55 protein-coding genes, 3 tRNA genes and 1 pseudogene (1 of these 59 running past the window's edge) are annotated in these 55,580 nt (G+C 64.1%); 34 read left to right on the top strand and 25 right to left on the bottom strand.

The genetic code is table 11. The features are described 5' to 3' along the window. Positions 1-104, bottom strand: partial view of an N-acetylmuramoyl-L-alanine amidase gene (locus LL253_RS12725; protein ID WP_228227471.1) — the 5' portion only. The gene continues 1,174 nt to the left of window position 1, outside the view; only the first 104 of its 1,278 coding nucleotides appear in the window; the start codon lies at positions 102-104; its stop codon lies off the left edge, out of view. 510 nt (positions 105-614) lie between these two features. Here LL253_RS12725 and LL253_RS12720 point away from each other — a divergent pair. The 11 genes from LL253_RS12720 (at position 615) to LL253_RS12670 (ending at position 11,366) form a co-directional block, all read left to right on the top strand. Next, entirely contained in the window at positions 615-3,362 is a 2,748-nt protein-coding gene (locus LL253_RS12720) for an Rne/Rng family ribonuclease (RefSeq protein ID WP_228227419.1), read from the top strand. 123 nt (positions 3,363-3,485) lie between these two features. Continuing rightward, positions 3,486-4,835 carry a M48 family metalloprotease gene (locus LL253_RS12715; RefSeq protein ID WP_228227418.1) on the top strand — a complete coding sequence of 450 codons (1,350 nt, stop codon included), beginning with the start codon at positions 3,486-3,488 and terminating at the stop codon, positions 4,833-4,835. A 2-nt stretch (positions 4,836-4,837) separates the two neighbouring features. Next, positions 4,838-5,605, top strand: coding sequence for a DsbA family protein (locus LL253_RS12710; protein WP_050763035.1), 768 nt, complete (start codon positions 4,838-4,840; stop codon positions 5,603-5,605). 146 nt (positions 5,606-5,751) lie between these two features. Beyond that, on the top strand, positions 5,752-5,886 hold the full coding sequence (rpmH, locus tag LL253_RS12705; protein WP_021227954.1) for a 50S ribosomal protein L34: 135 nt from the start codon (positions 5,752-5,754) through the stop codon (positions 5,884-5,886). A gap of 35 nt (positions 5,887-5,921) precedes the next feature. After that, the gene (gene rnpA / locus LL253_RS12700) at positions 5,922-6,317 is read left to right on the top strand and encodes a ribonuclease P protein component (protein ID WP_228220918.1); all 396 of its coding nucleotides are present in this window, start codon (positions 5,922-5,924) and stop codon (positions 6,315-6,317) included. Continuing rightward, positions 6,314-6,526, top strand: a complete 213-nt coding sequence (yidD, locus tag LL253_RS12695) for a membrane protein insertion efficiency factor YidD (protein WP_228227417.1) — start codon at positions 6,314-6,316, stop codon at positions 6,524-6,526. Before rnpA ends, yidD begins: the two co-directional genes overlap by 4 nt. Positions 6,527-6,560: 34 nt before the next feature. Beyond that, positions 6,561-8,267 carry a membrane protein insertase YidC gene (gene yidC / locus LL253_RS12690; RefSeq protein WP_009822729.1) on the top strand — a complete coding sequence of 569 codons (1,707 nt, stop codon included), beginning with the start codon at positions 6,561-6,563 and terminating at the stop codon, positions 8,265-8,267. A gap of 101 nt (positions 8,268-8,368) precedes the next feature. Further along, a complete protein-coding gene (gene yihA / locus LL253_RS12685; protein ID WP_009822728.1) occupies positions 8,369-9,016 on the top strand; it encodes a ribosome biogenesis GTP-binding protein YihA/YsxC in 648 nt (215 codons plus the stop codon). Positions 9,017-9,125: 109 nt separating this feature from the next. Further along, the gene (gene prfB / locus LL253_RS12680; RefSeq protein WP_228227470.1) at positions 9,126-10,253 is read left to right on the top strand and encodes a peptide chain release factor 2; all 1,128 of its coding nucleotides are present in this window, start codon (positions 9,126-9,128) and stop codon (positions 10,251-10,253) included. Further along, positions 10,253-10,984: a class I SAM-dependent methyltransferase gene (locus tag LL253_RS12675; RefSeq protein ID WP_009822726.1), complete on the top strand. Its 732-nt coding sequence runs from the start codon at positions 10,253-10,255 to the stop codon at positions 10,982-10,984. Before prfB ends, LL253_RS12675 begins: the two co-directional genes overlap by 1 nt. A gap of 73 nt (positions 10,985-11,057) precedes the next feature. Further along, entirely contained in the window at positions 11,058-11,366 is a 309-nt protein-coding gene (locus LL253_RS12670; protein ID WP_009822725.1) for a PilZ domain-containing protein, read from the top strand. On the opposite strand, the gene LL253_RS12665 is transcribed toward LL253_RS12670, so the two are convergent. The 3 genes from LL253_RS12665 to LL253_RS12655 all read right to left on the bottom strand — a co-directional run bounded on the left by LL253_RS12665 (position 11,367) and on the right by LL253_RS12655 (position 13,575). After that, complete coding sequence (locus LL253_RS12665; RefSeq protein WP_009822724.1) at positions 11,367-11,522, bottom strand: hypothetical protein; 156 nt, start codon at positions 11,520-11,522, stop codon at positions 11,367-11,369. Positions 11,523-11,540: 18 nt separating this feature from the next. Next, positions 11,541-12,251: a hypothetical protein gene (locus LL253_RS12660; protein WP_009822723.1), complete on the bottom strand. Its 711-nt coding sequence runs from the start codon at positions 12,249-12,251 to the stop codon at positions 11,541-11,543. Positions 12,252-12,363: 112 nt separating this feature from the next. Next, entirely contained in the window at positions 12,364-13,575 is a 1,212-nt protein-coding gene (locus LL253_RS12655; RefSeq protein WP_009822722.1) for a toxic anion resistance protein, read from the bottom strand. Positions 13,576-13,761: 186 nt separating this feature from the next. Here LL253_RS12655 and LL253_RS12650 point away from each other — a divergent pair, with 186 nt between their 5' ends. The 3 genes from LL253_RS12650 to LL253_RS12640 are packed head-to-tail and all read left to right on the top strand — an operon-like array spanning position 13,762 to position 16,494. Next, on the top strand, positions 13,762-14,079 hold the full coding sequence (locus tag LL253_RS12650) for a DUF485 domain-containing protein (protein WP_228227416.1): 318 nt from the start codon (positions 13,762-13,764) through the stop codon (positions 14,077-14,079). Further along, on the top strand, positions 14,076-15,770 hold the full coding sequence (locus LL253_RS12645) for a cation acetate symporter (RefSeq protein WP_228227415.1): 1,695 nt from the start codon (positions 14,076-14,078) through the stop codon (positions 15,768-15,770). Before LL253_RS12650 ends, LL253_RS12645 begins: the two co-directional genes overlap by 4 nt. A gap of 22 nt (positions 15,771-15,792) precedes the next feature. Further along, positions 15,793-16,494 carry a DUF899 family protein gene (locus LL253_RS12640; protein WP_228227414.1) on the top strand — a complete coding sequence of 234 codons (702 nt, stop codon included), beginning with the start codon at positions 15,793-15,795 and terminating at the stop codon, positions 16,492-16,494. Positions 16,495-16,503: 9 nt separating this feature from the next. Here the strand turns inward: LL253_RS12640 and LL253_RS12635 are convergent, their stop codons facing one another. Beyond that, entirely contained in the window at positions 16,504-18,054 is a 1,551-nt protein-coding gene (locus tag LL253_RS12635) for a S10 family peptidase (RefSeq protein WP_228227413.1), read from the bottom strand. 205 nt (positions 18,055-18,259) lie between these two features. On the opposite strand from LL253_RS12635, the gene typA reads away from it, so the two are divergent. From typA to LL253_RS12595, 8 genes are all read left to right on the top strand, one after another. Next, positions 18,260-20,080 carry a translational GTPase TypA gene (gene typA, locus LL253_RS12630; RefSeq protein WP_009822717.1) on the top strand — a complete coding sequence of 607 codons (1,821 nt, stop codon included), beginning with the start codon at positions 18,260-18,262 and terminating at the stop codon, positions 20,078-20,080. A 252-nt stretch (positions 20,081-20,332) separates the two neighbouring features. After that, on the top strand, positions 20,333-20,824 hold the full coding sequence (locus LL253_RS12625; protein WP_228220909.1) for a response regulator transcription factor: 492 nt from the start codon (positions 20,333-20,335) through the stop codon (positions 20,822-20,824). A 66-nt stretch (positions 20,825-20,890) separates the two neighbouring features. Continuing rightward, positions 20,891-21,241 carry a hypothetical protein gene (locus tag LL253_RS12620; RefSeq protein WP_228220908.1) on the top strand — a complete coding sequence of 117 codons (351 nt, stop codon included), beginning with the start codon at positions 20,891-20,893 and terminating at the stop codon, positions 21,239-21,241. A gap of 62 nt (positions 21,242-21,303) precedes the next feature. Further along, the gene (locus tag LL253_RS12615; protein WP_228227412.1) at positions 21,304-21,723 is read left to right on the top strand and encodes a hypothetical protein; all 420 of its coding nucleotides are present in this window, start codon (positions 21,304-21,306) and stop codon (positions 21,721-21,723) included. Then, positions 21,701-22,186: a helix-turn-helix domain-containing protein gene (locus tag LL253_RS12610; protein ID WP_009822713.1), complete on the top strand. Its 486-nt coding sequence runs from the start codon at positions 21,701-21,703 to the stop codon at positions 22,184-22,186. The genes LL253_RS12615 and LL253_RS12610 overlap by 23 nt, the downstream gene beginning before the upstream one ends. Before the next feature lie 80 nt (positions 22,187-22,266). After that, positions 22,267-23,586, top strand: coding sequence for a NupC/NupG family nucleoside CNT transporter (locus tag LL253_RS12605; RefSeq protein ID WP_228220906.1), 1,320 nt, complete (start codon positions 22,267-22,269; stop codon positions 23,584-23,586). A gap of 68 nt (positions 23,587-23,654) precedes the next feature. Next, positions 23,655-24,701: a DUF1176 domain-containing protein gene (locus tag LL253_RS12600; protein WP_228227411.1), complete on the top strand. Its 1,047-nt coding sequence runs from the start codon at positions 23,655-23,657 to the stop codon at positions 24,699-24,701. Between the two features lie 58 nt (positions 24,702-24,759). Beyond that, positions 24,760-25,461, top strand: coding sequence for an HAD family hydrolase (locus LL253_RS12595; RefSeq protein ID WP_009822710.1), 702 nt, complete (start codon positions 24,760-24,762; stop codon positions 25,459-25,461). Positions 25,462-25,479: 18 nt separating this feature from the next. Here LL253_RS12595 and egtD read toward each other — a convergent pair whose 3' ends face one another. From egtD to gluQRS, 6 genes are all read right to left on the bottom strand, one after another. After that, positions 25,480-26,439 (bottom strand): L-histidine N(alpha)-methyltransferase, encoded by a 960-nt coding sequence (egtD, locus tag LL253_RS12590; protein WP_228227410.1) that lies wholly within the window; start codon positions 26,437-26,439, stop codon positions 25,480-25,482. A gap of 2 nt (positions 26,440-26,441) precedes the next feature. Then, a complete protein-coding gene (gene egtB / locus LL253_RS12585) occupies positions 26,442-27,710 on the bottom strand; it encodes an ergothioneine biosynthesis protein EgtB (protein ID WP_228227409.1) in 1,269 nt (422 codons plus the stop codon). A gap of 73 nt (positions 27,711-27,783) precedes the next feature. After that, positions 27,784-28,644: a GGDEF domain-containing protein gene (locus tag LL253_RS12580; RefSeq protein WP_009822707.1), complete on the bottom strand. Its 861-nt coding sequence runs from the start codon at positions 28,642-28,644 to the stop codon at positions 27,784-27,786. Between the two features lie 128 nt (positions 28,645-28,772). Then, positions 28,773-29,342: a cob(I)yrinic acid a,c-diamide adenosyltransferase gene (locus LL253_RS12575; protein ID WP_228220901.1), complete on the bottom strand. Its 570-nt coding sequence runs from the start codon at positions 29,340-29,342 to the stop codon at positions 28,773-28,775. A gap of 18 nt (positions 29,343-29,360) precedes the next feature. Further along, entirely contained in the window at positions 29,361-29,597 is a 237-nt protein-coding gene (locus tag LL253_RS12570; protein WP_009822705.1) for a twin transmembrane helix small protein, read from the bottom strand. Between the two features lie 9 nt (positions 29,598-29,606). Further along, positions 29,607-30,497: a tRNA glutamyl-Q(34) synthetase GluQRS gene (gluQRS, locus tag LL253_RS12565; protein WP_228227408.1), complete on the bottom strand. Its 891-nt coding sequence runs from the start codon at positions 30,495-30,497 to the stop codon at positions 29,607-29,609. A gap of 95 nt (positions 30,498-30,592) precedes the next feature. On the opposite strand from gluQRS, the gene LL253_RS12560 reads away from it, so the two are divergent. Beyond that, on the top strand, positions 30,593-31,159 hold the full coding sequence (locus LL253_RS12560) for an HNH endonuclease (RefSeq protein WP_009822703.1): 567 nt from the start codon (positions 30,593-30,595) through the stop codon (positions 31,157-31,159). A gap of 18 nt (positions 31,160-31,177) precedes the next feature. On the opposite strand, the gene LL253_RS12555 is transcribed toward LL253_RS12560, so the two are convergent. Beyond that, positions 31,178-31,912, bottom strand: a complete 735-nt coding sequence (locus tag LL253_RS12555; RefSeq protein WP_037543522.1) for a Crp/Fnr family transcriptional regulator — start codon at positions 31,910-31,912, stop codon at positions 31,178-31,180. Positions 31,913-32,110: 198 nt separating this feature from the next. Between LL253_RS12555 and murA the strand changes: the two genes are divergently transcribed. Both murA and LL253_RS12545 read left to right on the top strand, forming a co-directional pair. Beyond that, positions 32,111-33,394, top strand: coding sequence for a UDP-N-acetylglucosamine 1-carboxyvinyltransferase (gene murA / locus LL253_RS12550; RefSeq protein WP_009822701.1), 1,284 nt, complete (start codon positions 32,111-32,113; stop codon positions 33,392-33,394). Continuing rightward, complete coding sequence (locus LL253_RS12545) at positions 33,387-34,910, top strand: PAS domain-containing protein (protein WP_228227407.1); 1,524 nt, start codon at positions 33,387-33,389, stop codon at positions 34,908-34,910. Before murA ends, LL253_RS12545 begins: the two co-directional genes overlap by 8 nt. Here LL253_RS12545 and LL253_RS12540 read toward each other — a convergent pair. From LL253_RS12540 to LL253_RS12530, 3 genes are all read right to left on the bottom strand, one after another. Further along, positions 34,858-35,310: a response regulator gene (locus LL253_RS12540; RefSeq protein WP_228220898.1), complete on the bottom strand. Its 453-nt coding sequence runs from the start codon at positions 35,308-35,310 to the stop codon at positions 34,858-34,860. The two genes, LL253_RS12545 and LL253_RS12540, sit on opposite strands and share 53 nt — an antisense overlap. Before the next feature lie 81 nt (positions 35,311-35,391). Continuing rightward, positions 35,392-35,610 (bottom strand): DUF2188 domain-containing protein, encoded by a 219-nt coding sequence (locus LL253_RS12535; RefSeq protein WP_228227406.1) that lies wholly within the window; start codon positions 35,608-35,610, stop codon positions 35,392-35,394. A 4-nt stretch (positions 35,611-35,614) separates the two neighbouring features. Further along, complete coding sequence (locus LL253_RS12530; protein WP_037543520.1) at positions 35,615-36,232, bottom strand: DNA-3-methyladenine glycosylase family protein; 618 nt, start codon at positions 36,230-36,232, stop codon at positions 35,615-35,617. 77 nt (positions 36,233-36,309) lie between these two features. Between LL253_RS12530 and LL253_RS12525 the strand changes: the two genes are divergently transcribed. Next, positions 36,310-36,627 carry a 2Fe-2S iron-sulfur cluster-binding protein gene (locus tag LL253_RS12525; protein ID WP_228227405.1) on the top strand — a complete coding sequence of 106 codons (318 nt, stop codon included), beginning with the start codon at positions 36,310-36,312 and terminating at the stop codon, positions 36,625-36,627. A 7-nt stretch (positions 36,628-36,634) separates the two neighbouring features. Here the strand turns inward: LL253_RS12525 and LL253_RS12520 are convergent, their stop codons facing one another. Then, a complete protein-coding gene (locus tag LL253_RS12520) occupies positions 36,635-37,366 on the bottom strand; it encodes a hypothetical protein (RefSeq protein WP_228227404.1) in 732 nt (243 codons plus the stop codon). 20 nt (positions 37,367-37,386) lie between these two features. Then, on the bottom strand, positions 37,387-38,136 hold the full coding sequence (gene rlmB / locus LL253_RS12515; RefSeq protein WP_228227403.1) for a 23S rRNA (guanosine(2251)-2'-O)-methyltransferase RlmB: 750 nt from the start codon (positions 38,134-38,136) through the stop codon (positions 37,387-37,389). Positions 38,137-38,239: 103 nt separating this feature from the next. On the opposite strand from rlmB, the gene LL253_RS12510 reads away from it, so the two are divergent. The 3 genes and pseudogenes from LL253_RS12510 to LL253_RS12500 all read left to right on the top strand — a co-directional run bounded on the left by LL253_RS12510 (position 38,240) and on the right by LL253_RS12500 (position 38,867). Next, positions 38,240-38,326: transfer RNA gene (locus tag LL253_RS12510), tRNA-Tyr, on the top strand. A 62-nt stretch (positions 38,327-38,388) separates the two neighbouring features. Continuing rightward, positions 38,389-38,464: transfer RNA gene (locus LL253_RS12505), tRNA-Lys, on the top strand. A gap of 83 nt (positions 38,465-38,547) precedes the next feature. Continuing rightward, positions 38,548-38,867, top strand: a pseudogene (locus tag LL253_RS12500) (DMT family transporter). Between the two features lie 126 nt (positions 38,868-38,993). Here the strand turns inward: LL253_RS12500 and tcmP are convergent. Then, on the bottom strand, positions 38,994-40,154 hold the full coding sequence (tcmP, locus tag LL253_RS12495) for a three-Cys-motif partner protein TcmP (protein WP_228227402.1): 1,161 nt from the start codon (positions 40,152-40,154) through the stop codon (positions 38,994-38,996). Beyond that, on the bottom strand, positions 40,155-40,892 hold the full coding sequence (locus LL253_RS12490; protein WP_228227401.1) for a DUF5131 family protein: 738 nt from the start codon (positions 40,890-40,892) through the stop codon (positions 40,155-40,157). A 552-nt stretch (positions 40,893-41,444) separates the two neighbouring features. Here LL253_RS12490 and LL253_RS12485 point away from each other — a divergent pair. Further along, positions 41,445-43,325: an ABC-F family ATP-binding cassette domain-containing protein gene (locus LL253_RS12485; RefSeq protein ID WP_009822690.1), complete on the top strand. Its 1,881-nt coding sequence runs from the start codon at positions 41,445-41,447 to the stop codon at positions 43,323-43,325. A 4-nt stretch (positions 43,326-43,329) separates the two neighbouring features. Here LL253_RS12485 and LL253_RS12480 read toward each other — a convergent pair whose 3' ends face one another. Both LL253_RS12480 and cysS read right to left on the bottom strand, forming a co-directional pair. Beyond that, entirely contained in the window at positions 43,330-46,152 is a 2,823-nt protein-coding gene (locus LL253_RS12480; RefSeq protein ID WP_228227400.1) for a CHAT domain-containing protein, read from the bottom strand. A 128-nt stretch (positions 46,153-46,280) separates the two neighbouring features. Continuing rightward, positions 46,281-47,801, bottom strand: coding sequence for a cysteine--tRNA ligase (gene cysS / locus LL253_RS12475; protein WP_228227399.1), 1,521 nt, complete (start codon positions 47,799-47,801; stop codon positions 46,281-46,283). Between the two features lie 298 nt (positions 47,802-48,099). On the opposite strand from cysS, the gene LL253_RS12470 reads away from it, so the two are divergent. Beyond that, entirely contained in the window at positions 48,100-48,810 is a 711-nt protein-coding gene (locus LL253_RS12470) for a Bax inhibitor-1/YccA family protein (protein WP_009822687.1), read from the top strand. Continuing rightward, positions 48,807-49,094: a TFIIB-type zinc ribbon-containing protein gene (locus LL253_RS12465; protein WP_228227398.1), complete on the top strand. Its 288-nt coding sequence runs from the start codon at positions 48,807-48,809 to the stop codon at positions 49,092-49,094. Before LL253_RS12470 ends, LL253_RS12465 begins: the two co-directional genes overlap by 4 nt. Positions 49,095-49,188: 94 nt before the next feature. Here LL253_RS12465 and polA read toward each other — a convergent pair whose 3' ends face one another. Both polA and LL253_RS12455 read right to left on the bottom strand, forming a co-directional pair. Then, complete coding sequence (gene polA, locus LL253_RS12460; RefSeq protein WP_228227397.1) at positions 49,189-51,975, bottom strand: DNA polymerase I; 2,787 nt, start codon at positions 51,973-51,975, stop codon at positions 49,189-49,191. A gap of 41 nt (positions 51,976-52,016) precedes the next feature. Continuing rightward, a complete protein-coding gene (locus LL253_RS12455; protein WP_037543075.1) occupies positions 52,017-53,153 on the bottom strand; it encodes a serine hydrolase in 1,137 nt (378 codons plus the stop codon). Between the two features lie 178 nt (positions 53,154-53,331). Between LL253_RS12455 and LL253_RS12450 the strand changes: the two genes are divergently transcribed. Next, positions 53,332-54,171: an alpha/beta fold hydrolase gene (locus tag LL253_RS12450; RefSeq protein ID WP_228227469.1), complete on the top strand. Its 840-nt coding sequence runs from the start codon at positions 53,332-53,334 to the stop codon at positions 54,169-54,171. Positions 54,172-54,322: 151 nt separating this feature from the next. Here the strand turns inward: LL253_RS12450 and LL253_RS12445 are convergent, their stop codons facing one another. Next, complete coding sequence (locus LL253_RS12445) at positions 54,323-54,637, bottom strand: hypothetical protein (protein WP_037543073.1); 315 nt, start codon at positions 54,635-54,637, stop codon at positions 54,323-54,325. 70 nt (positions 54,638-54,707) lie between these two features. Continuing rightward, positions 54,708-55,214, bottom strand: coding sequence for a MarR family winged helix-turn-helix transcriptional regulator (locus tag LL253_RS12440; protein WP_037543518.1), 507 nt, complete (start codon positions 55,212-55,214; stop codon positions 54,708-54,710). A gap of 125 nt (positions 55,215-55,339) precedes the next feature. Here LL253_RS12440 and LL253_RS12435 point away from each other — a divergent pair. After that, positions 55,340-55,414 (top strand) — tRNA-Gln (locus tag LL253_RS12435). The last annotated feature ends 166 nt before the right edge of the window (positions 55,415-55,580 follow it).

Here is a 55,580-nt window from a genome sequence, read left to right as displayed (position 1 = left end):
CCCGCCTGGCCGGGGGAGGAAAGAAGAATGCTTGCCAAGGCAAGGCTCTGCAACATGCGCCGCTTGTGCACCGCAGGCCTGTCGGCCGTCCAGCCAAATATCATCGACGTTGACCCGTCCAGCGTCCCCACGCTGAACACCCGATTAAGCATCGCCCTCTTTTAACCCGGTAAAATGAGCTGGTTAACGACATCTTCACCATGCTGGCGCATGACGCCGATGGCGGAGGCGGCGCAAAGGCATAATATTTCGACCAACCGTTGCCGCCCGGGCTATTGACTGCTAACCATTCCCATTCCTGCAAGAATTGCCGTATGTTCGGTCAGTCTTCAGGTCAGACGAGCGCCCGCTGTTGTGCGGGCGAGACAGAACAGGTTGACGCTGCATGAGGCATGATTTTCCATCCACGCTTGCCCCGGTAACGGGCATGGCGGTGTGGATGGTGCGGCCCGGCGCCTTGTCCGGCCCTGCCGATGCAGCAGACGCGCAGATTTTCCTTCAAAACCGGATGCTTGCCTGCGCCGCGCCCGATGGCGCGCGCCGGCCGGCATTCTTTTCTTATCGCGTGGCGGCGCGGCTTCATGCCGCAGCCCGCGCACGCCGGAGACTTATAAATGACAATGCGTATGCTGATCGATGCGCGCCACCGGGAAGAAACCCGGGTCGCGGTCGTCAAAGGTAACCGGATCGAGGAGTTCGATTTCGAATCGGCCGAGCACAAGCAGCTCAAGGGCAATATCTATCTCGCCAAGGTGACGCGCGTGGAGCCTTCGCTCCAGGCCGCCTTCGTCGATTATGGCGGCAACCGTCACGGTTTCCTGGCTTTCAGCGAAATTCACCCCGATTATTATCAGATCCCGCGCGAGGACCGTGAGGCGCTGCTGCAGGAAGAGCGCGCCCATGCCGAGGAAGAGGCCGCGTTGCGCGCCGAGATCGAGGATGACGAGGACGCGGGCGAGGACGGCGTCGAGCTGGTCGAGGCGACTCATCATCATGAGGATGAGGACGCGGCCGAGGCGGATGCCGAAAGCCCGGCGCCCGAAGCCGCCAAGGGTGGCCGCCGCAAGCGCGGGAAGAATGGCGACGATGCTGCGGACGAACTGCGTCGCAAGCGCATGGCCCTGCGTCGCCGTTACAAGATCCAGGACGTCATCAAGCGCCGCCAGGTGCTGCTGGTCCAGGTTGTGAAGGAAGAGCGCGGCAACAAGGGTGCGGCGCTGACCACATATCTGTCGCTGGCGGGCCGCTATTGCGTGCTCATGCCCAACACGTCGCATGGCGGCGGCATCAGCCGCAAGATCAGCAACGCCGCCGATCGCAAGCGGTTGAAGACCATCATCGCGGAGATGAACCTGCCCTCGTCCATGGGCTGCATCGTGCGCACTGCGGGACTTCAGCGCACCAAGCCCGAAATCAAGCGTGACTTCGATTATCTCGCGCGGTTGTGGGACGAGATCCGCGAAAAGACGCTCCAGGCGTCGGCGCCCGAGCTGATCCACAATGATAGCGATCTGATCAAGCGCGCCATCCGCGACATCTACAACAAGGATATCGAGGAAGTCATCGTCGAGGGCGAGGATGGCTACAAGGCCGCCAAGGACTTCATGAAGCTGCTGATGCCGAGCCATGCCCGGCGCGTGAAGCAATATGCCGACGCGGTGTCGCTGTTCCAGCGCGCCAGCGTCGAGGATCAGCTCGCCGCGATGTACAATCCCGTCGTGCAGCTCAAGTCCGGCGGCTATCTGGTCATCAACCCGACCGAGGCGCTGGTGTCGATCGACATCAACTCCGGCCGGTCGACGCGCGAACATGGCATCGAGCAGACCGCCGTCGCCACCAATCTGGAAGCTGCACGCGAAATCGCGCGCCAGCTGCGCCTGCGCGACATGGCGGGCCTCGTCGTCATCGACTTTATCGACATGGAGATGAACTCCAACATCCGTAAGGTCGAAAAGGCGATGAAGGAGGCGCTCAAGGACGATCGCGCCCGCATCCAGGTCGGCCGCATTTCCGGCTTCGGCCTCATGGAAATGAGCCGCCAGCGGCTGCGCACCGGCGTATTGGAAGCCTCCACCCGCCAGTGCCCGCATTGCGAGGGCACCGGCCTTGTCCGCACGGCGTCGTCAGCGGGCCTCAGCGCGCTGCGCATGCTGGAGGAGGAAGCGGCGCGCGGTCGCGGCAACCTCATCACCCTGCGCGCTAGCCAGGAAGCGGCCTTTTACGTCCTCAACAACAAGCGCCGCGAATTGGACGAGATCGAGCTGCGCTATGGCGTGCGCATCGAAATCCTGCCCGATGGCGAGATTGAGGGTGCGCGCATGTCGGTCGAAGCCAGCGGCCCCCGTCCGGAGCGTGTCGTCACCTACGCGCCGCTGGTCGAGGATGATGACGATATCGACCTGCCCGAGGATGAAGACGACATCGAAGAGGTCGAGGACGCCGAGGACAGCACCGAGCGCGAGGAGCGGGGCGACAGGGGGGACGAGGATCGCGAAGGCGGCCGCCGTCGCCGTCGCCGTCGCCGTCGCCGGGGCGGCCAGCGCGAGGACCAGCGCGATGCCGGCTCCGAAGCGGAAACGGATGATAATGAGTCCGGTGACGAGACCGACGCCGAGGACGGCGATGAAGCCGAGGATCGCGATGTCGCCGCGCACGCGGGCGATGCCGATGGTGAAGAAGGCGGCGCGCGCCGTCGCGGCCGTCGTGGTCGTCGCGGTGGCCGCCGTCGGCGCGAAGCGGGCGAAACCGTCGCGATCGAGCAGGACGATGCAACGGCCCCGGCCGACGCCGAGGAAGCGGTTGCAGAACCGGTCGCCGAAGAAGCCCCTGCCGCTGAGCCGGTAAGCGAGGAAGCGGCCGAACCAGCGCCCAAGACGCGTCGTCGTCCCCGCGCCCGCAAGAAAGCGGACACGGACACCGCCGAGGCAGCGGCAACGACCGACGCTCCGGCCGAAGTCGCTCCGGTCGCGACGGAAGAGCCTGCACCTGCGCCCGAAGCGGATGCCGCGCCGGCAAAGCCCAAGCGCACGCGTCGCAAGAAGGCGGTGGCGAGCGAAGGCGCGGCGGCTGAAGCCGATACGCCGGCAGCAGATGCGCCGGCCGCCGACGCAGATGCCGCGCCAGCCAAGCCCAAGCGCACGCGCCGCAAGAAGGTGGTCGCTGCCGAGGCAGAGGCGGCGGAGCCCGCCGTCGAAGCTGTACCGCAGGTCCCGGCTGACGCTGCGCCTGTCGCGCAGCCCGAGCCGACCGCTTCGGCGGAACCGGTGCCTGCCGATGCCGCCGTTGCTGACAACGATGCAGCAGGCGAGGACGCCGATGGTGCGCCCCGTCGCGGCTGGTGGCAGCGCACCTTCGGTCAGTAAGCACGCGAAGAGTTGGAAGATGAAGCGCCGCTGCCCGTCCGGTTCCCCCGGTGCGCAGCGGCGCTTTTCCTTGTGGCGCGCTTCACGGCGCGTTCAGGACGGCCATGGCAAGGGCGGCGGGTGATGGCCCGTCTGCTCCAGTTTCTGGCTCTTGCGCTGGCGTCGCTTGCGCTGATGACCCGCCCCGCGCTCGCTCAGCAGATTTTGCGCGACGCCGAAACCGAAGCCTTCATGGGCGATATGTCCGCGCCGCTGGTCAAGGCGGCGGGCATGACGCCGAAAAATGTCCAGGTCCTCGTTATCAACGACCCGGAAATCAACGCCTTCGTCGCCGGCGGCCAATATGTCTGGGTTCATAGCGGCCTGATCGCGCAGGCGGACAATGTGAATCAGTTGCAGGGCGTGGTCGCGCACGAACTGGGACATATCGAGGGCGGGCACATCATCCGCTCGGGCGAGGGGATCAAGGACGCGACAAGCGTCACCCTGCTCAGCCTGGTACTCGGCGCGGCGGCGATCGCGGCGGGCGGCGCGGAAGCGGGCATGGGTATCATGGGCCTTGGCCAGCAGGCCGCGATGAGCAAATTCCTTGCCTTCTCCCGTGCGCAGGAAAGCTCCGCCGACCTTGCCGGCGCGCGCTATCTCCACAGTGCCGGGATCAGTGGCCGGGGGAGCCTTGAATTTTTCAAGAAGCTGCAAAATCAAGAATATCGCTTGGCCATTCCGCAGGACAATAGCTATGGGCGCACCCACCCGCTGTCGGGCGAACGCATCAGCGTCCTGCGGGAGGTCTATGAGGTCGATCCCGCCTGGGACAGACCGGTCGACCCGCAGCTGGAGGCACGGTTCGAGCGGATCAAGGCGAAGCTGATCGGCTTCGTGTCCGAACCGCAGCAAACGCTCATCAAATATCCCGAAAGCGACCAGTCGCTCCCCGCCCATTATGCCCGGGCCTATGCCTGGCACAAAAGCGCCTATCCGCAAAAGGCGCTGGCCGAGGCCGACGCGCTGCTCGCCGCCGCGCCGCATGATCCCTATTTCCTGGAATTGAAGGGCCAGATCCTGCTGGAGAGCGGGCGGCCCGCCGACGCGATTGCGCCGCTGCGCGAAGCGGTGAAGATCACCAATCAGCCGCTGATTTCCGTGCTTCTTTCTCACGCGCTCATCGCGACCGAGGACCCGGCCAATTTCGCGGAGGCCGAACAGGTGTTGCGCGTGGCGGTGCAGCGTGACCGCGAAAATCCCTTTGCCTGGTATCAGCTGGGTGTCGTTTACGAGCGGCGCGGCGACACGCCGCGCGCCGCTCTCGCCACGGCGGAACGCTATGCGATGATGGGCGATCATAATCTGGCGCTGCGCAGCGCCGACGTTGCGGTGCAGGGATTGCAGCCCGGCACGGTTGACTATCTGCGCGCGCAGGATATCGCCATGACCTCGCGCGCCGCGGTCGAGCAGCAGCGGAAGAAAAGATAGCAATGACAGATCAGAACCGGCCGAGCTTTCGTGCGGCCCTTTCCAACAGGACCATCCAGATGACCCTTGGCGCTTTCGCCTTCATCGCCGCCGCTGCCGGCGCCGCGCTCGCCGTTCAGGCTCCCGCCAGCGTCGGCGCGACCGATAAGGCCGCGATCGAGCAGATCGTCCATGATTATATTCTGGAGCATCCCGAAATCATTCCACAGGCGATTGAGAAGCTGCAATCCAAGCGCCTCTCCAGCGTGATCGACGCCAGCCGCAGCGCGCTCGAAACCCCCTATGCCGGCGCATGGGAAGGGGCGGCGGACGCCGACGTTACCGTGGTCGAATTTTTCGACTATGCCTGCGGTTATTGCCGTGCCTCGCTGCCTGATCTAGGCAAGCTGGTGGGGTCGGACAAGAAGGTGAAGGTCGTCTATCGCGAGTTGCCGATCCTGTCGGAAGAAAGCGGCGACGCTGCCAAGGTGTCGCTACTCGCGGCCGAGCGCGGCCAGTATATGCCCTATCACAAGGCGCTCTACGCTGCCGGGCGCGTGACGCGCGACACCATCCTAGCCGCAGCGGCAAAGGCCGGCATCAGCAAGGCGGATGCCGAAGCGGCGATGGCGTCCAGCAAATATGATTCGGAAATCCAGTCGAACATCGCGCTCGCCCAGAAATTGCAGGCGACCGGCACGCCCACTTTCGTCATCGGCGATCAGGTGCTGAGCGGCGCGGTCGGCTATGACGCGCTCAAGGAAGGTGTGGCAACGGCGCGCGGCAAGTAAGTCATACCGATTGCCGGACTGCCTGCCTTCCCGCCATTGACTTCCCCATCCCTTTTCCCTATCGGACGCCCCCTGACTGGCGGCCGCTGCGTAAGCGGCCCTTTTTTGTCACACCCGATTCTCTTGTTGTTTTTGAGGAATGAACGATGAAGCGCACCTTTCAGCCGAGCAATCTGGTTCGGAAGCGCCGTCACGGTTTCCGCGCCCGCATGGCGACCCCCGGCGGCCGCAATGTGATGCGCGCCCGTCGCGCCCGCGGCCGCAAGAATCTCTGCGCCTGACATCATCGCCGGATCAGCCTGTCGCGCCGGCCATCATGGTCCGGCGCGCAGATTTTCTGGCGGCGAATCGCGGACGGCGTGCGCCGATGCCGGGCTTTGTCCTGCTGGTGCGCGAACGCGGCGACGGTGATCCGGCGATGCGCTATGGCATCACGGTCACGAAAAAGATTGGCGGCGCTGTCATCCGCAACCGGATGAAGCGCCGTTTTCGCGTTCTGGCGCGCGAATTGCTGCCCGCCCTTGGCATTGCCGGCGCCGATCATGTGCTGATCGGCCGGGAAGGCGGGATTGAGCGGGATTTCTCCCTGCTGCGTGCTGAACTGGAAAAGGCGCTTGGCAAGATCATGACGCGGCCGGTCGATGCGCCGCGCGATCCCGCGCACCGCAAGGGCAAGCCTGCGCGCGCGAAAAGTCCCGGCAGCCCCCGATGATCGCGCGCCTGCTCATCCTGATCGCGCATTTCTGGCAACTTGGTCCGTCGCGAATCCTGCCGCCCACCTGCCGCTATGCGCCCTCCTGTTCAGAATATGCGATTCAGGCCGTGCGCAAATATGGCGCGATCAAGGGTAGCTGGTTGGGGTTCAAGCGGCTAATGCGATGCCACCCATGGGGCGGATCGGGCTACGATCCGGTGCCCTGACACGACAGATCACAAGACGGCGGAGCGCAAAAGCGTGGACGACAAGAAGAATATCATCCTGGCGGTGCTGCTGACCGCGGCGATCCTGTTCGGCTGGCCCTATATCTCCAACTATTTCTTCCCCACGGCCAATCCGCCCGCCACAAAGATTGAGGGCGGCAAGCAGGTCCCCGTCGCCCGGCCCGATGCGGACCCCGCCGCCGACAGCCCGGCCGCGATCCGAGACCGTGCGCTCGTGCTCAGGGAAAGTCCGCGCATCCCCATCCGCACGGCCAAGCTGACCGGCTCGATCAACCTCAAGGGCGCGCGCATCGATGACATCGTCCTGCCGACCTACAAGGAAACGATCGCCAAGGATTCGCCGGCCGTTCGTCTCTACAGCCCGTCGGGCACGCAGGACGCCTATTTCGCAGGCTTCGGCTGGCAGGGTGAAGGGCTGCGCGCGCCCGATCGCAACACGCTCTGGACCGCGCAGGGCAGCGCACTCACGCCGACTAGCCCGGTAACGCTCAGCTGGAACAACGGCGCGGGGCAGCTCTTCGAAATCCGCCTGTCGGTCGATGACAACTACATGATCACTGCCGCGCAGAAAGTGTCGAACACCGGCACCGGCACGGTGGGCGTCAAGCCCTATGCCTATATCAGCCGCACCGGCATTCCCAAGGATCCCGATACCTGGACCATCCATGTCGGACCCATGGGTGTCTTCAACGGCGCGGCCAATTACGATGTCAATTACAAAGATCTCGACAAGGGACCGTCGGTCCAGAGCTTCCAGTCCAAGGGCGGCTGGATCGGTTTCACCGACAAATATTGGCTGTCTGCTCTCGTGCCGGCTGCCGACGCCGACTTTGCCGGCCAGTTCCGCAAGGGCGCGGGCACGCAATATCAGGCCGATGTCGCGCTTGGCTCCAACATGGTCGCGCCCGGCAAGGCGGTGACGCAGACGCAGCGCCTGTTCGTCGGCGCCAAGGAAGTGAAGACGCTCGAAGCCTATCAGGACGCCGGCGTGCCGCTGTTCGACCGGGCGATCGACTGGGGCTGGTTTTACTGGTTCGAAAAGCCGATCTTCGCGCTGCTGCACTGGCTGTTTGAACATATCGGCAATTTCGGCGTCGCCATCATCTGCCTGACGTTCGTCGTGCGCGCGATCATGTTCCCGATCGCCCAGCGCCAGTTTTCCAGCATGGCGGCGATGCGCGCGCTCCAGCCGAAGATGAAGGCGCTGCAGGAAAAGCATAAGGACGACAAGCAGCAGCTGCAGATGAAGATGATGGAGCTGTACAAGCAGGAGAAGGTGAACCCGCTCGCCGGCTGCCTGCCCATCTTCATCCAGATCCCGATCTTCTTCGCGCTGTACAAGGTGCTGATGCTGACGATCGAAATGCGGCACCAGCCCTTCGTCCTGTGGATCAAGGACTTGTCCGCGCCCGATCCGCTGCATATCCTGAACCTCTTCGGCCTGCTCGACTTCACGCCGCCCGCGTTCCTGGGCATCGGCGTGCTGGCGCTGCTGCTGGGCATCAGCATGTATTTCCAGTTCAAGCTCAATCCGACGCAGATGGACCCGATGCAGCAACAGATCATGGGCATCATGCCCTGGATGATGATGTTCATCATGGCGCCCTTCGCGGCGGGCCTGCTGGTCTACTGGATCACCAACAACTGCCTGTCGATGGCGCAGCAATGGTGGCTCTATCGCAAGCACCCGGTGCCCGCAGCCGCAGTGCCGGCGAAATAGCGCCAACGCCTACCTCCGTTCGGTTCGAGCTTGTCGAGAACGGCGCACGGGGTTCTCGCCCTTCGACAGGCTCAGGGTTCTCGAACCGAACGGATGTTGCTGTGACCGACCAAGACAATCCCGACCTGATCGAGGACGCGCGCAAGCTCTTTGCCGGGCCGATCGCCTTCCTCAAGTCCGCGCCGGATCTTAAATTCCTGCCCGACATGGCGGTGAATGAAGTCGCCTTCGCGGGCCGTTCGAACGTGGGCAAATCCTCGCTGCTCAATGCGCTCACCAACCGCAACGGCCTGGCGCGCACGTCCAACACGCCCGGCCGCACGCAGGAACTCAATTTCTTCGACGTCGGCGATCCGCTGCGTTTCCGCCTCGTCGACATGCCGGGCTATGGCTATGCCAAGGCGCCCAAGGACATGGTCAAGAAATGGCGATTCCTGGTGAACGACTATCTGCGCGGCCGCGCGGCGCTCAAGCGCACGCTGGTGCTGATCGACAGCCGCCATGGCATCAAGGATGTCGATACCGACATGCTCGACATGCTGGACGGCGCGGCTGTCAGCTACCGCATCGTCCTCACCAAGGCGGACAAGATCAAGGCGAGCGCGCTCGCCGCCGTGACGCAGCAGACCGCCGACGCGATCCGCAAGCGCCCGGCCGCTCATCCCGACATCATCGCCACATCGAGCGAGAAGGGCATGGGTCTGCCCGAACTGCGCGCCGCGGTGCTCGAAAGCGTGACACAGGGCTGACCCTTGACGAAGTGCCCGCGTATCGCGAAGTAACCCGCTTTCGACAAGACGGCCGCAACCCGCTACAGCGGCCGCACACGGCCTTGCGCCGCCTATTGGAGACATGACCATGCGCGCCGAAGCGCAGCAATATATCGACCGTATCGATGCCGCGCTTGCCCTGCTGCGCCAGTCGCTCGACTGGGACCGCTCGCTGCGCCGGCTGGACGAACTCAATGCCCGCGTCGAGGACCCGACCCTGTGGGACAATGCCAAGCAGGCGCAGGAGGTGATGCGCGAGCGCACCCGGCTCGACAGCGCCATCGGCGCGACCCGCGCGATCGAGGCGGAAAAGTCCGATACTGCCGAACTCATCGAGATGGCCGAGGCCGAGGGCGATGAAGGCATGGTGGACGAAGCGGTCGCGGCGCTCAAGGCGCTGGCCGACCGGGCGGACGAGGACAAGATCAAGGCGCTGCTTGCGGGGGAGGCGGACAGCTACGACACCTATCTGGAAATCCACGCCGGCGCGGGCGGCACGGAAAGCCAGGACTGGGCCGAAATGCTCAGCCGCATGTATCGCCGCTGGGCCGAACGGCGCGGTTACAAGGTCGAACTGGTGGACTATCAGGCCGGCGACCAGGCCGGGATCAAGTCGGCGACCTTCCTGATGAAGGGCGAAAACGCCTACGGTTATGCCAAGACAGAGAGCGGTGTCCATCGCCTCGTCCGCATCAGCCCCTATGACAGCAGCGCGCGCCGCCACACGAGCTTTTCATCCGTGTGGGTCTATCCGGTGATCGACGATGATATCGATATCGAGGTCAAGGAGAGTGACCTCAAGATCGACACCTATCGCGCATCGGGCGCGGGCGGGCAGCACGTCAACACCACCGATTCCGCGGTGCGCATCACCCACGTTCCCTCGGGCATCATCGTCGCGTCGCAGAATGACCGCTCGCAGCATAAGAACCGCGCCACCGCGATGAACATGCTCAAGGCCCGCCTCTATGAAGCCGAACTGCGGCGGCGCGAGGAAGCCGCGTCGAGCGACTATCAGGCCAAGACCGAAATCGGCTGGGGCCACCAGATCCGCTCCTATGTGCTGCAACCCTATCAGCTGGTGAAGGACCTGCGCACCGGCGTCACCTCGACCTCGCCAGACGATGTTCTGGATGGCGCGCTTGATCCTTTCATGGCGGCCGCGCTCAGCCAGAAGGTGACGGGCGAGAAGGTCGATGTGGAGGATGTCGATTGATGATCCGGGCGGCACTGGCGGGCGTGCTTGTCCTCCTGTCCGCCTGCGATCAGTTGAGCGGCGGCAATGCGTCCCAGCGCCCTGTCGCCGCCCGTGATTTTCCCCGCGCCGATCGCCCGGTGGCGCCGATCGTATCGACCCGCTGGTCCAGCGAGGAAGCGCGCGATCGCGTCAATGAGGCGGAAGACATCATGGACCGGGCGGGCATCCGTCCCGGCATGACCGTCGCCGACATCGGCGCCGGCGAAGGCTATTATACGGTGCGTCTGGCCCAAAGGGTCGGCCCCACCGGCAGGGTCCTGGCCGAAGACATATTGCCCGAAGTCATAGAGGCGCTCTCGCGGCGCATCACGCGTGAGGAATGGGACAATGTCAGCGTCAAGCTGGGCGCGCCCGAAGACCCGCGCCTGCCCGAAAACAGCTTCGATCGCATTCTGATGGTCCATATGTATCATGAGATTGCAGAGCCTTACGCCTTCCTCTGGCATCTTAGCCCGGCGCTTAAGCCCGACGGCGAATTGATCGTCGTCGATGCGGATCGGCCGACTGATCAGCACGGTACGCCGCCGCGCCTGCTGGCGTGCGAACTCGCGACCATGGGTTTTCGCATGGAGGAACTCATCCCCAAACCAACGGCTGGGGGCTATTTCGCGCGGTTCCGCCGCATTGTGGCGCGCCCGGATCCGTCCGCCATCATCCCCTGCGCGATCAACCAGCGATCACAGGGTTAATATGGCGATCAGGCTGAAAGGATGATCCCATGTCCCTGCCGATGCGTTATAGTAGGCATCCGGGAGGTAAAGCATGACGCAAAGTGAACCCAGGACAGAGCTGTCCTTCGGCCCTACACGCGCGCCGCGCCATAAATTATTCGAACCCGTTTCCCTGTGGCGCGATGGCGCATCCGTGCGCGGGCATCTGCTCGACCTGTCGGCAACCGGCGCGCTGTGCCACAGCGATACGCTGTTCGGCGCGGGCGATCGTGTGCTGATCGATGCGGATTGTCTGGGTGTTGCGGGCCGGGTCGTATGGGCAGGCGGCAAGCGGTTCGGGCTTCATTTCGATGCGGCGCTGCCCGGCCCTGTCATAGAACGGGTGCTGCACCAGGGCTGATCAGCTCTTGCGCCGCCACCTCCGCACCATCGACAGGCCCAGAAATCCGCCACCCACGACCGCCGCTATAGCCCCCCCCGCCGACGCCAGCGCCCAGGCCCCGGCCGCCAGCAGCCCGGTCAGGAAATCGACGATGATGAGGGTCAGGTGGATCATGACGGGATCAGGCCGGCACTAGCGGCCCAGATCCTTGGCTTCCTGATATTTCAGTTCCAGAAACCGGTTCTGCGTCGCCAGCTTGTCAAGGTCGCCGCTGGCCAGATTTTCCGTCATGCGCGCAATTTCCGCCTCGATGACGCCCAGCCCTTCGACCAGCTGCTTTTCGGGCACGCGACCATTGCGTTCCTCCCGCCGCATGGGCGCGGGAATGGACTGATAGCCGGTGACGAGCTCAGGCAGATGATCCGACAGCAAGCGGCGGATTTCCAGAGCCGCGGGGTCCTGTTCATTCAGCCGCTCCAACTGCGGCGCCAGCGTCTCCAGCCGCACGCCGATGCTGTCGATCAGGGTCACGGCCGGCGCGGGCAGGGCCTTGCGCTGCGTTTCCAGCCAGATTTCGGTCTTGAGGGGGAGGGCGGGCAGTTCGGTCTGCGCCAGCGTGTCGGCGCTGACCGGACGGTCGCCGGGCAGCAATGCGAAAAACATTGTCGCGATCAGCAGCAGCCCCAGCACGATCATCACGCCATTGGTGCCCAGCGGCAGGAACCATCCGGCGATCATCGCGCCCATCAGGATGACGAAGATCGCGCCGCCAATGCGCCCCAGCCGCCGCATGATCGACGCATTGCGGCGGTCGCGCGCCCGCGCCGACAGGCTGCGTCCGCGTTCGCTATGGCGGCGCAGCACCGCCTCGGCATCGGCCAGCACGCGGTCGGACCGGCTCATGCTTGTCCCGTTTCCGTTCGGTTCGAGTAGCCGTCGAGCCTGCCGAGACGGCGTGTCGGGAACAGTTCTCGACAGGCTCGAACCGAACGGAAGGAAGCAGCGCGCATCCCGCTCACCCCTCGATCGCGCTCAGCAGCGGATTGTCGATGCGGGCTTCCTGCGCCGCCTGCGCCTGGCCCTGCGCCCGCGCGATATAGCCCTTGGACTTCTCCACCTCGTTCGACAGCGTGTTCACTGTCGTCTTCATATTCTCCAGCGCCTTCATCTTGAACGTGTCGATATTGTCCATCGTGTCGTAGATATTCTGGAAAGCGCGCTGCAGCGTCTCGATGGGGATCGTGCTCGACGCCGCCTGCTCATGGATCTGCGCGGTCTGGCTTTTCAGCAGTTCGCCAGTCCGGTCGATCATGTTGGCGGTCGTGGTGTTGAGCGCGGTGATCTGTTCCAGCACCAGGCGTTGCCCGACCAGCGCCTGCGCCACCGTCACGGCCGTCCGCAGCGCCGCCACCGTCGTTGTGCTCGCGCGGTCGACGCCCTTCACCAGCTCGACATTGTTCTTCTTGACCAGGTCCAGCGCCAGATAGCCCTGCACCGTCACCGCCATCTGCGTCAGCAAATCCTGCGTGCGCTGGCGGATGTAGAACAGCGCGCTTTCGCGGATCGCCTTGGCCTTGGCCGGATCGGTGGAATCCAGGTCCATCGCCTTGGCTTCCAGCCGCGCGTCCATGGTCTTGCTGATATGGATCATCTGTTCCAGGCGACCCATGGTGGCCCACATATTCTGCCGCTCGACATCGATCGCGGCATTATCTTTGATCAGCGTGTCCTTGCCGCTGGCAAGGCTGCCCAGGATCGAATTGATGTGGCCCTGCGCGCTTTTATAGCCGTCGAAATAGTCGCGCATCTTGTTGCCGAAGGGGATGATGCCGAACAGCTTCTTGGGCGCGAGCAGGCTGCCGCGCTTGCCAGGGTCCAGATCCTCGACCGTGCGGCGCAATTCGGCCAGGTCGGCGCCGACCTTGCTGTCACTGTCCATCGCGCGCACCGGCCGGTCCAGGAAGCGGTTGCTGTGTCCGGCCGCCTCGGCGATTTCCTTGCGCCCCATATTCGTGAGCTGATCCACGCGCTTGCCGAATTCGGGCGAATTGGCGTCCTGCGCGACCAGATCCTCGACAAAGGCGTCGACCTTCTCGTCCAGCTTGGACTTCTTCTCCTCGTCGATCGGCACCAGCCCCGCGGCCTTGTCAGGCGCGACCGCCGGCACTGGATCGGGCGGCGTCAGGTTGAGCGGGTCAGCGGTAGCGGTGGGCGCGGTCGAAGCCATGTCATCTCCTGATAAGCCCAAGGGCGGCACGAACTGTTATATGTGCATAAAACAGTCAGTCGCAAGTCTGCGCAACTTTTCCAGCTCCTGTTATAAGGCCTGCGCCCCCGCCATTGCAATCGCCCGCCGCCGGGCTAGCATGGCCGCAATATGGCGACGCTCGCCGCATGATGGGAAGGGGGCAGGGTGCAGGACGAACAGGACAGGCTGGTGGCGGCTGTCGCGGCTGATCCACGCTATGAAGCGCTGGTGGCGCGCCGGTCGCGGCTGGGCTGGACGCTCTCGGCGGTCATCTTCATCGCCTTTGTCGGCTACCTGCTGCTGATCGCCTTTCGCCCTGCGCTGCTGGCGACGCCGGTCGGGACGGGCATCACCTCGCTTGGCATTCCGCTCGGCCTTGGCCTCATCCTGCTCGCCATCGCGCTGACCGGTTTCTATGTGCGCCAGGCCAATCGCCATCATGATGCGCAGATGGCCGCCATAATTCGGGATCATGGCGCATGAAGGCGCTGCTTGCTGCATGGGCCTTGTTGCTGCCCACGCCCGCCTTCGCCGCCGCGCTGGAGGGGGAGGTGCAGCGCCAGCCCATCAACTGGGTGGCGATCGCGATGTTCGTCGCCTTTGTCGGCCTGACGCTCTGGATCACCAAGGCGGCGGCCGCGCGCACCCGTACCGCGTCGGAATTCTATACCGCGGGCGGCGGCATCACCGGTTTCCAGAACGGCCTCGCCATGGCGGGCGACTATATGTCGGCCGCCTCCTTCCTGGGCATATCGGCGCAGATTTTCACGGATGGCTATGACGGCCTCATTTATTCCACCGGCTTCCTCGTCGGCTGGCCGATCCTCCTGTTCCTGATGGCCGAACGGCTGCGGAACCTTGGTCGCTACACCTTCGCCGATGTCGCCTCCTACCGCTTCGCCCAGCCGCCGGTGCGTAGTTTCGCAGCGGTCAGCACGCTGCTGGTCGTCAGCTTCTACCTCGTCGCGCAGATGGTGGGCGCGGGGCAACTCATCAAATTGCTGTTCGGCCTGCCCTATGCCGCCGCCGTGGTGATCGTCGGTGGCCTCATGATGCTCTATGTCCTGTTCGGCGGCATGCGGGCGACCACATGGGTCCAGATCATCAAGGCGGTGCTGCTGCTGGGCGGGGCCAGCTTCATGGCGGTGATGGTGCTGGCGCAGGCCGGCTTCAGCCTGGAAACCCTGTTCGCCCGCGCCGTCGAGGTGAAGACGCAGGCCGCGCTGGCCACCGGCGCGTCTGCGGACCAGGCAGCCCAGCAGGGCCGCGCCATCATGGCGCCCGGCGGCTTCATCAAGGACCCCGTGTCCGCCATCTCCTTCGGCCTTGCGCTCATGCTCGGCACGGCGGGCCTGCCGCACATATTGATGCGCTTCTTCACCGTCCCGGACGCGAAGGAGGCGCGCAAGTCGGTGCTCTGGGCGACCGGCTGGATCGGCTATTTCTATATCCTGACCTTCATCATCGGCTTCGGCGCGATCCTGCTTGTTGGCACCAATGCCGCTTATCTTGACGGGCAGGGGGCCTTGCGCGGCGGCGGCAATATGGCGGCGATCCATTTGGCGCATGCCATCGGCGGCAATGCCTTTCTCGGCTTCATTTCGGCGGTCGCCTTCGCCACGATCCTCGCTGTCGTCGCGGGCCTGACGCTCTCGGCCGCCTCTGCCGTCAGCCATGATCTTTACGCCACCGTCCTGCGCCACGGGCAGGCCAGCTCGGCCGATGAACTGCGCGTGTCGCGGATCACCACGCTGGCGCTCGGCGCGCTTGCCGTGCTGCTCGGCCTCGTCTTTGAAAAGCAGAATGTCGCCTTCATGGTCAGCCTCGCCTTCGCGCTCGCCGCGTCGGGCAATTTCCCGGTGCTGATCCTGTCCCTGCTCTGGAGCGGATGCACCACGCGCGGCGCGGCCTGGGGCGGGACGATCGGGCTGCTCACGGCTTTCGTGCTGACCTTGCTGTCGCCGGCGGTCTGGACGACGACCTTCGGGCTGGGGGATGCGCCTTTCCCCTATAGTTCGGCCGCGATCGTCTCGGTGCCCGCCGGCTTCCTCGCCATCTGGCTCATTTCGCTAGTCGACCGCTCGCCCCGCGCGGCGATCGACAAGGCGGGCTATCCAGCCCAGCGCGTCCGCGCCGAAACCGGCATTGGCGCCTTCGCCGCCAGCGATCATTGACCACTGGAGAAAGGGCCGCGCCATGACCGAACCGCTACCATCCGCCCGGGACCTCGCTGCGCACCGCAAGCCTGCCTTCCCCGGCGAAAGTGAAGCCTATGCGCAGGCGCGACAAGCGCTACTGGTGGAGGAAATCGAATTTCGCCGCCACATGACGCGCCTTACGGCGCAGCGACAAGCACTGCCGCCCGGCCCGGTGATCGAAAAGGACTATCGCTTTCTCGACGAACAGGGCTTCGAAACCGGCTTGGTGAACCTGTTTGGAGAGCATGATACGCTGGTCGCCTATTTCTGGATGTTCGGACCGCAACGCAATCGGCCCTGTCCGATGTGCACCAACTGGCTAGGCGCGGTGAACGGCAATGCAGCCGACATCAAGCAGCGCGTCGCGCTCAAGATCATCGGCCGCAGTCCGGTCGAGCGGCAGTTCCTGTTTGCGCAGGAACGTCAGTGGCGCGACCTCGACTTCGTGCAGACCGTCGGCGACGATTATGCGCGAGACCTTGGCCTGATCAACGACGACGGCACCGAAAACCCAGCCCTTGTGGTCTTCCGCCGCGACGGAGACGAAGTCCGTCTTTTCTGGAAGAGCGAAATGCGGATGGAGATGGCCGATCCGGGGCAGGACCCGCGTGACGCGCCAGACATCGCGCCGCTCTGGTCCATCCTCGATCTAACGCCGGACGGACGCGCCCCGGACTGGTATCCCCGCCTGCGCTATTGACCGCGGGGCTCAGCGCGCCCCTTCCGCGTAATAGCGCTCCATGTCGAGCCGCATCTGGTGCAGCGCCTCGGGATTCAGATAGACCATGTGGCCCGCCGGATAATAGCGGAACTGCAAGTTGCCGCGCAGCTGCGGCTCCAGCATCATGTGCTTGAGGTCGCGCTCGGTCGAAAAGAAGGGCGTCGCCATGTCATAATAGCCGTTCAGGGACAGCACGCGCAGATGCGGATTGGTGCGCATCGCGGCCGACAGGTCGGCGGTCACGTCGGCGACATTCTGCTTGCCCCCTTCGGGCGGCTGGTGGCTCCAGTCCCATTTGAAATCGCCGCCCTCCCGTGCGCTCAGGCGATAGGACAAGTCCGTCTTGTAGCCGATCTGGCGCGTCACCTGATCCAGGAAGCTGCCGACATAGAGACCGGTGATCCCGGTGCTCGACGGGTCATATTCCGGTTCCTCGCCGGCCGTGTCAGCGTCGATGCCGGTATAGCGGCTGTCGAACCGCCCCAGCGTCGCATGCTCGTCGCGCAGCAATTCCTTGCGAAAACGCGACAGGTTGACGCGCAAATTCGCGCGCTTGAGATAATCGACCGACAGGCCGGTATAGCGGTTGAGCTGGCGCGCTATCTCGTCCGTCTCCTGCGGCGTGATGTCGGATCCTTTCAGCAGCGCAGTGGCATAGGGGCCATTGGCGAATTCCCGCGCTTCCTCGACAAAGGCTTCCAGGCTGGCGGGGCGGCCGCCGGGCACCTTGTTATGATACCATGCGGTGGCGGCATAGCTTGGCAGATAGCCGATATGGATGGTGTCGAACCCCGACTGGCGGATGCCGTAATTCATGATCGATGACAGCAGCACCACGCCGTTCAGGGCCAGACCGCGATCCTCCAGCTGATACGCCAGCGCGCCCGATCGGGTCGTGCCATAGCTTTCGCCAAAAATATATTTGGGGTCGCCCCAGCGGCCGTTCTTGGTCGTGTAGCGGATGATCGCCTTGGCAAAGGCGTCCACATCCTGATCCACGCCGTAGAAGTCCGAACCCTTGGTGTCGCCAATCGGGCGCGAATAGCCCGCCCCGATCGCGTCCAGGAATACCATGTCGGTGCTGCCGATCAGGCTGTCATTATTGGGACCGACGTCAAACGGCGCGGGCTTGACCGCCTGCGGGTCGGTGGTGCGCACATGCATCGGCGCGAAGCTTCCCATGCGCAGCCAGAGCGACGAAGACCCCGGGCCGCCATTATAGAAGAAAGTAACGGGGCGGTTCTTTCCGGCCGCGGTATAGGCGGTATAGAACATGCTCCCCATCGGCTTGCCCTGTTCATCGCGGATGGTCAGCGTACCCGCCGTCTGGGTATAGGCGATGCTCTTGCCATCCACCCGCGCCGTCCCCTTGCCGCTTTGCGTCACTTCCTCGACCGGCGCGCTGGCCCAATTGGCCGCGACCGCCTCGGCGACCTTTTCGGCATGCTGCTTCAGCGCGTCGGGCGCGTCCTTCTGCGCAAGCGCGGGAGACGCCAGCGCAGCCAGAGAAACAAGAGTCAGGGAGATAGGCAGCCGCATGGGCAAATGGTCCTTTCTGATGGTGCGATCCTGTGTTGCTTCCATAAAGCAGTTATACGGCTGTGCAACTATCCATGTTATTCTGTCTCATCCCTCCACCGATGCGCCTGCCCTTGCCGCAGCGCGGCATTTCCTGTAGGGGCGCGCCCGATAGTCCCGTCCCGGCGTGGTGCCGAACCGGGAAACCCGATCCCAAAGGCCGTTCATGTCCCAGCGTAATATCGCCATCATCGCGCACGTCGACCATGGCAAGACCACCCTCGTCGACCAGCTTTTCCGCCAGTCCGGCACCTTCCGCGACAATCAGCGCGTGGAAGAGCGCGCGATGGATTCCAACGACCTGGAAAAGGAACGCGGCATCACCATTCTGGCCAAGCCCACCTCGGTCGAATGGAACGGCACCCGCATCAACATCGTCGACACCCCCGGCCACGCCGACTTCGGCGGTGAGGTGGAACGCATCCTCTCGATGGTCGACGGCGTTATCCTGCTGGTCGATTCGTCGGAAGGCGCGATGCCCCAGACCAAGTTCGTCACCGGCAAGGCGCTGGCGCTGGGCTTGAAGCCCATTGTCGTCGTTAACAAGGTCGACCGCCCGGACGAGCGCATCCAGGAAGTGCTGGACGAAGTATTCGACCTGTTCGTGACGCTGGACGCCAATGACGAACAGCTCGACTTCCCGGTCCTCTACGCATCGGGCCGCAACGGCTATGCCAGCGAAGACCCGCAGCGCCGCGAAGGCACGCTGGAGCCGATGTTCCAGAAGATCGTCGATCATGTACCGCCGCCGGCGCTGGACGAGGATGCGCCGTTCAGCTTCCTCGTGACGCTGCTCGACCGCGACAATTTCCTGGGTCGCATCCTGACCGGCCGTGTCCAGTCGGGCACGCTCAAGGTCAACCAGCCGATCCACGCGCTCGATGTGGACGGTAACGTGATCGAAACCGGCCGCGCGTCGAAAATCCTGTCCTTCCGCGGCCTGGACCGCGTGCCGGTGGACGAAGCCAAGGCGGGCGACATTATCAGCCTTGCTGGCCTCACCGTCGCGACCGTCGCCAACACCATCGCCGACCCGCAGGTCAGCGAGCCGATCAAGGCGCAGCCGATCGACCCGCCGACGCTGTCGATGCGCTTTGCCGTCAATGATTCGCCGATGGCCGGTCGTGAGGGCAGCAAGGTGACGAGCCGAATGATCCGCGATCGACTGGCCCGCGAAGCGGAATCCAACGTAGCGATCAAGGTCACCGAATCGGAAGACAAGGACAGTTTCGAAGTCGCCGGCCGTGGCGAACTTCAGCTGGGCGTTCTCATCGAAACCATGCGTCGCGAAGGGTTCGAACTAGGGATCAGCCGTCCCCGCGTGCTGTTTGGCGAAGACGAAAACGGCGGCAAGACCGAACCGTATGAAACCGTCGTCATCGACGTGGACGATGAATTTTCTGGCACGGTCGTCGACAAGATGAACATCCGCAAAGCGGAAATGACCGACATGCGCCCCTCGGGCGGCGGCAAGACCCGCATTACCTTCTCTGCGCCGTCGCGCGGCCTGATCGGCTATCATGGCGAATTCCTGTCCGACACGCGCGGCACGGGCATCATGAACCGGCTGTTCGAAAAATATGGCCCGCACAAGGGCAAGATTGAAGGGCGCAAGAACGGCGTCCTCATTTCGAACGGCGCGGGCGAAGCCAATGCCTATGCCCTGGGTCCGCTGGAAGAACGCGGCATCCTGTTCGTGGGCGTGGGCGAAGCCCTCTATGAAGGCATGATCATCGGCGAGAACGCCAAGCCCGAAGATCTTGAAGTCAACCCGATGAAGTCGAAGGCGCTCACCAACTTCCGCGCCAGCGGCAAGGATGACTCGATCCGCCTGACCCCGCCCAAGAAGATGACGCTGGAACAGGCCATCGCCTATATCGACGATGATGAAATGGTCGAAGTGACGCCCAAGACCATCCGCTTGCGCAAGCGCTATCTCGATCCCAATGAGCGCAAGCGCATGAGCCGGGCGAAGGCGGCCGCCTGATCAGCGATTGATTTTCGAAGGGGCCGGCGCCGCAAAGTGCCGGCCCCTTCATTTTTACGGCGCGACTCAAAATGGGACAGGTCAGGGGACGCATGGCCGCGCGCATTTGCGTCCGCTTGCCCTGTCATGTCATCTTTGCGCCCTAGAGCGAACCGAATCGTAACCGATGCTTTTGCAAGCAAGTTGCGTGACGGGTGCTATGATCGCCAATGATCGTTGGGCACCATGGCCGCACGCAGGAGGAAAGACGGAGTGGCGGAGACCCTGCCAGCCTTGAGCGAGGGAGAAAAGCAGTGTCTGCGCCTTGTCGCGCAGGGCTTCAACTCCAAGGAAATCGCGCGGCAGCTGCATGTGTCCGAGCATACGGTCGATCAGCGCGTGCGCACCAGTTTGCGCAAATTCAACGTGCCTTCGCGCAAGGAAGCGGCGCGCCTTTTCGTTTCGGCTGAACAACCATCGCCCCAGAACGGCACATATCAGCCATTGATATATCAATCGCAACCGCTTGCCTCCGATCCCGAACCTGCGTCATCCAGTGCTCAGCCGGACAGGCCGGATGATGAGCAGCAGCCCAGAACGCTCTTGCGACGCATCCTCGCCTTCGGCCCGCCGCTAGGGGGATCGACCAATGAACTGAGTATCGATGGCCGCATATTGGCGATGGTCCGGGCCGCTATTTTGACCGGGGTCGGCGTCGTCGCTTTGCTGCTGTTGCTCGCCGGAGCGTTCCGGCTGTTGGCCTGATCTTTCCTGAAATGCCCTGCTGATAGAACGCACCGCTTCACTTGGCGTGTGCGAAGGAGAAGACTTGTGCTGAACCTCGACCCCGTCAAGACACAGGCTGTCGCCGCCCAGACCCGTCAGGCCTTCGCTGCGCTGGATACCGCGCTTGTCGATGCCGCCCAACTGACCACTGCCTTTCTTGCCGCTTCCCAGGGGTCAGGCCTCACGGCGAGCGAAAGTCAGCGCATTCTTAAGCAGATTCACGAAAGCGCGACCAAGATCATCGAGGGCCGCGGAGACATGATCCGCGCCACCGCACTGCTCACCCGCTGCCTTGAACATAGCGCCATTCCCGTGACGTCCGTCGGTTGCCCGATCGGCCTCGAGCAGGAAGAAGACAAGCGCGAAACCGCGCATCACCTGACCCTGGTCGCCTGACCGGGCGGGAAGTCGCTGGCGTTCGACCGGATGTTTGACCCCTCTCACAAACGGAGATTCGAATGCTGGCGGCTTCCTTTTGGCTCCTGACCGTGATGGCCTGCCTCTTCGCGGCCATATTTGGCGGCCGGGAAGGGCGATGGTTTGTCGGATTGTTCCTTTCCAGCGTGGTGCTCACCATTCCGGCACAGTTGGCCGGATCCTGGCATGCCACGCAATTCTGGTTGGCCATGGTCGACATATTGTTGCTGGCTGGCCTGGTGTGGCTGATGCTCCGGGCGACCTGCTATTGGCCGATCTGGGCCGCAGCCAGTCAGCTTCTGACGGTGCTCACCCACTGTGTGACGCTGCTTCTCAGCAATTTTTCCGACCGCATCTACGCCGGCCTCAGCACGGTCTGGGTCATCCCGCTCCTGCTTTTCACCATCATCGGCATCGAACTCGACCGAAAGGCCCGCCATGACCGCGCATATGCCGCCTGAACGCGCGATGCCCAGCCAGCAGGCCGTCGATCTGGTGGTCGCGCTGCAACGCTGCCTCACCCGTTTTCATGCGTTGCAGGAAGAACCACCGGTTCTCGACGGGCAGGATGGCGATGGCTTCACCATGCTCGCGCGCTATGTCGAGGCGCGGCGGGCGCGCTCGATGCTCTTTGGTCAGGGGCTGTTCGCCGACCCGGCTTGGGACCTGCTGCTGGCCCTCTTCCAGGCGGAACTGGAAGATCGCACGATGACACTGGAACAGCTCACCGAAACGCTGCGCCTGTCGATGAATGTCATGCTCAACCATGTCGGCATATTGGAACGGCGCGGCCTGCTGGCCGAACATAGTCTGTCGCCCCGTGGCCAACGCCGCCGGATCATGCGCCTGACGCCGTTGGCGGTGGACGCGATGACCTCATGGCTGTCGATCGCCTTTGGCGGGGAGGATGCCACTTCGGCATAGCAAGCGTCCAAAAGGCTGGCTTCCGCGCGCCGCTCTCCATATAGTCGGTGGCGTTTGCCCTATTCCCGCGAAAGCGCTTCATGCATCTTCTCATCGGCCTCGCCGGCATCGTCCTCATTCTCGCCATCGCCTTCGCCCTTTCATCCAACCGCCGCGCCATTCGTCCGCGCGTGGTGGGCGCGGCCTTCCTGTTGCAGGCGGGGATCGCGCTGCTGGTGCTCTACGTACCGGCTGGCCGCGCGATCATCGCGGGCATGTCGCGGGGTGTGTCGAACCTGCTCGGCTATGCGCAGGCGGGCACCGATTTCATCTTCGGGCCGCTCGCGCGTCCCGATATCGGCGGGGCCAGCTTCGCGATCGCCGCGCTGCCGGTCATCATCTTCTTCGCCAGTCTGGTGTCGATCCTCTATTATCTGGGCATCATGCAGTTCGTCGTCCGCTGGGTCGGCGGCGCGATTGAAAAGGTGACGGGCGTCTCCAAGGTCGAAAGCCTGTGCGCGGCGGCCAATATCTTCGTCGGCCAGAGCGAAAGCCCGCTGGTGATCCGCCCTTATCTCGCCGCGCTCAACCCCGCCCAGTTGTTCGCGGTCATGACCAGCGGCATGGCGGGGGTCGCCGGCACCATTCTGGCCGCCTATGCCTCCATGGGAATCCGGATCGACTATCTGCTTGCCGCCAGCTTCATGGCCGCGCCCGGCGGCTTGCTGATGGCCAAGATCATCATGCCCGATGAGCCTGAACGCGAACCCGAACTGCCGCTGGGGTCGCATCATGATCTGCCGCTGCCCGATGCGCGGATGAGCGGCGCCGGCCCGGCCGCGCTGATGAGCGAGACGACGCCGGGCGAGCCCATGCCGCCTGCCACCCATGATGAGGAACGCCCCGCCAACATCATCATGGCCGCCGCGCAAGGAGCGCAGACAGGTGTCAAGCTCGCCGTCGCGGTCGGCGCGATGGTGCTGGCCTTCGTGGCGCTGGTGGCGCTCGCCAACGGCATATTGGGCGGCATCGGCGCGCTGTTCGGCTATCCCGATCTCAGCTTCCAGATGCTGCTGGGCTATGTCTTCTCCCCGGTCATGTATCTGCTCAACATCCCGTGGACCGAAGCGCAGGTGGCAGGCGGCCTGTTCGGCACGAAGGTCGTGCTCAACGAATTTGTCGCCTACATCAATCTGGGTCAGGTTCAGGGTGCGCTGTCGCCCACCACCATTGCCATCGTCACCTTTGCCCTGTGCGGCTTCGCCAATTTCAGTTCCATCGCGATCCAGATGGCGGTGACGGGCAATCTTGCCCCCAACCAGCGGCCGATGATCGCGAAGCTGGGCATCAAGGCGCTGGTCGCTGGCAGCCTCGCCAATCTGATGAGCGCGGCGCTGGCAGGCCTTATGTTGAGCCTTTAAGCCCGATCGGGACGAAAGCGTAACAGAAGCCCTGTTTCTTTCGCCTCAACTAGGCTATGGTTAACGCCATGGGGGCAAACACTTTTCTTGCGGCTGCGTTGGCGGCCCTGAGCTGGTCGGGCATGAGCGCGGCGCAAGCGCCGACGCCCGGCACCTTGGAAACCTACAAGGACTGGACGATCGGCTGCGATAATCGCAATCGTTGCGAAGCCGTTGCCTTGCTGCCCGAAGGCGGCGAATGGCCGGACAATCCTGTCATGATTGGTGTCGTGCGCGAAGCCGGACCCGACGCCGAAGCCGAGGTCTGGGTCAGTCGAGACGCCAAGGGCGACGGCGACGTCAGTTTCATCATCGATGGTCGCCGTCTTGCCACGGCGCGCAGCCGCAATGGCGACGCCATGGTGCGCGGGCCGCAGGCCGCTGCGCTGGCGATCGCCATGGCGCAGGGCAGCCAGATGGAATTGCGGGCCGGCGGCCGCCTTCTGGGCCGGCCCTCGCTCGCCGGGTCGGGCGCGGCGCTTCGCTACATGGACGCCCGGCAGGGCCGGGCAGGGACCAGCACTGCGCTCGTCGCGACAGGGCCGCTCGGCCCGCTCGCCGTGCGCGCGGCGCCGCCCGCCCCGATCATCAAGCGCGCGCCGGTTCCCACTGGCGGCGCGCCCATCGCGCTGTGGCGGGAGGAAAGAACCGCTCTTGGCACGTTCACTGGCTGCACGGACGAGATGCGCGACGCCGAACCGCCCGAACTCCATCGTCTGTCCAGGACGGAGACGTTGATCCTCGTCCCCTGTGGCAGCGGTGCCTATAATTTCACGACCATACCCGTGATCGCCACCGGCATCGCGGGGCGTCGCGCCTTTCATTTCGCGCCCTTCGATTATAAACCCGGCTGGAGCGAGGAAGAAGCCAAGCCGATGCTGGTCAACGCCGGATGGGTGCCGGAAAAGTCGGAATTGTCGAGCTTTGCCAAGGGCCGCGGCATCGGCGATTGCGGCGGCAGCGAAACCTATGTCTGGGACGGATCGCGCTTCCGCCTGACCGAAGCGACCAGCATGGGCGAATGCCGCGGCGCCTGGCACTGGATCAGGACCTGGTCGGCGCAGGTCAGCGATTGACAATTACCGCTGCGCTCTTTGCAATGGCGGCGACACGGGCCGCGCCTATATGTCAGACATGGCTTCTGACATCCTGACCGCGCCCGCGCCTTCTACGACCCTCCCGGATCCGGTCCGGGCCGTTATCTTCGATATGGACGGCACGCTGATCGATACGGAATCCGCGCATCGCCGGGCCTTTGTCGATACCGGCCATGCGCTGGGCTGGCCGCTTGGGGAAGACCTGTTGCTGTCGATGGTCGGCATCCATCGCGATGAAAATCAGCGGGTTCTGGCAGAGCGGCTTGGCCCGGACTTCCCACTCGCGCAATTTTATGCCGACAGTGACGCGTTGTTCGAGGCGGCGGAGGATGCCGGCATTCCGCTTCGTCCCGGCGCGGACCTGTTGCTCGATCATCTGGCGCGCGCCGGCATCCCGATGGCGCTCGCCACGTCCACCGCCGCGCCCTTCGCGCAGCAGCGGCTGGAACGCAGCGGCCTGATCCATTATTTCGATGTCATCGTGACGCGCAGCGATGTGGAACGGCCAAAGCCCGATCCCGAACCCTATCTGCTTGCCGCCCGCCGCCTGGGCATCGACCCTGCGCATTGCGTCGCGGTGGAGGACAGCCATGCCGGCGTCCGCTCGGCGACGGCGGCGGGGATCGCCACCGTCATGGTGCCCGACCTGCTGCCCCCGACCGAGGAACTGACGCTGGCCTGCGCGCATGTGTTGCCAAGCCTTGCCGATCTGCGCGACCTGCTCCGCGCAACGGACTGAACGGGACCGACAGGGAAGTTAGGCCGCCTGCGCCAGCACCAGCCCGAACAGGCCCTCAGCATCTGTCCACTCGTCCGCTGGGTCCCAGCCGCCCGCGCGCAGCAGCACCCGCTGGTCGCGTGTGCCATATTTATGGCTGCTTTCGGTGTGGATGGTCTCGCCACGCTCCATGTGAAAGCGCGCGCCCGCGACCTGGAAATTGAGCGGCCGCACCGCTTCCAGATGCATTTCGATCCGCGCCTTCTCATCATTCCAGACCGCGCGATGGGCAAAGCCGTCAATCGGCATGTCGCCGTCCAGCTCCCGGTTGATCCGCTCGATCAGGTTGAGGTTGAATGCCGCCGTAACCCCCTGCGCATCGTCATAGGCGGCGATCAGCCGGTCGCGATCTTTGATCCGGTCCATGCCGATCAGCAGCATCGCGTCCTCGCCCAGCAAGCGCCGCATCGCGCGCAGCAGGTCGACCGCCGCTCCTGGCTCCATATTGCCGATCGTGGAGCCGGGGAAAAAACCCAGGCGCGGCATGCTGCTTATTTCCTTCGGCAGGTCGAGCGGCTGGTTGAAATCGCCCACCACCGGCAGGACCGGCAATTGCGGGAAAGCGCGCGCCAGTTCAGCGCTGCTGTCACGCAGGAAATCGCCGCTGATATCGATCGGCACATAGGCGGCCGGATCAATTGCGCGCAGCAAATGGGGCGTCTTGCGCGAACTGCCCGCGCCAAATTCCACCACCGCGCGCCCTGCACCCGCCGCGCGCGCCACGTCCGGGCCATGCGCCTTGAGCAAAGCGGTTTCGGTGCGGGTCGGATAATATTCGGGCAAGTCGGTAATCTGCTCGAACAATTCCGACCCGCGCCGGTCATAGAACCAGATCGGCGGCGTCGATTTGGGTTCGTGTCCCAGCCCCTCCAATATATCCCGGCGAAAAGCCGGGTCGATCCTCTGCGTTCGGGCGGGGGCATCCTCGGTCAGCAGCATCGTCACAGATCCTTTGCCAGCCGCAGCCCGGTGAACTGCCAGCGTTGGTGGGGGTAAAAGAAATTGCGGTAACTGGCCCGCATATGGCCGCGCGGAGTCGCGCAACTGCCACCCTTCAGCACGAACTGGCCCGACATGAACTTGCCATTATATTCGCCCACAGCGCCGCCTGCGGCGCGGAAACCGGGATGCGGACGATAGGCGCTGCCGGTCCATTCCCATACGTCGCCGAACATCTGCTTCAGCGCATCGGTGGGGGCGGCAGGATAGGGACGGGGGCAGGTGGACCCGTCAAACTGGTTGCCGCCGCCCGGTGCGATATTCTGCGCCGCGCTTTCCCACTCTGCTTCGGTGGGCAGGCGCGCGCCCGCCCAACTGGCATAGGCGTCGGCTTCATACAGGCTGATATGCGTTACCGGCGCGGCTGGGTTGACCGGCTGCCGGCCGTCGAGACCGAAACGGGTCCAGCCCTGTTCGCCTTGCTGCCAGTAAAGCGGTGCCTTCACGGTCTCCTTCTGCACCCAGGCCCAACCGTCCGACAGCCAAAGCGAGGGCGTTTCATAGCCCCCATCCTCGATGAAGGCGATCCATTCGCCATTGGTGATCGGACGATGCGCCAGCGCATGGGGATGCAGCAGCGCGCGGTGGCGCGGTCCTTCGCAATCGAATGCAAAGCCGGTGCGCCCGTCGTCGCCGATTTCCGTCAGTCCTTCCCGCCCTTCGATCCAGTGCAGCGGACCGGGCAGATCGACCGCATTCGCGCTGCGTGGTTCGAACAGCGCCGGTTCCAGCGGATTGAGCGAGAAAAGATGCAGCAGGTCCGTCAGCATCAATTCCTGATGCTGCTGTTCATGATGCAGGCCCAATGTCACCAGCTGCTGGGCGGCGGGCGACAAATTGGGCAATATGGCTTCCATTTCCGCGTCCACATGGGCGCGATAGGCCATGATGTCGCTGAGCGCGGGACGGGTCAGCATGCCGCGCATCGGGCGGGCATGGCGCGGCCCTTCGGCCTCATAATAGCTGTTGAACAGATAGGCGTAGCGCTGGTCGAACGGGCGATAGCGCGGAGCATGATCGCGCAACACGAAGGTTTCGAAGAACCAGGTGACGTGCGCCAGATGCCATTTTGCCGGTGACGCGTCCGGCATGGACTGGACGGTTGCGTCGGCATCCGACAGCGGCGCGGCGATGGTCTGCGTAATATGTCGAACGTCGCGGTATCGCGTCACCAGATCATTCTGGCGGGCATCGCCCCAGCTTCTGGCCATTCATGCCCCTTCCGTACGTTTGTTCCGCTCCAAGGTGGAAAAGCGCATGGAAGGCGTAACGGTTCCCCTTCCCTTAGGGGCAGGGGACCGCATCTGGGGCCGCGGCGCGGCACACGCGGTCGCGTCCGGCCTGCTTGGCATCGTAAAGGGCGGCGTCGGCCGCCGCCAGCGCCTCTTCCACCGGCCCCCCCGACCAGCGGCTCAAGCCTGCGGAAAAACTGATGATGCGGCCATTGACCCGCCCGATCGGCTCGCGCCGCATCTGTTGGGCAATGCGCGCCAGCGCCCAACTGGCCTCATCATCCGCCGCATCGCGAAAGAAAATGGCGAATTCCTCGCCGCCCCAGCGCGCCACCAGGTCGGCGCGGCGCACATGCGACGCCAGCCGGTCGGCAAAGGCCGCCAGCACCCGGTCGCCTTCGTCATGCCCCTTGATGTCGTTGACCTGTTTGAAGAAATCGATGTCGATGAGCGCGATGCAGCCCTTGCGCAGCCCGGCCGGCAGCGCATCGATCTGCGCCAGGAAGCCGCGCCGGTTGGCGACGCCGGTCAGCGGATCTTCGTTCGCGGCGATCGCCAGGTCGTTCATATGGGCCTGCGTCGTCGCGGCCGCGCGCTGCACCCCGGCGTAGAGATTGGCTATGACGTCCCCGACCTGCGGCAGCGACTTGCCATCGTCGGGCTGCGCGTTCAGCGCTTCGGCCAGCGTGTGGATCGGGCTCAGCAGCGCGCCGATCCCGTAAAGGGCCAGGCCGGTGCCCGCGACCGTCGCCAGCGTCAGCATGACCACTTCGGCCAGCGCCAACCGCCCGGTGGCCGCGCCCCACCCGATATAACAGAGCAGGGGGAGGTGGGTGGCGACGAAGCAGACGGCGAACAGGCGCAGGCGCAATGAGCGCGGGAATATGAAGGAGGTGGCAAGATAGAATTGCATGAGCGATCCCGTGATATGACCGCAAGGAGACATCTGCGCGGAGTCTGAAGGCTCTTTGAAGAAAGAGGGTTAATCGCAGCGGATGCGGCAACCCGTTCCCTGCCTGAGTCCGGTGGACTGGCGCCCGGTCAGCGCGAGGCGCCGGGAACCCATTTGACGTCGTCTGCGCCATTGTCGTTCAACCGCCTGGCCAGCACGAACAGCAGGTCGGACAGGCGGTTGAGATAGGCCAGCGCCTGGGGGTTGAGCGCGACATCGGCAGCGGCGGCCATGGCGCTGCGTTCAGCCCGCCGCGTAATTGCGCGCGCCAAATGGACGGCGGCGGCGGCCGCCGACCCGCCCGGCAGCACGAAGCTGTCGAGCGGTGCCAATTCGGCGTTCATAAGGTCGATTTCGGCCTCCAGCCGCGCGACCTGGCTCGCCACGATCCGCAGCGCCCAGGGTTCGTCGTCGCCCTCCGGGATGGGCGTCGCCAGGTCCGCGCCCAGATCGAACAGGTCATTCTGGATGGTGGTTAGCCATTGGGCCTCGGGCCGTGCGTCCATGGCGACGATGGCAAGGCCGATCGCGCTATTGGCCTCGTCAACATCGCCCACGGCCTGCATGCGCGGGGCATATTTGGGCAACCGCGTTCCATCCGCCAGCCCGGTGGTGCCGCCATCGCCCGTGCGCGTGTAGATTTTGTTCAGCTTCACCATGGCGTCCGGCCGCTGCGTTCAGCCATGTCCCTTGGCCATCAACAGGATCGCGACAATGATGATCGCGGCCGCCTGGAACAGGACGCGGTTCATCATCATCCGGTTCTGCTTGAGGCGCGCGGGGCTGGGGCCGCTGCCTTCGGGCGCGTTCAGATCCTCCTTGGTGGTCTGGAGGAAGGCAATAACCCCCCGGATCAGAGCGACCAGCGTCGCGATCATGGCGAGGATGAGGGCGATGACAAGGACCGTATTCATGGACGCAGCCTATGCTTTTCCGCCGCTGATGCCAACCGGAAAGCGCCGCGCACGCAGGTCGGCAGCCAGAACGCGCGGGTCGATGCCCTGCGTCCGCAGTTGCGCCAGCGACAGGGATCCGCTGCGTTTGGCCAGCCGCTGGCCCTGCGCGTCCACCAGCAACGGGTGATGGCGATAAGCGGGGGAGGGGAGGTCCAGCACCGCCTGGAGCAGCCGGTGAATGTCCGTCGCATGGCGCAAATCAGCACCGCGCAGGACATGGGTCACACCCATCGCCGCATCGTCCAGCGTGCAGGACAGATGATAGCTGGCCGGCGCATCCTTGCGCGCCAGCACCACATCGCCATGGACCGCCGGATTGGCCGCAATGACCTCGCTGCCCTCCGCGCCAAAGGCATGCCAGCACAGCGGCCCCGCGCGCGCCGTCGCTTGCGCCATGTCGATCCGCCATGCATGCGCCTTTCCTGCCGCGATTCTGTGCGTCTGCTCCTCCGCGCCCAGCGCGCGGCAGGTGCCGGGATAGACCGGCCCCTCCGGCCCGTGCGGTGCGGTCAGGCTGGCCTGAATGTCGGCGCGGGTGCAGAAACAGGGGTAGAGCAGGCCCATGTCCCGCAACCGATCCAGCGCCGCCATATAAAGGCGGATCCGTTGCGACTGGAACAGGATGTCGCCGTCCCATTCCACGCCCAGCCAGCGCAGGTCCTCGATAATGCCCGCTACATGCTCGGGCCGGCTGCGCGTGCCGTCGATATCCTCGATCCGCAGGCGCATCGTCCCGCCAGCGCCGCGCGCCAGGTCCATCGCCATCAACGCGGACCAGCCATGACCGACATGCAGCCGCCCCGTCGGGCTTGGCGCGAAGCGCGTCACCATATGCTGTGGTGCGACCGGCCGTGTCATACTGGCTCTTGACGAACAATATTCGTTAATGCTGTCATGTGCGCGTCATGTTGCTGGTGGATCAGCGGCTTCGGCAAGGGGGTAGACGTTTTTCTATGTACCATCCCGACCTGATACGACATCCGGAAAATTGTCCGGCGCTGGTTTTAAATGCGGACTATACGCCGCTCAGCTATTATCCGTTAAGCCTCTGGCCCTGGCAGACGGCGATCAAGGCGGTGTTTCTGGAACGGGTCGATATCGTCTCCTCCTATGAGCGAGAGGTGCATAGCCCCAGTCTTCAGATGAAGATCCCGTCGGTCATCGCGCTCAAACAATATGTGAAGCCGTCCGAACATCCCGCCTTCACCCGGTTCAACCTGTTCCTGCGCGACAAGTTCGCCTGCCAATATTGCGGTGCGACCAGCGACCTCACCTTCGACCATGTCGTGCCGCGCCGCGCGGGCGGCCGCACGACATGGGAAAATGTCGCCACCGCCTGTTCGCCCTGCAACCTCAAAAAAGGCGGCCGCACGCCCAAGGAAGCGCATATGCAATTGCATGTGCAGCCGATCCGCCCGACCAGTTGGCAGCTTCAGGAACATGGTCGTGGCTTTCCGCCGGGCTATCTGCATGAAAGCTGGCACGACTGGCTCTACTGGGATGTCGAACTGCTCGCCTGAAAGCGGTCTCTGTTGTCGTCAGCCGACCGGCAGCCAATCCAGGTCCATGTCCCTGTGTCGATTGGTATAATGGCCGATATCCTCCAGCCGCTCCATGTCCAGCATCCGGAACCGGCCATTGGTGCGGCTGATCAGGCCTTCCTGCTCCATCTGCCGAATCATGCGGTTCACATGGACGGATGTCAGACCGATCGAATCGCCGATCTCTTCCTGGGTCAGCTTCAAATCGAAACTGTCCTCGATACTGTCGTCGGTTACGCGCAGCCGATGGAACATGTCGAGCAGGAACGCCGCGACCCGCGCCTTGGCGGACGTGCGGCCCAGCGACGCCAGCCGGTCGGTCATCGATACGCGCTCGGCATTGGAGAGCAGGAACAAGAGCGCCGCGACGCGCGGATGCTCTTCCAGCAGGCGGCGCAGCGCATGTTTGTCGAACGGGCAGATCACCGAATCCGACACCGCCACCAATGATTCCGGCGCACGCGTATAGATGGTGCTGGCCGATCCGATAAAGTCGCCCGGAAAATAGACGCGCAATATCTGCCGGCTGCCATCGGGCAGGATGACGAAACTCATCACCCGCCCTTCGCGCAACACGAATAACTCCGTAATCGGATCGTTGACCCGCTGGATGACCGCTCCGCGCTTCACCTTGCGCGGATTTTCCTCCAGCCTCGCCAATGCCGCCTGTTCCGCGTCGGTCAAGGGCAAATGGCGCGACAACTGCTCTGCAAAACAGCTTTCTGCCACCAACACACCTTCTTGTAAAAAATAGTCGTTACGATGGCAAAACGCCTTGAGCGCCTTTTGGCTGCATTTTCAGCTTCTGCACTAAACTCGATCAATTCCCGAGCGCGTTCGAAAATTTCCTTCCGCAGTTCATGAGGCAGGCTCATCGCGCCGTCTCAGTTGCCTTGCACATGGCGCGTTTGCCGCTATTAACCCTGCGGAATGGACCGCATTGATATTCGCGGCGGCAACGCGCTGAACGGCCGCCTTCCTATTTCCGGCGCGAAAAATGCCGCCTTGACGCTGTTGCCCTGCGCGCTGCTGACGGATGAGCCGCTGACATTGCGCAACCTGCCGCGTCTGGCGGATGTCGACAGCTTTGGCCATCTGCTCAACCAACTCGGCGTTTCGACGATGATCGAGGGGGCGCGGCCCGAAGATTTCGGCCGTGTCATGACGCTGCGCGCCGGGCGGGTCACGTCAACCGAAGCGCCCTACGATATCGTGCGCAAGATGCGCGCGTCGATCCTCGTGCTGGGGCCGCTGCTCGCGCGCGCCGGCGAAGCGCGGGTGTCGTTGCCGGGCGGCTGCGCGATCGGCAACCGCCCGATCGACCTGCATCTGAAGGCGCTCGAGGCTCTGGGTGCGAAGATCGAGCTGGCCGCGGGCTATGTCCGCGCCAGCGCGCCCGATGGCGGCCTGCCGGGGGGCATGTACACCTTTCCCGTGGTGTCGGTCGGCGCCACGGAAAATGCCGTCATGGCGGCGGTCCTGGCCAAGGGTGAATGCACGCTCGAAAATGCCGCCCGCGAACCGGAAATCGTCGATCTGTGCAATCTTCTCGTCGCCATGGGGGCGGAGATCGAAGGCATTGGCAGCGATCGGCTGGTCATCCAGGGCCGTCCGCGTCTGCATGGCGCGACTTACAGCGTCATGCCCGACCGGATCGAGGCGGGAAGCTATGCCTGCGCCGTGGCGATCACTGGCGGGTCGCTGGATCTGATCGGCGCCAATGCCGACGACATGCACGCCATTCTGGCGGGGCTGCGCGATGCCGGGGTCCAGGTCGACGCGCACAAGCAGGGCATCCGCATATCCTCCGATGGCAAGCTGCGGCCGCTGACGCTTTCGACCGCGCCATTCCCCGCCTTCCCGACCGATATGCAGGCGCAGTTCATGGCGATGCTGACGCTGGCGGACGGGGCGTCGGTGCTGACCGAAACAATCTTTGAAAATCGCTACATGCACGTGCCCGAACTGGCGCGCATGGGCGCGGATATTGCGGTCAACGGGCGCACGGCGGTGGTGCGCGGCGTATCGCAACTGGTCGGCGCGCCGGTGATGGCAACCGACCTGCGCGCCTCGATGAGCCTCATCCTCGCCGGCTTGGCGGCGCAGGGGGAAACGCGCGTCAACCGCGTCTACCATCTTGATCGCGGCTATGAGCGGTTGGAGGAAAAACTTTCGGCGGTCGGCGCGGATATCGAACGCGTCGGCGATGGTTGACGCCGGGCTGACTACCGATCGCGGAGCGCTGTTGGCGCTGTATGACCTGGATGCCGGAGGCTTCCGGACGTTGGACGATATCACCGCGTTCGCGGCACATCTCTGCGACGCTCCCATTTCTCTGGTCAGTATCGTCGAAGATGTGCGGCAGCGATTCCTCGCGCGGGTCGGGCTGGACGCGCAGGAAACGCCGCGCGACGTGTCCTTTTGCGCGCATGCGATGCTGGGCGAACAGATTTTCATCGTACCCGATGCCGCTGCCGATCCGCGTTTTGCGGACAATGCGCTGGTTACCGGTCATCCGCATATCCGCTTCTACGCAGGCGCTCCGCTGATCGGACGGGATGGCGAGCCGCTCGGCGCGCTCTGCGTCATCGATACGGCGCCACGGGCGGACCTGACGCCGCTTCAGCGTCAAGGGCTGGAACTGCTGGCGCGTCAGGTGATGATGGAACTGGAAGGCCGCCGACGCGATCGCGACATGATCGCCCAGCAGCGTCTGGACGCCGCCGCCGTTGCCGACAGCGACCGGATGTTCCGGACGCTTGCGGACACCATGCCGCAAATGGTCTGGTCAACGCTCCCTGACGGCTATCATGATTATTACAATGCCCGCTGGTACGAATATACTGGCGTGCCTGTCGGATCGACGGATGGCGCCGCCTGGAGCGGCATGTTTCACGCCGACGATCAGGACGCCGCTTGGGACAGGTGGCGCAAGAGCCTGGAAACCGGCCAGCCCTATGAAATTGAATATCGGCTCCGCCATCATAGCGGCCAGTATCGCTGGACCTTGGGCCGCGCCCTGCCGATCCGCAATTCCAAAGGTCAAATCATTCGCTGGATCGGCACCTGCACCGACATCCACGAACAAAGGCTGATGATGGAAGAGCGCGAACTGATCGCGCATGAACTGTCCCATCGGATCAAGAATATTTTCTCGGTGATTGCGGGCCTTGTCGGTCTGTCCGCTCGCGAACACCCGACCATCCGACCCATCGCCGATGATCTGCGCGATCGTATCCTGGCGCTGGGCCGCGCCCATGATTTCGTGCGACCGCACATTGCTGAATCGGCGCCGCGCGCCGGTCAGGGGCAGGGGCATTTATGGGGCGTGCTGGACCAGATTTTCGCGCCCTATCGCAACATCGACGGATCGCGCATCTTGCTGTCGGGCGATGATCCCGCGATCGACGACCGGTCCGCCACCCCGCTTGCGCTTCTCTTCCACGAACTTGCCACCAATGCCGCCAAATATGGCGCCTTGTCGGTGGCTGACGGTCGCGTGCATCTTCACATAGCCCGTGAAGGGGACGATGTGCGGCTGGAATGGCGCGAACAGGGCGGCCCGGTAACGGCGCCTGCGAATACGGAAGGGTTCGGCAGTCGGCTGATGACGCTAAGCGTCGAACGTCAGCTGGGCGGCCGGCTTGAGCGCGACTGGCGCTCCGACGGTCTGTGTCTTACCCTCTGGATTCCATCCCGTTCCATGAGCCGGGTGGCGGAAAAGGCGTAAAGCCGGCAATTTCCGCCGCCATGATCTCCGGCTGCTCGGCCGCCGCGAGTTCAAGCGCCGCAGCAATGCTTTGGGGCCGAAACGGCTTGGTGATGACGCCCAGCGCCGCCACGGCTGCCTCGCCGATCTGTGCGGGGTTGGCGGTGACATAGATGACGCGCACCCCATGCTGGCTGGCCAGCTCCATGCCGATCTGGGGGCCTGTCGGGCCATCGCGCAAATTGAGGTCCACCAGGGCGATATCGCAATCCCGCGCATGCGCCAGGGCGGCGGCGCGGTCAGCCGCGATCGCGCCGACGCCAAAGCCGGCATCCTCCACGATCTGCTCGATCTCCAAAGCGACGAATATCTCGTCTTCAACGATGAGAACTTTTTTGCGCATTCTGCTATCCGACGACACCCTTGGAGCGAAACAACAGCGCGATCAGGTTTATGGTTCCCGCTGCACGCTCAAAATCGGTCATCGGGCTGAACATTCGGTTCACGGCTGAACGCTGGTCCACACCGTTTCGAAATCCGTGCCCGTCATCACCATCACTGACGCAGGATAACCCGCGTCCGCCGCCTTGCGCGCGGTGCCGCTCGCGCTGTCGACGGCCTGCGCCTGGGTGGGGAAGGGGCCATAATATTTATTGTCGAGGTTGATCTTCCAGACGCCCTCATGCTGCAGGACGATATAACGGGCGTGGGGCAGGGTCATGGGTTCACAATACCTCGGTGTTATAATGATGCCAGGCCATGATCGCCGCCGCGCCGCGATGCGGGCGCCAACCCTCGGCCACCTGTCGGGTCAACGCTTCGCTCGGCCGTTCGGGCAGACCCAGGATGCGCCCGATTTCGATTTGCACCGCCAGGTCGCCCGCCGGCCAGATGTCGGGGCGGCCTTCGGCGAACAGCAGGTAGATTTCCGCCGACCAGCGGCCAATGCCCTTGATCTGCACCAACTGGGCGATCGCCTCCTCGTCATCGGAAGGCAGGGCGTGCAGGTCGATGCCGCCCGACACCACCAGCTCGGCCAGGCTGCGGGCATAGCCCTGCTTCTGCCGCGACAGGCCACAGGCCCGCAGCGCGTCGAAATCGCGCGCCAGCAGCGCTTGCGGCGCGCAGCCTTCGCCCAGTTCGGCCTCCAGCTTGCGCCAGACGGCGGCGGCCGACGCAACGCTCACCTGCTGCCCCACGATCGTGCGCAACAATGTCTCATAGCCGGGCGTACGCACCCGCGGCGCGGGATAGCCGACCCGCGCGATCGCTGCGGCAAAACCGGGCTCCAGCGCCGCGATCACGTCCAGGCTTTCGCGCATCTGTTCTGCCGTAGTTACCATCTTTGCGTCCAGCGCGCCCTTGATTTCGCGGCGTCCCTCCGCCACAGCGGCGAAGAAAATTCTAGGGGACTGGATAGATGCCGAAACTGATCGTGGTCAACCGTGCGGGTGAGGAACAGGCTGTCGATGGCGACAAGGGCCTGTCGGTGATGGAAGTCATCCGCGACAATGGCTTTGACGAATTGCTGGCGCTGTGCGGGGGTTGCTGTTCCTGCGCAACTTGCCATGTCTATGTCGATCCCGCTTTTGCCGACGCATTGCCAGCGATGAGCGAGGACGAAAATGACCTGCTCGACAGTTCCGACCATCGCACCGACGCCAGCCGCCTGTCCTGCCAGGTCGTCCTCAGCGACGCACTGGACGGCCTGCGCGTCACCATCGCGCCGGAGGACTGATCGCTTCTCAGGGGGCCAGGCGCAGCGTCGCCATCGGCGCATCGCTGGTCAGCGGCGTCACCGTCCAGACGATGCGCTTGCCCTCCTGCGCGTCCTGCGCGCCCTCTTCCTGATTCTGGCTGATGATCTGCGCGTCGGTGGTCAGCGTGAAGCGCCCGTTCAGCGCCTTGGCCGCCTTGTCCCCCGCGCCGCCCAGACCGCCTGGTCCCTGGCTCTTGTCGAATCCGGTCGCAAAGCCCGGCGCTTTCACGCGCACCCGCTCGTCGCCGCGCAATTCCACCGCGACGAACGGCAATATGATCTGCGCGTCGATATTGAACGGGAACAGGAAGGCGTGGTCCAGCCGCCCGCTCACCGCATAGTCGATCTCGAATTTATGGTCGCCCAGATAGCGGGCGGACCGGAACCCTTTTTCACGCAGCAGGGCAGCGGCGATCGCCTGCATCTGCGCATCGTCATCGTCCGCGCCATCCGCGCTGAAATCCTCCTGCGCCTGCGCCGCTACGGGCAACAGCGTCGGCTCGGCCGCCTCGTCGTCCGGCGTATCCGCGTCCCGATCGCCGCCGGTCCATCCCGCCGGGCTCATGTCCGACGCCAGTATCTCGCCCTTATAGGCAAAGGCGAAGCGGCGGTCGGCGCGGATGTCGAGGCTGGATTCGAACCGACCCGGCGTCACCAGGCATGCCGACAGCGTCAGCAGTCCCGACAGTGCGCCTGCGATCCGAACCAGCCCCCGCATGCCCTTGTCCCCCTCTTGCCTTACCGGTCCTGGCGGTTGGTCGCCGCATAGAGCGCGATCGCCGCTGCATTGGACACGTTGAGGCTCTCCATGCGCGGGCTGATCGGCAACTTGGCGATGATGTCGCAATGGGCGATGCTGTTGTGGCGCAGCCCTTCGCCTTCGGCCCCCAGCACCAGCGCCACGCGCGACTGGCCGATCGCCTCGCCGATCGTCGTGTCCGCCTCGCCGTCCAGGCCGATGCGCCAATAGCCCGCTTCGGCGATCTCATCCAGCGCCCGGGCCAGGTTCACCACCCGCACCCACGGCACGATCTCCAGCGCGCCCGAAGCCGCGCGCGCCAGCACCCCGGATTCGGGCGGCGCGTGCCGGTCCTGCGTCACGATGCACAGCGCGTCGAACGCGGCCGCCGACCGCAGGATCGCGCCCACATTATGCGGGTCCGTCACCTGATCGAGCACCAGGATCGGCCTTTTATCGTCCTGCCCCTCTTCCAGCACATCGCCCAGCCAGACATCGTCCAGCGGCTCGACTTCCGCCACGATGCCTTGATGCGGCGCGTCGGACGGGACCATCCGTCCCATGTCGGCGACGTCGGAATAGACGATGGGCAGCACCGGCGGCAGGTCGAGCGCGCCCAGCGCCTCGCGCGTGCCCCATATCTTGCGCACGGTGCGGTTGGGGTTGGCGAGCGCCGCGGTCACGGCGTGGCGGCCATAGAAGCGGGGGAAGGCGCCCTTGGGCTTGGCGGAACGATGCGTCTTTTTCATGGCTCCGCTCTTTTCACATCAGGCCATTGACAGGCAAGCCTCCATTCGCCATTAGGCCGCCTCCAGCGCGGCGGGGAAGCCTTTCTTCGACGTGCAGGGCACTGGACAGGTGGCCGAGTGGTTAAAGGCAGCAGACTGTAAATCTGCCCGGGTTTCCCGTACGCTGGTTCGAATCCAGCCCTGTCCACCACTGCACCGGCCGGTGCGGTCGCCTTTCCTTTCGCGAAGGGCGGAAAACAGACAGGCCAGTGTGGACGCATAGCTCAGTTGGTAGAGCAGCTGACTCTTAATCAGCGGGTCCTAGGTTCGAGCCCTAGTGCGTCCACCACCCCCTTCGACAGCCGCCTCTTCCGGGTTTCCGCCGGCCTGTCGTCGCTTTCCCGAGCCCGCGAGAGAGAAAGAGGGACACGCATGGCGTGGCTGATCCTGGGCATTGCCGTCTTCACCGAAATCTGCTGGGCCTTGAGCCTCAAATGGGCCGCGACCATCGCCAGTTGGCAGGCGTCGATCGTCCCCATCGCCCTGAGCTTCCTCAACATGGCCCTCCTCGCGCTGGCCATGCGCGCCACCCGGCCGGCACCGCCTACGCCATCTGGACCGGCCTCGGCGCCGTCGGCGTCATCATCGGCGGCATGATCCTCTTCGGCGACAAGGTGAACCTGGTCCAGGCCGGTTTCATGGCGATGATCGTCATAGGCGTCGCCGGCACGAAGCTGTTCGGGCAGGGGTGAGGGGGGCGCTCCTGATGCGAGTTCGACGGAGGCTTTGCCAACCTCACGATGGGACGTTCATCTATGACTTGGTAGGGGACTTGCTCAACCGTCGGCCTTCAGGCGGGAAGGACAGAAGGCAGTAGCTCAACGCCCAGGCAGTATCCAATAATCGTCTTTCGGTCGCTTGATCGCCGAGCTGGTCCAGTCTGGCACTTCAATTTGAGCCGCTTCGCGCAGCTCGCGGACACAATCCCCAATCTGATTGTATGTGACTACGCAGGCATCGAGAACAGCGGGCCAGACGGTTTTCCATTGCAAGCCTTCGGGCTTTTGAGCGAGCAATTCCAAGACCTTCTCTCGTCCGGCATTTAGCCCGTCGCTGATTTCTAGTGCGCTGCGCTCTCCGGGGTTTATAGCGGTGGGGTCGGCAAAGAGATCGTCCATGCCACTCTGCTGACGTCGCGCCTCTTGGCGTCGCACTGATTTGTAGGTCGCCTGCGTCTCCAACGCTTTCACATGTGCGTCGCGAAACACCAGCAAACCAATCGGGTGTCGTGAAAGGAAGATCAGCTTGTAGAGTGGGCGTTCGGCTGCCGTCTCATCGACTGTAAGGGCTGGCGCGTAGGCATAGTTGCCCATTTTGCGTAGCGCTTGGCGCGCCCGATCGGTGATCGCCGCCTCGCGCTCGGCACCCTTTAGCATTAGAAAATCCCTTCGCCATCCCCCCTCCTCATCGGATAGACCACCAAGCCATCCTTCAAGCGGCGGCATACGGTCCTGTGAACTGGCGAAGCGATTAGCGAACTGAAACATGAAGTTTAGCAAGACTTCGGTTTTGTCAGGCTGAATTAGACATTTGAACGTGCGGACATCTGGTACGCCTTTGGGGTCGATAACTACAAAGCGAAAAGCCTCCTTTGGGATCAGACTGGCGATGGTGGCGGCATGTTGCTCGGCTACACCGGAATAGCAGAAGGTCTCGACCTCGGGAAAGCGCTTCACCGCCTCGGTTAATGCAGCGAAATTGTGTGTATCCTTCTCGACGAGGTGTGCGACCATTCGAACCTTGCGGCCGAGCTTGGCTTGCGTGGCCTTGGCTTCGGTCATGCGGCGCAGCGCTATGCCAAAAGAGGTATCCGAGTAATCGCCGCTCTTCGACTGCCACGGTCCGGAAAACAGATCTACATATGTAAATTCGCCTGCCCAACGCACGATCTTTGGGATCTGCGCCGGCATGTAGGTGTCGAGGAAGGTATGCTTCACGAGCGCCTGTTCGCGTCCCTCGTACCATCCCGGATTCAGCATTCAGCCGATCACCCGCTGCATCTGCGGCCACTCGCTCCATTCGCGACCGTCGAGTTCGCGACCACCAGATTTGGGCCGAAAACCGCCCCATTGTTTGAAAAAGAAGGGCACGCCTTGCCGGCGGCATGCGTCGCGAATCTCGCGCGCCCAATCTATGTGCATAATACGCGCATTGGGACCACTCTCGCCCCCCGCAATCACCCAATGGATGCCGCTCAAGTCGATATCGCCGACCGGCCCGATCAACGGCTCGACCGACAAAAAGCGGACGGCCGATGGTGCGGCACGAAGATGTTCAACCCGCGCGGCCCCCCGGCAATCCTCTACCGACACGCCCGTCCAGATATGCGACGGCGGAGCACGGTCTGCATATCTGGCTGCGAGATAATCGCGCATTCTGGGACTTCGCTTGGTCAGCACTTGGTAAGTGTGCCAGTCGGCTGCCTCCATCGTGTTGAACACCCGGTTGATGAACGACGTAGGAATTTCCTTGTGGAACAGGTCGCTCATCGAGTTGACGAAGATCATGCGGCCGCGCCGCCAGCGAAGTGGCTGGTCGAGGCGCTCCGGCCTGAGCTTCAGATCAAACCCATTTTCGAAAGGATGGCCGCGTACGCCGCGGAAACGCTCTGAGAAGCGCTCTGCATAGCAATTGTCACAACCCGCCGTGATCTTCGTGCAGCCCGTTACCGGGTTCCACGTCGCATCCGTCCATTCAATCGCGCTATTCTCGGCCATTCCAGTGCTTTGTTTCGACCTCTCTCGTTGCGCACCGCCAGGATATCCGTGAAAAGGTGCTGGTCTGTGCAGGAGAATCTCACATTTAAACCGCGAAGGGAATCCGGATTCGTGATCTGTTGCAGCAGCGCCAAAAATCGCTGAGCCGCATAAATTGCCGCTATCGGGCTTCCGGGATCAACCGCACATGACTGCATTTGGGTCGCACCCACAACACTCCCCGCCCACTCCCCACCCCCTGTCCTACACCCCCCATGCCATGCCATCATCCCCCCGGCTCCTTCCATCGTCCGCGCCTCCACCACCTCGCGCCGCCCTTCGCATCGGCGCGCGGATTTTGCAGAAATTTTCCTATTGCGAAATCGACGCCACCGGTCCGTTTGGCGGCTTTGCGTGCGGGCTGCGACGGTGTGAACTTCGCAAAGCCGCTCGGCCTTGCAAAACGCTCGCCGGCGCGTCGCCTCCGGCAACCGGTGCGGACTTATCGTTGCGCGCCAACAAAATCGCAGCGCGGCATTTTCGCGTCGCGTAAAATGCTCTAGGCCGCGCGCCATGCTGAACCTCAATGCCATCACCGTGCGCCTGGGCGGCCGCACCATTCTCGATCGCGCCGCCGCCGCGCTGCCGCCGCGCAGCCGCGTGGGCCTTATCGGCCGCAACGGCGCGGGCAAATCCACGCTGATGAAGGTGATGATCGGCCAGATCGACCCGGACGAAGGCTCATGCGACATGCCGCGCGACACGCGGCTCGGCTATATCGCGCAGGAAGCGCCTTCGGGCACCGCCACCCCCTTCGACACCGTGCTTGCCGCCGATACCGAGCGGGCCGCGCTGATGGCCGAAAGCGAAACGACCGAGGATCCCGATCGCCTCGGCCATATCTATGAGCGGCTGACCGCGATCGACGCCTATACAGCGCCGGCCCGCGCCGCCCGCATCCTCGTGGGCCTGGGTTTCGACGAGGAAATGCAGGGCCGCCCGCTCGACAGCTATTCGGGCGGCTGGAAAATGCGCGTGGCGCTGGCCGCGCTCCTCTTTTCCAATCCCGATCTGCTGCTGCTCGACGAACCGTCCAATCACCTCGACCTCGAAGCCACGCTCTGGCTCGAAAATTTCCTCAAAAGCTATCGCGGCACCGTGGTCGTCATCAGCCATGAACGCGACCTTTTGAACAATGTCGTCGATTATATCCTCCATCTGGAAGGGGGGAAGGTCACGCTCTACCCCGGCGGCTATGACGCGTTCGAGCGGCAGCGCGCCGAACGGCTCGCCCAACAGGAAGCGGCGCGCGCCAAGCAGCAGGCCGAGCGCGAGAAACTCCAGGACTATGTCGCGCGCAACTCGGCCCGCGCCTCGACCGCCAAGCAGGCGCAGTCCCGTGCCAAGGCGCTGGCCAGAATGCAGCCCATCGCCGCCGCGATCGAGGATCCGACGCTGCATTTCGGCTTTCCCAGCCCGCCCGAACTGCGCCCGCCGCTCATCACCATGGACATGGCCTCGGTCGGCTATACCGACACGCCGGTTCTGCGCCGGGTGAATCTGCGCATCGACCCCGACGACCGGCTGGCGCTGCTCGGCCGCAACGGCAATGGCAAGACCACGCTCGCCCGTCTCATCGCCGCGCAGCTCGCCCCGATGGAAGGGACGATGCAAAGTTCGGCCAAGATGAATGTCGGCTACTTCACCCAATATCAGGTGGAGGAACTCGACATCACCGACACCCCGCTCGAACATATGACCCGCGTGATGAAGGGGGCGACGCCCGGCGCGGTGCGCGCCCAGCTCGGCCGCTTCGGCTTTTCGGGCGAGCGCGCGACGCAGAAGGTCGGGAGCATGTCGGGCGGCGAGCGGGCGCGGCTGGCGCTGGCGCTCATCACCCGCGACGCGCCGCACCTCCTCATCCTCGACGAACCGACCAACCACCTCGACGTCGACAGCCGCGAAGCGCTGGTGCAGGCGCTCAACGACTATTCAGGCGCGGTGGTGATCGTGTCCCACGACCGGCACATGATCGAACTGGTCGCCGACCGGCTGGTGCTGGTGGACAATGGCACGGCCCAGCCATTCGATGGCAGCCTCGACGATTATACCGACATCATCCTGCGCAAATCCGACGGCAATGGCGCGGATGGGGCAGGTGGTGGCGACGCGCCCAAGGTCGACCGCAAGGCGGAAAAGCGCGAAGCCGCCCAGTGGCGCGAAAAGCAGAAGGCGGCGAAGAACGCGGTCAGCAAGGCGGAAAGGGAAATGGCGGCGCTTGCCGCCGAACGCAGCCGCATCGACCAGGCGCTGTTCGATCCCAAGGCGGCGACCGGCGCGGAAGCGAAGATGACCACCAGCGAACTGATGGTAAAGCGCGCTGCGGTCGAAAAGAAGCTGGAAGCGGCCGAGGAGGTCTGGATGGAAGCGAGCGCAGCGTTGGAGGCGCTTTGACCGCTCAGCGCCCGATCAGGATGAACGGCGCCCAGATATAGGGCTGGGCCGCATCCGGTCGCCCGGATTGCATCAGCTTGAGCATCGCCTTCTGCAACGCCACCGCGCGCGGCAGCCCGCGATCCGCGCCCTTCACCGTCTCCAGCGTGACGAAGGCGCTGGCATCGTCCCGCACCGGCCAGTGCGATACCAGCAGCGCGCCCGCACCGGCATAGCGGAACGCTTGGGCCAGGCCAGAATAGGCGGGCGCCTGCGCCGTCTCACCCGCTGCCGTGTTGCAGGCGGACAGGATCACCCAGTCCGCGCCGATCCGCATCGTCGCCACTTCCGACGCTGTCAGCAGCCCGTCGTCGCCTTCACCGGGGGAAAGCAACAGCGCCGGCTCAGTCAGCCCCTCCATCTCGCCGCTGACCAGTCCGTGCGTCGCGAACAGCATGACGCCATAGGATGTTAGGTCGATCCGTCGCAGCGCACTCTCGCTCGCATCCGCGCCTGTCAGCAGGGTCGCGCGTGCCGGGCCGAACCGGGCGGCCACCGCCTGCAATTCCGCCGATGATCCGGGCAGGGCCGGCAGCGCCGACAGCGTCGCAGCGTTTCCGCTGCGAAAAGGTCCGCCGGCCCTGGTCGCCGGCATCGACGCTGCGTCGGCGAAAGCGGGGGCGCCAATGCCCAGGAAACGTTGATACCTCATCGCTGTTTGTCGCGTCGGCGCAGGGGCCGTGAGGAAGCCTGGCTGCACGGTCAGCGCGAAGCGCCGGATCAGCCAAGGCGTGTCGCGCCGCGCCGTCGTTACCGGCTTTTGCGGCAGCATCGCGAATGGCACGGAGGCGAAGGCTCCGGTCGGCACGATCCGCAAGGACCGCGTTTTGGCAAGGATGCTTTTGATCCCTGGCGTCAGTATCTGCTCATGCAGTTGATAGGCCGCCTGTCCGTCAAATTCCTCCGGCGACAGCGTGTCGCGCAGCCGGCCAACCAGCGCGATTAGATCGGCCCTGCTCATGCCAGCCCGCTCGATCCGAAGGGCGGTGTCGCTGATCGCCAGCATGTAGACGCCGCTGAAGGCCGGCATGACCGCCAGATAGGCCTCATTCCTGCCCAGATCGCGGCGCAGCGCGGGCAGGTCGGGATGCTCAACACCGCGCGCCTCCGCCCAGCGGGGAAAATCGCGGGCGATCGCGCTCTGCTCTGCCGCCACGTCCGCGGCGGCGGCCGCGTGGCGATCGCGGGCCTCGGCAATACCGCTATCGACCGCCAGCGCTTTCAACACATCGCGATCCGCCCGCTCAAGCACTCTGCCGAAATCCTGCAATGTTCGCACCCGGCCGGCCAACGCTGGATCCTCGACCAGTCTTTGCGCGACCAGCCGATTGGCATGAGCGATGCGCGACGCTGCCATGATCGCCATGGCATTGAGCGCCAGCTCGCCATCCTGGATCTCTGCTGCCGTTCCCAACGCGATGTCGAGCGCCAGCCGCTGTTCCTCATTGAGTTCGCCGTCATTGTTGACCGCTGCATCGGCGCGCACCACCGCAACGAGCCGGTGCGCGCTTTCACTGATGTCTCCGCCTCCCGGATTGGTGCGCGCCAGCACCATCGCCGCCAGCGCCAGCGGCAGCGCGGGGGCATTGTCGAGTTGCGCGCTTTCCCTGGCATAGGCGGCGGCGGCGCTGTGCGCCTCATCCATCCGCTTCGCCTCGATCAGTGCGGCGATCAGGTAGGGATAGGCGCGCTGGCCGATATCCCTGTCCTTGTCGGACCCGGCCTGCACCCGGCTGATGGCTTTGCTCAGGCGATCAATCGCGTCGTCGCGGTGACCTTCGGCCAGACTTGCCGCGCCGGCCCAGGCCAGCGCGCGCGCCGACTGTGGGCTATTCTCGCCCTCCAAGGCTCGGAAGCCGCGCTCTGCCTCCATGAATAGCGGCTCGGCGTCGGCATAGCGCTCCATCGCCAACAGCACGGAACCCAGATTTTGCAGGGCGAAATGGAAATACAGGCTGTCGGTTCCCACCGTCTCACGCTTGATGGCGATAGCGCGCTGCAGATAGTTCAGGCTCTCGGCGCGCCGTCCGGTGCGCGACAGCAGCAGGCCGAGCGCCTCCAGCGCCCGGGCGTAATTGGGATGCTTGCGGTCGACATGGTCGGTTGCGACATCCACCGCCAGCCGCGCATAATGTTCGGCCTCTTCGACCCGGTCGGCGCGCTGGAGCATCTGGGCATAGGTATAGTAAGCGCCGATCGCATCCGCGCTATTCGGCCCCACCGCCGCGATCCGCGCGTCCATGCACGCTTTCTGCGCCACCACCGCTTCGGCGTTCCGGCCCAGCCGCATCAATGCCTGCGCATGGATGAAGGCGATGTTGGACCGCAGCATATGGACGTCCCGATCGATCCCGTCAGGGGGCAGGCTGGCGACATAGCCGTCCATCGTGCGGCTCGCCTGCGCCAGGGTTTCAGCGCCGCCCGATACATCGCCCAGCGCCATTTGCGCATAGCCCTTGACGGACCGCCCCTGCATCCAGGCGATGGGATAGGCATCCGCAAATGGCGCGAGCAGGATCAGCGCCTCGTCCGATCGACGCAACGCGTCGGTATTTCTGCCGTCCAGCTGGTCCATGGACGCCAGCGTGGCGAGCGCGACGCCCGCCAATGGATGCGGGTGTCCATTGGTCCGGATCTTGAGCGCTGCGTCATGCAGCCGCATCCACGCGTCGCGGGTCTGCTGCGACATGGACAGCGCATAATCGTCGCTGTCATAGAGGGCCGATGCGGCCGCCTCCAACCGGTAGAGCCCGGCATGGCGGGGATCGGTCGGCGAAAATGCCGGCATTTTCGCCAGTGACGGCGATGCTGCAAGCAGCAAAACCGGCAATATCCCAAGCCGCGTTAATCGCTTCACCATCGCCCCCGCTCAGTGATCTGCCCCGCCCGTCCTTTGCGGTGTCGCCATCCCCGCCGTCAAGAGCCGAGCGCAGGCCGCCAGTCCCAGCGCAGCGGATCGCCGTCCATCACCTCGACACCCTTGGCGATCAATTCGTCCCTGATCGTGTCGGACAGGGCGAAATCCTTGTTCGCGCGCGCGGCTGCGCGGCGTTCCAATTCTGTCTCGACCTGATCAGCCGTCAGCTGCGCGTCCTTGGGACGCATCCTCAAGTCGGCACGCGTCAGGCTCAATAGATTGAGGCCCAGTGCCTGGTCGAACGCCGCGATCAGGCACAGTTTTTCATCCGCCGGGACCTTCTTCATGCCGATCGCGTCTTCCAACAGCGGCAGCGCGCGCGGCGTCATGAGATCATCGCTGATTGCTGCGTCAAATTGTTCGAGCAGCGGCGTGAGCTTGGGGTGCAGGTTGGCGCGCAGATAATCGAGCCGGGGCGACTGCCAAGTCACGCCTTGTGCGCGCGCCTTCAATCCCTCCACGCCCATCACCAACCGCTTCAACCGCGTGAGCGCGGCCGCCAGATTGTCGGCGCTGAATTCCAGTTCGCTGCGATAATGCGCGCCCAGGCACAACAGGCGATAGGCGAGGGGATGCACGCCCGCGTCGATCAGGCTGAACAGCGTGGTGAAACCGCCCTTCGACTTGCTCATCTTCCCCTGTCGATCGACAAGGAAATTATTGTGCATCCACCAACGCGCGCCGGTGAAGCCGGCCTCCGCTGCGCCGATTTCCGGGCCGCAGCAGGCATGAAAGGCCTGGTTCTGCGCGATTTCATTGGGGTGATGGATTTCGCGATGGTCAATGCCGCCGGTGTGAATATCGAATGGCTGGCCAAGGCGCGCCTGGGACATGACCGAACATTCCAGATGCCAGCCGGGCGCGCCCTTGCCCCACGGGCTGTCCCATTCCATCTGCCGCTGCTCGCCCGGCGGTGATTTGCGCCAGATCGCAAAGTCGCTTGGGTTGCGCTTGCCCGCCACAGGGTCAATCCGCGCATGCGCCGCATCGTCGCGACCGCCGGCCAGCGCGCCATAATTTGGCACGGTCGAGCTTTCGAAATAGAGGCCGCTCTCCAGTTCGTAGCAATGCGCGTCGGCGATCTTCTGCGCAAATTCGATCATCTGCGGAACATAGTCGGTCGCGACCGTCCATTCGCTGGGCGCGATGATATTGAGGTCCGCGATATTCTGCTTGAATGCCTGCGTATAATGGGCGGCGATATCCCATATGCTCTTGGCGCTCGCCCGCGCGGCCGCCTCCATCTTGTCGTCGCCAGCGTCAGCGTCGCTGGTCAGATGGCCGACATCGGTGATGTTGATGATGTGCGTGACTGACAGCCCCTTCCACAGGAGCGTGCGGCGCAAAGTGTCGGTGAAGACATAGGCGCGTAAATTTCCGATATGGGCATAATTATAGACGGTGGGGCCGCAGCTATAGACGCGCGCGTGCCCGTCCTCGATCGGAGCGAACGGCGCGACCGCCCGCGTCAGGCTGTTGAACAGGCGCAAGGGCGCGGCGATAGGCTGGTCTTGGGACATGCGGCCAGCCATGTCGCGAGACGCGATCGGGGTCAATCCTCAGGCGTAGGCTGCGCATTTGTAATATAATGTTGCGAGACGCACGACATCTTGCAGCGGCGCACGTCCTGCCCGATATTGATGATGCGGGCCGGGCCCCTCTGGCGACGTGGATGTTCACCCCTTGCATCCCGTCGCGATGTCGGACCGCATCGGGTGTGCCCGGTGCAGGTTTTGTGGCGTTTGCCCCCTCACGTGCCACAGAAGACCGCGCCGGGCTCACTCGAACCAGATGGATTGGATGGAGTGAGTTTGACACATGAATAATCCCGTTCGCATGCCGGGCTATGGCGCCAGCCGGTCGGTCGACACCGATGCCGGCCTGCGCGCGCATATGCTCGGCGTTTTCCGCAATATGGGCCTTGGCCTGGTCATCACCGGCCTGGTCGCGGCGCTGGTCGGCAACACGCCGGCGCTTGCCGCCGCCATTTACGGCACGCCGCTCAAATGGGTGGCGATCTTTGCGCCCTTGGCGTTCGTGTTCTTTTTCAGCTTCCGCATCGAAAAGATGACGACCGCTGGCGCGCGTACCGCCTTCTACGCCTTCGCGGCGGTGATGGGCGTGTCATTGGGCAGCGTGTTCCTGGTCTTCACCGGCGGCAGCATCGCGCAGGCCTTTTTCTCGGCCGCGGTCATGTTCCTCGCCATGGCGCTGTGGGGCTATACGACCCAGCGCGACCTGACCAAAATGGGCAGCTTCCTGATCATGGGCCTGATCGGCATCATCGTCGCCAGCCTTATCAACCTTTTCATCGGTTCCTCGGCGATGGCGATGGTCATCTCGATCATCGGCGTGGTGGTCTTCACCGGCCTCACCGCCTGGGACGTGCAGCGCATCAAGTCCGAATATTTCTATTATGCCGGTCATGAAGTCGCGCAGAAGATGCAGGTGATGGGCGCGCTGTCGCTCTACCTGAACTTCGTCAACCTGTTCCAGATGCTGCTCAGCCTGACCGGTGAGCGCGAATGACGCGGGACGCAGCGCAGCTGTCCGCCATGCTTTGCCCGGTCTGTCATGTCGGCCTCGCCATGACGGATCGGCAGGGCGTCGAGATCGACTATTGCCCGCAATGCCGGGGCGTGTGGCTTGACCGGGGCGAACTGGACAAGATCATCGAGCGGTCGGCAGTCGGCATGACGCCGCCTCCGCCTGCCGCTCAACCCAGCTACCGCCCCGACCGCGCGCATTATGATCATGGTCCAAGCTTCCAGAAGAAGCGAAAGAAAAGCTTTCTGGAAGAATTGTTCGATTGACCGGACGCAAGGGAGATCTCAGCCCGTCGGGGTGACGCGTCGTAAAACCCCCGCCATCCATCCCAGCGAAGGCGGGCATCTCACCTGCCGTCCTTCAGTGCGCCGCGCCCCAGCTTGGTCCGGTGCCGATTTCCACACCCAGCGGCACGCTCAGCGTCACGATCGGTTCGGCCGCCGTTTCCATCACGCGGCGGATCACCGCGCTGGCCGCATCCACATCGCCCTCCGGCACTTCGAAAACCAGTTCGTCATGCACCTGAAGCAGCATCCGGACGCCAGATAGCCCTGCCGCCTCCAGCGCCGGTCCCATACGCACCATCGCCCGCTTGATGATGTCGGCGCTGGTGCCCTGGATCGGCGCGTTGATCGCCGCGCGTTCGGCGCCCTGGCGCTCATGCTGGATCGACGCCTTGATGCGCGGAAACCAGGTTTTGCGCCCGAACAGCGTCTCGGTATAGCCCCGCTCCCGCGCCTTTTCGATCGTCTCGTTGATGTAGATGCTGATGCCGGGGAAACGCTCATAATAGCGGCTGATCATGTCCTGCGCCTCATCCGCGCTGATTTCCAGCCGGCCGGCAAGGCCCCAGCGCGAAATGCCGTAGAGGATGGCGAAGTTGATCGTCTTCGCTCGCCCGCGCGTCTCACGATTGACCTCCCCGAACAGTTGCTCGGCGGTGGCGGCGTGAATATCCTCGCCGGCCGCGAACGCCTCCTTGAGCGCAGGCACATCGGCCATGTGGGCCGCCAGCCGCAATTCGATCTGGCTATAGTCGGCCGCCAGGATGACATGGCCCGGCTCTGCGACGAAGGCATGGCGGATCTGCCGGCCGACTTCGGTGCGGATCGGAATATTCTGCAAATTGGGATCGGTGGATGACAGCCGTCCAGTCTGCGCCCCGGTCAGCGAATAGCTGGTATGGACGCGGCCGCTATCCTTGTTGATCTGCGCCTGCAAGGCATCGGTATAGGTGGATTTCAGCTTGGAGAGCTGCCGCCATTCCAGCACCTTGGCGGCGATCGGCGCGCCCTGCGCCTTTAACTGCTCCAATATGGTGACGTCGGTCGAATAAGCGCCCGACTTGCCTTTCTTGCCCCCCTTATACCCCATTTTGTCGAACAGGATCGCGCCCAGTTGCTGGGTGGAGCCGATGGCGAAGGGCTGGCCGGCGATCTCGTGAATTTCGGTTTCCAGCGCGGCGATGCCGGCAGTGAATTCGGCCGAAAGACGGGACAGGGCTTCGCGGTCGACCTTGATCCCCTGATGCTCCATCTTCGCGATCACCCCGACCAGCGGCCGGTCGACCAGTTCATAGACGCGGTTCGCGCCCTCATTCGCGATGCGCGCCTTGAACCGCTTCCACAGGCGCAGGGTCACGTCGGCGTCCTCCGCCGCATATTCAGTCGCACGGGGCAGGGGCACTTCGGCAAAGCTGATCTGGTTCTTGCCCGTGCCCACGACCTCCTTGAAGCTGATACATTCATGGCCCAGATGCTGGCGCGCGGCTTCGTCCATGCCATGGCCCGACAGCGACTTGCCCGCTTCCAGGTCGAAACTCATGACGATGGTGTCGTCATAGGGCGCGACCTCGATCTCGTGGCGGCGCAGGACCGTCATGTCATATTTGAGGTTCTGGCCCACCTTAAGCACGGCGTTATCTTCCAGCAGTGGCTTGAGCTTTGCGAGGACCAATGCCTTGTCGAGTTGCGCGGGTCGCTCGGCGAACATGTCCGTGCCGCCATGGCCGACCGGGATGTAACAGGCCGCGTTTGGTGCGACTGCCAGGCTGATGCCGACAAGACCGCAGGATACGCAATCGAGCATGTCGGTTTCTGTGTCGACCGCCACCACGCCTTCCGCCTGCGCCGCCGCGATCCACCGGTCGAGCGCGTCCTGCGTCACCACCGTTTCATAAAGGCTTCGGTCGATCGCGGGTTCGTCGGCAAAGGCGGGAGGCGGCGGCGCGGCCTCGTCCGTCGCTGCGGCCGCCGCTGCCGCCACTGCAACCGCCGCCGCCGGCGCGCCCAGCCGATTGAGCAAGGTCTTGAAGCCATGATGCTCCAAAAACGTCTGGAGCGGTTCGGGCGGAATGCCCTTGAGCGTCAATTCCTCCAGTGGCTCTGGCAGGTCCATCGCATCATGCAGCGCCACCAGCCTGCGCGACAGTCGCGCCATATCGGCATGGGCGATCAGGTTTTCCTGCATCTTGGACTTCTTCATGGAAGGCGCGGCGTCCAGCGCCGCCTCCAGCCCGCCATATTCGGTGATGAGCTTCGCCGCCGTCTTGGGGCCGATGCCGGGAATGCCCGGCACATTATCCACGCTATCGCCCATCAGCGCCAGCACGTCGCCCAATTGTTCTGGCTGCACGCCGAACTTGCCCATGACATAATCGGCCCCGCGCCGCTCATTCTTCATCGTGTCGTACATGTCGACGCCGGGCTGGATCAGCTGCATCAGGTCCTTGTCGGAACTGACGATCGTGACATGCCAACCGGCCGCCACGGCCGCCCTGGTATAGCTGGCGATGATGTCGTCGGCCTCATACCCGTCTTCCTCGATACAGGGCAGGGAAAAGGCGCGGGTGGCGTCGCGGATCATCGGGAATTGGGGAACCAGGTCTTCCGGCGCGGGCGGGCGGTTCGCCTTATACTGGTCGTACATGTCGTTGCGGAAGGTGTGCGATCCCTTGTCCAGGATCACGGCCAGATGCGTCGGCCCCTCCGCCTTGCCCAGTTCCTCGGCCAGCTTCCACAACATCGTCGTATAGCCATAGACCGCGCCCACCGGCTGGCCATGCCGGTTGGTCAGCGGCGGAAGCTGGTGATAGGCGCGGAAAATATAGCCCGAGCCGTCGACGAGGTAGAGGTGATTCTGGGTCATGGACAGCGGGATAGCCTGTATCCGCGCGACCCTCCAGCCCGCTACCGCGTCTCGTGATTGGCCGCGACCGCCTTCGACACCGCCTGCATCAGCGCCCAGCGTTCGGGGATCGGCACGGTGGTCGATCCGATCATCACCGCAACGGCATAGCTGGTCCCGTCGGGCGCGGTCATGATGCCGACGTCATTATAGCCGGTCGATCGCGGCGCCAGATCTTGGCCCGTGCCAGTCTTGTGCAGATAATGCCATCCGGCGGGCACGCCACCCTTCACCCGTTGCGGACCCGTCTTCGCCTCGCTCATGACATTAAGCAGCAGCCTGGTCGATGCAGGTGACAGCATGTCGCCTTGCTTGAGTTTCGCCAGCGCCGCGACGATCGCACTGGGCGCGGCGCCATCGGGCGGACTGGCAAGATAATTGTCGAGCGCCTTCACCCGCACCGACATGGGTAGCCTGGCGCGCGCCGCGTAGAAATTGCGACCCAGCGAATAATCCTGTCGCCAATCGAGGCCGGCCGTCGCCGATTGCAGCAGCCGCTCGCCCGGACCAAAGCGAATATCCTTGATCATCCGCCGCGCCAGGAACCCACGCACCGCGTCCGGCCCGCCCGCCGCGCGCAGCAGCGCATCGTTGCAGGTATTGTCGCTCTGCGTCATCGCCCGGCGCATCAGATCGGAATAGCTGGTGGTCCAGCCGCCCTGCTTGGCGACCAGCGCTGCGCTGGGCTGGTGGAACAGTGTCAAATCGTTGCGGGTCAGCGTGGTCGTGTCGGTCAGGCGCAGCTTGCCCCGGTCGACCGCGTCGAGGAAGGTCATGCTGACCCACAGTTTCGACACGCTCTGCTGCGGGAACAGGGAATTGCCGTTCCAGGCGACGGTCCAGTCGGCCCCTATGCGCCGCACGGCGATGCCGACCTTGCCCTTGAAGCTTTGGCCAAGGCTGCGGATGACGCTGACCAGCGCAGTGGGCGGCGCCTCATTCTGGTCGATATCGCGATAGGGCAGGGGCGGATTGGCGACTTGCCGGATCGGCCAGCTATTGGTGGTGGGCTGCGGCTTTTGCGGGCTGGCGGCGGCGGCCATGGCGCGCGGGCGCTCGGGCGCGCTGACGCAGGCGGACAAGGCCGCGATCAACAGGACAAGGCGCGCCGCTGCCCCCCGCTTTTCTTTGAACGACATGATTTTCCCCGAACTTATGCGCCCATAGGCCTTGGCTGGGGCTCAGCCTTCAAGATGGATGCGACGAATGAGTCCACAAATGCGATAGAGGGAGCAGCGCGGCGGCAACCTCTTGATTCCGGACCGCCAATGCTCAGTTGCGGTTCAGCGGCGACCGGGCAATAGCCGCGTCATGACCATGACCATGATCATGAACAGGCGGGCTCTGCTGTCGGGCAGCGCCGCGGCGGCACTGGGGCTTTGGGGCGGGACGGTGCGCGCCGCGCCCTATGCGTCGCGCCGGATCGCCGTGACGGTGCGAGGCGAAGGACGGGACGTGGTGCTGATCCCGGGTCTCGCTAGCGGCCCCGGCATATGGAACGGCTTGTTGAGCGCGCTGCCGGGCTATCGTTTCCACCTCATTCATGTGCGCGGCTTCGCCGGACTTCCCGCGCAGGCCAATCAAAGCGGCCCGCTCATCCAGCCGCTGGCGGATGAGATTGCGCGCTACATCACCGCTGCGGGCCTCAACCGCCCCCCGGTCATCGGCCATTCCATGGGCGGCACATTGGCATTGAAACTGGGACTGAGCGGCCGGGTGGGCCGTGTGATGGTGGTGGACATGCTGCCGGCCGGCGCGGCGATGGTCGGCGGGACCGCAAGCGGGCTGGGCTTTCTTGCCGACCAACTCAGCAGCTACCTCACCGGCACGGCGGCCGGCCGGCGCTATCTGGCCCAGATTGTCGCACAGACGCCCGGTGCAAAGACCAGCGACCCCGACGTGATCGCCAACGCCTTGCGCGATCTCGCCAATCTCGATCTCGGCCCACAATTGTCGCGCCTGACAGTGCCGCTTCATGTCGTCTTCGCTGTCGGGTCCGATGCGCAGCAGGCCGCTGCCATCACCCGCCGCTTCCGCGAGGCCTATGCCGGCGCCAAGGGGGCGGTGCTCAAGCCCATCGGGCCCAGTGGTCATATGGTAATGGCCGACCAGCCGGCGCGGTTCCTGGCACTGTGCAGGATGTTTCTGGCGGGCTGACCCGGAAAGCGCCAGCGCGCTGCGGTCCGAGACTTCCGACCAGGGATGCAGGGCCAATGGAAAAGCGGCCCGGCATCTTCCTAAGGAGCCGGACCGCCTTATCTGCCCTCGCGGCATTGACTACCCGTGTTTGGGCCTGACTTGGAAAGCGTCAGTCGTTCTTCAGATCGCGACCGGCATCCTGCAGCGCGTCGCCGACATCGTCCTTGGCTTCGCCGGTCTCGCGCTTGGCGTCGGCAGCCGCCTCGTCAGCGGCGGCGCCGACGTGGTCCGCACCATGATCGATCGCCTGACCGGCGTCGTCCAGCCCGTTGTCGATGGCATCGCCCGCATCATCGGCGGCGCGGCTGATGTCGTTCCCCATGGAATCGCCCGTCCGCTCCAGATTGTCCTGCGTCTTTTCCGAGCAGGCCGACAGGCCCGCAGCGGCGATCAGGGTCATACCGGCGATAATTGCAGTGCGCATGATGGTTCCTCTCTTCCATTGCGTAGACAGCCACAAGCGCAGCAGCGCCGATAAAGTTGCGTGACCGTCATCATCTGCCACGCAGGCCAAAGACCATCGATCGATCGTCTTCGGGTATCAGGCCTTCCAACACCCGCCAGAATCCGGTGACGGACCCCTGGCCGGCCTGCGCATAGGCCGCCGCCATTTTTTCGCGCAATGCGCGAAACAGCTCGGCTTCGAGCGCCGCGCCCTGAGGGCTTAGGCGTAGCAGCTTTTGCCGCCTGTCGCTCGCGCCGACGCGGGTTTCGATATAGCCGCGATCGATCAGGTCGTTCAGCACCCGGCCAAGCGACTGCTTGGTGATGGCAAGCAAACGCAGCAAATCCTTGACCGTCAGGTCGGGCTGGCGCGAGATGAAATAGAGTGCGCGATGATGCGCCCGCCCCAATCCTTGCGCCGCCAGCCCTTCGTCAATGGATCGCGTCAGTGCGCCATAGCCGAAATACAGCATTTCGATGCCGCGCCGTATCTCATCCTCGCGCAGGAAGAGCGGCGAGGCTGGGCTGATTTGGGAAGCGGAGGAAGGCGGAGCCATGAAAGCGATGTTCCGGATAAAAAAGGTTGGCGCCATATTGGCGTCGCGAAACTGTGATGACTAGGCTTTCCTTTCGCGCAGCACCCGCTATATGGCGGTCCGCGCTGGTGATGCCGGCGCGCTGCTGGGGCGTAGCCAAGCGGTAAGGCAGCGGTTTTTGGTACCGCCATGCGCAGGTTCGAATCCTGCCGCCCCAGCCACACATTCCGAAATGCAAAAGTTTGAGAGCCGCGATCCGGCTATGGCGTGAGAACGCGGCAGTTCGGCGCGGTTTGCGGGCAGCGACAAAGGTCGTGTCCCGCGGGGTGGTGTAGGAAGGTTTCCCTGAGAGGGTGGCCACCGTCGATCTTCTGGTAGGGTTCGGAT

Source organism: Sphingobium soli, from assembly GCF_020782245.1.
Classification (GTDB): Bacteria; Pseudomonadota; Alphaproteobacteria; order Sphingomonadales; family Sphingomonadaceae; genus Sphingobium; species Sphingobium soli.
This window is presented reverse-complemented; position numbering and strand designations above follow the sequence as displayed.

Coding starts and splice junctions, on each gene's coding strand:
- LL253_RS12675 (WP_009822726.1), top strand. CDS start 10,253: ATGATCCGGGCGGCACTGGCGGGCGTGCTTGTCCTCCTGTCCGCCTGC.
- LL253_RS12570 (WP_009822705.1), bottom strand. CDS start 29,597: ATGAATACGGTCCTTGTCATCGCCCTCATCCTCGCCATGATCGCGACG.
- LL253_RS12720 (WP_228227419.1), top strand. CDS start 615: ATGACAATGCGTATGCTGATCGATGCGCGCCACCGGGAAGAAACCCGG.
- LL253_RS12575 (WP_228220901.1), bottom strand. CDS start 29,342: ATGGTGAAGCTGAACAAAATCTACACGCGCACGGGCGATGGCGGCACC.
- LL253_RS12640 (WP_228227414.1), top strand. CDS start 15,793: ATGACCGAACCGCTACCATCCGCCCGGGACCTCGCTGCGCACCGCAAG.
- LL253_RS12655 (WP_009822722.1), bottom strand. CDS start 13,575: ATGGCTTCGACCGCGCCCACCGCTACCGCTGACCCGCTCAACCTGACG.
- LL253_RS12665 (WP_009822724.1), bottom strand. CDS start 11,522: ATGATCCACCTGACCCTCATCATCGTCGATTTCCTGACCGGGCTGCTG.
- LL253_RS12525 (WP_228227405.1), top strand. CDS start 36,310: ATGCCGAAACTGATCGTGGTCAACCGTGCGGGTGAGGAACAGGCTGTC.
- LL253_RS12520 (WP_228227404.1), bottom strand. CDS start 37,366: ATGCGGGGGCTGGTTCGGATCGCAGGCGCACTGTCGGGACTGCTGACG.
- LL253_RS12610 (WP_009822713.1), top strand. CDS start 21,701: ATGACCGCGCATATGCCGCCTGAACGCGCGATGCCCAGCCAGCAGGCC.
- rlmB (WP_228227403.1), bottom strand. CDS start 38,136: ATGAAAAAGACGCATCGTTCCGCCAAGCCCAAGGGCGCCTTCCCCCGC.
- LL253_RS12545 (WP_228227407.1), top strand. CDS start 33,387: ATGGTTGACGCCGGGCTGACTACCGATCGCGGAGCGCTGTTGGCGCTG.
- LL253_RS12645 (WP_228227415.1), top strand. CDS start 14,076: ATGAAGGCGCTGCTTGCTGCATGGGCCTTGTTGCTGCCCACGCCCGCC.
- LL253_RS12470 (WP_009822687.1), top strand. CDS start 48,100: ATGAATAATCCCGTTCGCATGCCGGGCTATGGCGCCAGCCGGTCGGTC.
- LL253_RS12485 (WP_009822690.1), top strand. CDS start 41,445: ATGCTGAACCTCAATGCCATCACCGTGCGCCTGGGCGGCCGCACCATT.
- LL253_RS12710 (WP_050763035.1), top strand. CDS start 4,838: ATGACAGATCAGAACCGGCCGAGCTTTCGTGCGGCCCTTTCCAACAGG.
- LL253_RS12445 (WP_037543073.1), bottom strand. CDS start 54,637: ATGCGCACTGCAATTATCGCCGGTATGACCCTGATCGCCGCTGCGGGC.
- LL253_RS12670 (WP_009822725.1), top strand. CDS start 11,058: ATGACGCAAAGTGAACCCAGGACAGAGCTGTCCTTCGGCCCTACACGC.
- LL253_RS12535 (WP_228227406.1), bottom strand. CDS start 35,610: ATGACCCTGCCCCACGCCCGTTATATCGTCCTGCAGCATGAGGGCGTC.
- LL253_RS12560 (WP_009822703.1), top strand. CDS start 30,593: ATGTACCATCCCGACCTGATACGACATCCGGAAAATTGTCCGGCGCTG.
- rpmH (WP_021227954.1), top strand. CDS start 5,752: ATGAAGCGCACCTTTCAGCCGAGCAATCTGGTTCGGAAGCGCCGTCAC.
- LL253_RS12480 (WP_228227400.1), bottom strand. CDS start 46,152: ATGCCGGCATTTTCGCCGACCGATCCCCGCCATGCCGGGCTCTACCGG.
- LL253_RS12715 (WP_228227418.1), top strand. CDS start 3,486: ATGGCCCGTCTGCTCCAGTTTCTGGCTCTTGCGCTGGCGTCGCTTGCG.
- LL253_RS12635 (WP_228227413.1), bottom strand. CDS start 18,054: ATGCGGCTGCCTATCTCCCTGACTCTTGTTTCTCTGGCTGCGCTGGCG.
- gluQRS (WP_228227408.1), bottom strand. CDS start 30,497: ATGACACGGCCGGTCGCACCACAGCATATGGTGACGCGCTTCGCGCCA.
- tcmP (WP_228227402.1), bottom strand. CDS start 40,154: ATGCTGAATCCGGGATGGTACGAGGGACGCGAACAGGCGCTCGTGAAG.
- egtB (WP_228227409.1), bottom strand. CDS start 27,710: ATGGCCAGAAGCTGGGGCGATGCCCGCCAGAATGATCTGGTGACGCGA.
- LL253_RS12580 (WP_009822707.1), bottom strand. CDS start 28,644: ATGCAATTCTATCTTGCCACCTCCTTCATATTCCCGCGCTCATTGCGC.
- LL253_RS12595 (WP_009822710.1), top strand. CDS start 24,760: ATGGCTTCTGACATCCTGACCGCGCCCGCGCCTTCTACGACCCTCCCG.
- typA (WP_009822717.1), top strand. CDS start 18,260: ATGTCCCAGCGTAATATCGCCATCATCGCGCACGTCGACCATGGCAAG.
- LL253_RS12530 (WP_037543520.1), bottom strand. CDS start 36,232: ATGGTAACTACGGCAGAACAGATGCGCGAAAGCCTGGACGTGATCGCG.
- yidD (WP_228227417.1), top strand. CDS start 6,314: ATGATCGCGCGCCTGCTCATCCTGATCGCGCATTTCTGGCAACTTGGT.
- LL253_RS12605 (WP_228220906.1), top strand. CDS start 22,267: ATGCATCTTCTCATCGGCCTCGCCGGCATCGTCCTCATTCTCGCCATC.
- rnpA (WP_228220918.1), top strand. CDS start 5,922: ATGGTCCGGCGCGCAGATTTTCTGGCGGCGAATCGCGGACGGCGTGCG.
- egtD (WP_228227410.1), bottom strand. CDS start 26,439: ATGCTGCTGACCGAGGATGCCCCCGCCCGAACGCAGAGGATCGACCCG.
- LL253_RS12600 (WP_228227411.1), top strand. CDS start 23,655: ATGGGGGCAAACACTTTTCTTGCGGCTGCGTTGGCGGCCCTGAGCTGG.
- prfB (WP_228227470.1), top strand. CDS start 9,126: ATGCGCGCCGAAGCGCAGCAATATATCGACCGTATCGATGCCGCGCTT.
- LL253_RS12455 (WP_037543075.1), bottom strand. CDS start 53,153: ATGTCGTTCAAAGAAAAGCGGGGGGCAGCGGCGCGCCTTGTCCTGTTG.
- LL253_RS12490 (WP_228227401.1), bottom strand. CDS start 40,892: ATGGCCGAGAATAGCGCGATTGAATGGACGGATGCGACGTGGAACCCG.
- murA (WP_009822701.1), top strand. CDS start 32,111: ATGGACCGCATTGATATTCGCGGCGGCAACGCGCTGAACGGCCGCCTT.
- LL253_RS12465 (WP_228227398.1), top strand. CDS start 48,807: ATGACGCGGGACGCAGCGCAGCTGTCCGCCATGCTTTGCCCGGTCTGT.
- LL253_RS12660 (WP_009822723.1), bottom strand. CDS start 12,251: ATGAGCCGGTCCGACCGCGTGCTGGCCGATGCCGAGGCGGTGCTGCGC.
- LL253_RS12440 (WP_037543518.1), bottom strand. CDS start 55,214: ATGGCTCCGCCTTCCTCCGCTTCCCAAATCAGCCCAGCCTCGCCGCTC.
- cysS (WP_228227399.1), bottom strand. CDS start 47,801: ATGTCCCAAGACCAGCCTATCGCCGCGCCCTTGCGCCTGTTCAACAGC.
- polA (WP_228227397.1), bottom strand. CDS start 51,975: ATGACCCAGAATCACCTCTACCTCGTCGACGGCTCGGGCTATATTTTC.
- LL253_RS12615 (WP_228227412.1), top strand. CDS start 21,304: ATGCTGGCGGCTTCCTTTTGGCTCCTGACCGTGATGGCCTGCCTCTTC.
- LL253_RS12450 (WP_228227469.1), top strand. CDS start 53,332: ATGACCATGATCATGAACAGGCGGGCTCTGCTGTCGGGCAGCGCCGCG.